The organism is Allofustis seminis DSM 15817 (assembly GCF_000374325.1).
Lineage (GTDB): Bacteria > Bacillota > Bacilli > Lactobacillales > Carnobacteriaceae_A > Allofustis > Allofustis seminis.
Map to the genome: position 1 here is coordinate 1 of NZ_KB894086.1, position 56,464 is coordinate 56,464.

The window sequence follows — 56,464 nt, forward strand, 5'->3', positions numbered from 1 at the left end:
AGGTAGATAGGTGGGAAGTGGAAGCATCGTAAGGTGTGGAGCGGACCCATACTAATCGGTCGAGGACTTAACCACTACGCGTAAGGGAAAGCGCGGTGTTGACGAAGTCGTGTTGAAGCAACGCTCTAGTTTTGAAAGAACAACGTTCTTTTTAAAGAAAAGTGTGGTGGTGATGGCCAGAAGGCACCACCTGTATCCATCCCGAACACAGCCGTTAAGCTTCTGAGCGCCGAGGATAGTGAGGGGTTTCCCCTTGTGAAAGCCGGACGCTGCCACGCTTTGATTTTTTATAAGATTCCGCAATAGCTCAGTCGGTAGAGCACGTGACTGTTAATCACGCTGTCGCAGGTTCGAGTCCTGCTTGCGGAGTACTTTTTTTGCCACTTTAGCTCAGTAGGTAGAGCGCATCCATGGTAAGGATGAGGTCGCCAGTTCAATCCTGGCAAGTGGCTCTCATAAAAATGGTGTAAACCCTTGATATAATAGCGTTTGTCAGTGATGTAACTGATGAGCGCTATTTTTATTGTATTTCATTTTACATTATCCTTTCTCTTGTTTGGCGACTAGATTTAAGGTATAATGTATATACAAAAATCCCTTTACGAAGGGGATTTTCTTTCTTACACCACTTTCTATCTTGGCGGATGGGGAAGTGGTGTTTTTGTTTTATTTCAAAACTTGTTTCTTTTTTTCTTCGAATTCTTTCTTGCTTATTATTCCTAAATCAAGCAGTTCTTTATATTGCTTCAATTCTTCAAATTTATCGCCTTTGTTTTCGACTGATTGCAAATGAACGTCTCCGTTCGTTTTAAATTTTTTCATGGTAATGCCACCATTTACTGCAAAGACGCCCAATTCGCCATTTTCAAGCACGGACTGGGGTTTGTATTCGATAATATCGCCATCAAAAAATTCAGGTTCCATGGAGTCGCCGTTGACCATGAGGCGGATGGTTTCTAAGCCGACAAAAGGAACGGGTTGTTGTCCGACAAGGGGTTCGCCTGCAGCCGTCTGCCCCACCACGTAGTCTGCGTAATGTTCTTCCAGTCGTTGCTGCTCCAATTGGTGTTCGGCGAAGTGGTAGACTTTTTCTTGGCGGGGTTCAGAAAGGTTTTCAGAAACTTTGTTTATTTTTTGAAGTATAGATGGTAGCTCGGTTTTGTTCAGTTGTGGCAACTTCACAGAGTCCTGAACTCCATCTAGAAACATGTCTAGACTCATGTTGAAAGCGTTGGAGATGTTTTGAACCGTTTCCAAAGAAGGAATAATTTCCTTTCCGGTTCCTGGATTAATTCCTTTTTCAAGCATGGAAATGTAGCCTTTAGTCAAATTGGATTTGTCGGCTAATGTTTGCATTGCATATCCATGATTTTTTCTTAATTGACTAATTCTTTCGCCAATTTTCAATGTGAATACCTCCTTATCCCTATATTTAGAAGTTAAGGAAAGGAGGAAATAAAATGAGTAAGAAAGATAAAAAAAGAAAAAATGAAGAAAGGAGAAAAGAAAAAGAGTTAAGAGAAAACCGATTATACAAGTTAACAATTATTGTATTAATTGTTGAAATCATAGCAAATATAATCGAAGTTATCTCAAAACTCTTAAAAATAAAAGTTTACGGGCTGGGGCTTTAGCCTAGCCCGTTTATTTTTCTTACTCATAAGATATCATGAAAAAAGAGAAAAAGCTAGAAATTTTGTTATATATGTTGATTGTTTTAAATTTAGTTAAAATTGTTATTGATTTAATTCAGATGTTCAATTAGTAAATATAATTGCTATCCCAAAAGATAGCTTTTATATTTCGGCAGTGAGTTTAATGTAGTAAACGAGGTGAAAAATTTGGAGATATGTATATTATATAGAATTAAAAAAATTAGAGAAGATAAAAAATGACACAAGAAGAGTTGTCTGAAAAAATCGGTGTATAAATGGTGTCTAAGAAAATAAGATTTATACTAAGAATTTCTGGCGATTTGAACAAAAAAGTAGAACAAATATCGAAAGAGCAACAAGCCTACGAAGAACTAGAAATCGATTGTTACCATATTGTGGCTACTTTAGATGTCCGCACAAGCGCTATTTGTCAAGATATGGACGGGAAAGTATTCAAGCTAAGTGAATATGAACCTGGAACAACGGCTCCACCGTTTCATAACTACTGTCGAAGTGCCACCGCTCCGTATTTTGATGATGGGTTAATGCCTCGAAGAAGATGGGCAAGAGATCCCGAAACGGGCAAGGGGGAAATAATTGATGGTGATATAAAATATGGAGACTGGAAGCGTTCCTATGTTGATAAATACGGACAACGTTGGTGGGACATTCAAGAGAAAATGGTAAAAAATGAAACTGTAGATAAAAGGTTACTTAAGAATTACCGTAAAATCCTTGGCAAAGAAGTGCCTAGAAGTCTTTCAAAGTTCCAAGAATTGAAGTATAATAAGCTTGAACAATGGATACAGTTACAAGACCGCTATTATGTAAAAAGTAGGTTAGAAGACGGAAGATGGACTTCTATCATAAACCCAGAAAAACAAGCACCACATATGGAATCTACTGTAACCCCTGACAGAAGTTACTTTTACGATGAGGTTAATGTTCAAGATATATTTGATAGATATGCCGGAACGGGTATTGTAGGCAGAAACTATGATGGTCGACGAAATAATACGGAAACAGTTATTTTAGATAGAGTGATTGGCGTTGCGGTATCCAAAAATAGAGTAGTGGAGACTAGTGTAATTCGAATCCATTATTCTGCAAAACGAACGCACATAAGTCCTGTATTTCCCCAAAGTTAAGAAGTGTTATTTATGAATGTTGAATATTATCCGGGTACCCAATTAAAAGTTGAATTTATAGATGGACAAGTAATGATAGGAGAAGTTTTCACATTTGAATCATCTGATAACACAGACACTGGCCTAGATGAATTAATATTTGTTCCCGAATCAGGAAAACTCAAAGGGAGACACGTTGTTTTTAATGAATCAGAAGTAAAAAATATTGAAGTCTTAGATTAAATCTATAAAATTGCACCTCCAAGGAAACTTGCGGGTGTTTTTTCATGCGTAAAATTAAAGGAGGCGGAATGGATGGGCGAAAGTGACACAGTGAATGTTTTAGGGGCACGTTACACTATTGTGTATAATGATCCTAAATTAGAGAACAACGAAGAAATGGATGGCTATTGCGACTTTTACGGTAAGCGAATAGGCATTGCTAGAATAGATGAGAGCGGGTATGATTTTACCGATTTAGAAGCCTACAAGCAAAAGGTCGTGCGCCATGAAGTGGTCCATGCTTTTCTGTTTGAGTCAGGACTAGATATCAGTTCGGAATGGGGACGAAACGAAGAAATCGTTGATTGGATCGCTTTGCAGTTGCCTAAAATTGCTCAAGTGTGGGAACAATTAGAAAGATAAAAATAAAGCAATCATCAGCCAGCGTATGCTGGTTTTTTTCATGCAATAAAACCTCGCCATTTTGGTATTTTGGGCGGTAACTACAAAGACATTGTCGTGGAACGTGACCACGGAAAACAACGGAAATGAAAGAAAGGATAGATGCACATGTTTACAACGGAAGAAGCACTTAAAAAACTTGGATTAAATTAAGCACTTAACTGTAAAGGTTAGGCGCTATTTTTATACCCAAAACAGAGTCAGCACGTGTTCAAAGCGGTTCGCAAAAATTAGCGTTTGAAGCATTTGGAATTGAACAGTATGAATTCATTGCGGAAGCTGATCGCAAGACGTGTTCAATTTGCGGGGAACTAGATGGCAAGACATTTAATGTCAAAGATATGGTACCTGGTGAAAACGCGGCGCCGATGCACCCGAATTGTCGGTGTTCAGTAGCAGCGTATGCGGATCGTGAAGGGTTAGATGAGCAGTTTAAAAAAACAAATGGAGAACCTTCGCGTGGTGGCTTAAGGATGAATTTGCAGTTCTTTTCAATTAATGATGAACGTGAAATACTTAAAAAGATAGCCGAGAATAAAATTGACGCAGAATTATTTTATAAAAGAAAAGAAGAATTTGATAAAGTTTTCGAAAGAGGCATAGTAACTCCAATAGAAACAGTGTATAATAGCAATGATAGCTATTACCACATAATTAACGGGCATGAAAGAGATATATTTCATAAAAACGGTGTGAAAAGAATTATCAACACTTTGAAGGAGCCTAAAGTGGTGTTAAAAACACAAGATAGATTTGGAATACAGGCGAATTCTTACATTGAAAACAAATCAGAAAGGCCATTATTAGTTGTAGTTCGAAAATCTGTTGTTACTGCATACGTTCCTGATGAAAACTATTTAAGAAACAACATATTTAAGAAAGGGGAGAAAATATATGACCAAGAAGATTGAGTTTTGGCGGGGGGACTATGGATTAGATCCCAATATACCTAGTTTACATATTCAGTTTGAAAGAATGGATAGAATGGATACTGGTGAAATTGAACTTGATAGTAATGTTGATGCAATCTTATTTACCAGACAAAATGGTAAAAAGATCGGAGGATTGGAACTAGTAAATCCACAGGGGTTTATTGATTCCCCTTTAACAGATAAAATTAAAGTTAACGGGCACAACGTAAAAGAGTTAGCGGTTGAATTATTGCAGAAATTAAAAGAAGGTTGATTAGCACTTAACTGTAAAGGTTAGGTGCTATTTTTATACCCAAAATCAAGTCAGCACTCCTATGGAGTGGTGGCTCTTTTATTGTCCGAAATGACGGTAAACTACTCGACATACGGTCGTTAACTGGCATAGACGTACGGTCTTTAAACGGAGGGAAGTAATATGACAGAAGAAAACAAAAACGTTCAAGGAGTAGCATAAAAGGCGGCATTATAATGGCTTTTTGGGCAGATGATATATTAAATGCTATAAAAATTTGCATCATATTAGAAAATATACTATGATGAATGGGCAAAGTGTATCCGTTCTTTGCCCATATATGGAAAGTTCAGGTCGCACCTGAACGACGAAAAAGGAGTGCATCACGTTGTCTATGCAGAGGCCTTATATCTGTCTCTTTTGGTCTCGTGGGACATTTTTTGCGAATGCACTCTTTTTGTTTTGCGGTGGGATAATGGCTAATTAATATTAGTATCTAAGCCATTTTATTCTTTATCGCTTTCAATCTACAAATATTCAAAGGCATTGCTCATTATGAGCGTGCTTTTTTTGTGGGTGGATACGATTTTTATCAAGGGTATAGGATGCTGCTATTGGTACTATAAAATTTAAAAAGACAATGTTGAAAAAAGCAATAATTCGGGTTGTTTTTCACAGAGCAAAACGGTATAGTTGATAGAAGGGGGGATACATATGAAATTAAAAGAAATGGCAACGACCTTTACAACGGCATCGCTAGCTTTGGCGTTGATGGTACCTGTTGTATCAAATGTAGCCTTCGCAGAAGAAGTAGAAGAAGGTACGACAGAAGGAACTGAAGTTGTATAAGTAGAAACTGTGGAGACTAAAGAAGATACGGTTGCAGCAGAAGTTGCTGAAAATGAAGCGACTGAAGAAAAAGCAGAAGAACAAGCAACCGAAAAAGAAGATAAAAAAGAATCGGCTGTATTAGAAATGGCTGAGGAAAATATTCCTACAAAATTAGGTGATCCAGCACCAGCGGAAGCGCAAAAAACAACATTTAATGTGAAATTCGCATGGCGCTATACTGATGATTCTGAGAAACCTTTTTACAATCCAGCAGATACAGGTAAAAAAGTTGATTTCTATTTCTATGTAAGTGGCATTACAGGAACGGACGTTAAGACAGGTAAAAAAGTTGATTATATGACGGGCTGGATAAAACGTACTTTTACTATTGGGACCGATGAAATTATTCCGCTCCGATTAGATCGCGATCACTTAGGTAATCAATATAAAGATATTGATGCACATGCAGCAAGCGTCACCCTTGGTACTGGTATTTTTAAAGATGAACAAGGAGAAGTTTTTAATCGAAATACACGTTATTATGCATCAAAAGGCGGTGGCCCAAGTGGACCTAACCCTTATGACTTCCGAATTCCTATTAGTCAAGCGATGGAACTCGGCGTCCTCTTTAATCAAACAAATGATCTGAAAGTACCTGCTGAACATGAAGGCAAAATTAATATTCGCTTTAATGTAAAAGACAAAGAAACAGATAAACTTGTCAAGGGTGGAAATGGTAAAGTTATCGAAGACGTTCTAACTTTTGAAAGTGGTGCAGACACTGCTCTCATTGACAACAATAACTATGAGACGGGTTTTGCACGCGCATTAAGATCTGGACGATTAGACTTATTTAGCGCTTATACTGGAAAATATAAGGACTATCAAGTGATTGCTGAATTTACGGGCGAAAATAAACAAGAGCTTGAAAAATATTATACGATCGTAGTGGACGGTAATGATTTGGATGGCTGGGTGGTAACATTAGCACCTAAAGCTGCCTACCGTGTGACCTTTACGGATAAAGAAGGACATGAATTATTACCACCTAAAGATGTTCAATATGCAGAAACTGTTGGCACTGTTCAAGCCCCTACAGCCCCTGCAGGCTATGTTTTTGATGCATGGTATGAACAGACAGGTGTCGATCAAGCAGGACAGCCTATTTTAGCGACAACACCTTTTGATGCCGCTACAAAAATCATTAAAGATACCCAACTGGTTGCACAATTCATGAAATTACGATCTGCCACTGCAACGGTTATTGACCAAGACGGTGCAGGACTAAAAGGTCAGACTGTGGAAGTCTATGATGCCGATGGCGCTCATGTTGGAACGATTACAACGGACGAACGTGGACTCGGATTTGTTCATGACTTACGCCCAGGTAAAGATTATACCTTTAAATTAATGTTTGGCGGTCGAGTCAAAGAAGAACAAACAGTAACCATTACTGAAAACTACATCTCTGGTGTTACATTCCGACTTCATAGTGAGCCGATGAAACCTCTTGTGCCAGCAGAAGAAAAAGAAACAGACAATGAAACAGACAACGAAACAGGCAACGAAAAAGATGAAGGCAAAGTTGAAGAAAATAGCAACGGGGAAAACGAAGAGGGCGACACTAAAAAAGGCAAAGAAAAAGAAGACAAAAACAAATTGCCTAAAGCAGGTGAAGCCGTTGGTCTAGGTGCAGCTGTTGCCTATCTATTTTCTGGAATTGGTTTATATGGTGTTACACGTCGTAAAGAAGAACAATAAGACTAGAAATTAATGAATGAGCGTATCTTTTAGTAGATACGCTTATTTTTTGTGAAATGAAAAGGCCATGGCTGTCAATGAATTAGGACAAGGCTTATAAATTTTAATGTGATCTATTATTTTTTGGTTGGCCAAAAATGAAAAGGCTTTTTTTATTTTTTAAAATCGTTTGAAGGTGTTATAGTGGAGATGTGAAATGTTTTCTAAAATGTAATAGGAGGAAATGAAATGATATGGAATGAATCATTGACTTTGCATAATGGGGTGACCATTCCTCAATTAGGACTGGGGACATGGGAGATTGCTGATGATAAAGTGGCAGATGTTGTGAAAGCAGCTATTCAAATGGGTTACCGCCATATTGATACGGCACAAGCTTATGAGAATGAACGAGGTGTCGGCGAAGGGATTGCAAAGAGTGGTGTGGATCGAAAAGAATTATTTGTTACTACTAAAGTTGAAGCAGAAATCAGAGATTATGATGAAGCACTCCAATCGGTGGAAGATTCTCTAGAACGTCTAGGACTGGATTATGTGGATCTATTATTGATTCATAGTCCGCAACCATGGGATGATTTTCGCTCGGATCGTCACTATTTTGAAGAAAATGTAAAAGTATGGCAGGCACTGGAAAAATTATATAAAGAGAAAAAGACACGTGCTATTGGCATTTCTAATTTTGAAGTGATCGATATTGATTATTTGTTTGACCACGCCACGATTAAACCAATGGTCAATCAGATACTTGCCCATATTAGCAATACGCCCTTTGATGTGATTAAACATAGTCAAGAAAAAGGAATGATTGTAGAAGCTTATTCTCCGATTGCTCATGGAGAGATCTTACACCATCCAGAAATTGTGAAGATGGCAGACAAATATCATGTATCTGTTCCGCAATTATGCATTCGCTATGGCATTGAGTTAGGCTTAGTTACCTTGCCAAAATCTGAAAATCCTGCACATATTAAAAGCAATGGCGATGTCAATTTTGAAATTTCTGCAGAAGATTTGGAAGTTTTGAAAATGATGGAACGTATCGAAAATTATGGTCAATTTGATAAATATTCTGTGTTCAAGCATGGCATTAACCAATAAAAGTTATAAAACAAACAATTATAAAGACACCGTTTAGGCGAGTCGTTCTAATAAGGCGATATAATAAATTCTTAGGATTAGACGGAGGAACGTATGCAGACGAAGTATTACCAGCTCTTAAAAGAAAAATTTCCAACAAAAGAGAGCGTCTTAACTGAAATTATTAATTTAAAGGCGATATTGGAGCTTCCTAAAGGAACAGAACATTTTATGAGTGATCTGCATGGAGAATTTACAACATTCAACCATGTGATGCGCAATGGTTCGGGAAGTATCAAGGCGAAATTGCAAGAATGTTTTGCCGACGCCCCAGATAAGGATCTTGATGAATTAGCAGTGTTGATCTATTATCCGACAGATAAGCTCAATCTTGAGAAACGTCGTCGCGATAAAGAGTCGCTGGAAAAATGGTATGTTCAGCAATTAGAAGATATGTTAACAATGACACGTTTTTCGAGCAAGAAATATTCTCGTTCGAAAGTTCGCCGAGCATTGCCACCACAATATCAATATATTCTGGAAGAACTTCTATATGATGGAAATCAAGATTTTGACAAAAATGAATATTATCAGTCCATTTTAGATAATTTATTGATGCTTAATCAGATGTCGTCACTGCTGCGTGAACTTGCAATTACCATTCAAAACTTGGTGGTTGATCATTTGCATATTGTGGGCGATATTTATGATCGTGGTCCTGAGCCAGATAAAATTATCGAACGCCTAATGTGGGCGCCGTCAGTAGATATTCAATGGGGCAACCATGATATCTTATGGATGGCAGCCTTAGCAGGTTCAAAAGTAAGTATTGCGGGCCTAATTCGTATTAGCGCACGTTATGGCTATCTTTCAATTTTGGAAGATCATTATGGAATTAATTTACGCCCTTTTGTAGAATATGCAGAACATTATTACACTCCTATTGCAGCTTTTGCTCCAAAGTTGAAAGAAAATCATTTAGAAATTTCAGAAAAAGAAAAAGATCGCATGAATGTTGTGCAACAAGCAGCAATGATTTTACAGTCTAAATTAGAAGGACAGCTATATGAACGTCGCCCAGAGTTTGAAATGGATGACCGCATACTTTTGAAGCACATCGACCCTGATAATTGGTCAGTGCAACTTAATGGCGAAAGCTATTCGCTTAAAAACTTTCATGCACCAACTATTGATTTTTCGGCTCCTTTATGCTTAACGCAAGAGGAACACCAGCTACTCAATCAATTAAGACAGTCTTTTCAAACGAATGAGAAATTCAAACGACATATTCATTTTTTGCTAAATAAAGGTTCTCTTTATTTGATTTATAATAATAATTTACTTTTGCATGGTGGCATCTCAATGAATGAAGATGGAACATTTAGTACATTTCATACAGGAGGGCGTACATATCAGGGACGACAATTTTTAGATTTTTGTGAACAACAAGTTTATAAGAGCTTCAAGCGAAAAGATACGGATGATTTTGCGACAGATTTTCTTTGGTATTTGTGGTGCGGGCCAAAATCGCCGCTTTTTGGTAAAAATGCAATGAAAACATTTGAACGTTACTATCTTGAAGACAAGCGTACACATGTCGAAGTAAAAGATCCTTATTATCTCATGCGCGATCAAGAAGAGATATGTTTGAAAGTTCTTCATGAGATGGGAATCTATAGCGATAATAGTCATATTATCAGTGGCCATATTCCAGTAAAGGAAAAAGATGGCGAGAATCCCGTCAAAGCGAATAGACGACTGATTGTCATTGATGGCGGATATTCTAAAGCTTACCAAGCTACTACAGGAATTGCGGGATATACGTTGCTATTTAATAGTTATGGTCTGCAACTAGTAGCGCATCAGCCATTTGAGTCGATTGAGAATGCGGTGATGAATAAGACGGATATTTTATCAACCAAACGCTTAGTTGAAAGTGTAGATGAAAGACTTCGCGTTAAAGATACAACGATAGGTGAACAATTACAAATTGAAGTGGATGATTTAGAATTTTTATTTGAATATTTTGAACAATTTTAATATTAGAAAGGGTTAGGCATGTATATCTTATGTTTTAGACAGGGAAATGTGCAGCATATGGTGGGAATCTTTGAATCGCTTGAGATGGGACGTGAATGGGTCGCGAAAATTCCTGGTTATGAAAGGAATGACTTTACCTATGATGGCGAGCCGCAAGTCGAAGAGATGATTTTTGAGGATAAATTACCAGATTATATCGAAATCCCTTGTAATAATCAGCGAATTCCATTGACAAAATGGATGTTTGAAGAAGAACCAGGCCCAATGATTGATATTGTATGGCTGGAATTGCCCCAATTTGATGGATCAGGGAGTGGCTTGGTAGATGGTATGACACGTGTTGATGCTTATAGCATTCCAAATGATAAGATGAAAGATTATATTCAAGGACGTGAAGATAACTATCTGCGTGTTAAACAATACTTAGAATCAAAGAATTATCAGGTCAAGCGAGAATTTCGCGGATCGCAAGATGGTGAGGCGATTGTCTATCGTCAGAAAAAACGAGATAGCGACTGGCACTTTTTAATGCATATGGATCCTATTTTTGCTGAACAATTTCCAAAAGATGAAGCAGAGATGATTCAACTAATAGAAGAGAATTTAATTAGCGAATAATTTATTCTATATGAGCAACTTTTCACTTTTAAAAACATCAGCTGAAAATCGATGGCGTATTTTTTCGAGTGGCTGTAAAGTGAAAAGTTGTTTTTTATTTGAAGATTTTTGATATTTGTATATAAAAAGACTAAAATGGAAATATAAGGAAAGTATTATTAAGATTAGAAAGTAGTGGATAATAATGAGACGAATAAAAAATTGGTTGTGGGGTGTTTTGATGGCGTTAGCCTTGTGCGCGTCACTTCCCCCGTCACCCCTACATGTTGTAGCAGATGATGTTAGTGAGCCTCTTGGCATTTCAATGGAAGCGCTGAATGAAGGACTGGAAACGCCAGGCATTCTTCGCGTTGGAATGGAAGCAAATTATGCACCTTTTAACTGGTCGCAACCTAATGATGAAAATGGGGCTGTTCCTATTAGCAATTCAAAAGGCGAATATGCGAATGGTTATGATGTGCAAATGGCTAAGAAACTTGCGGAGTTGCTCGGTCTCAAGTTGGAAATTGTGAAGTTAGAATGGGACGGTCTGCCACCTGCTTTAGCAAGTGGTAAGGTTGATGCAATTATTGCAGGGATGTCGGCGACACCTGAACGAAAAGAGCAGATTGATTTTACCAATAATTATTATGACAGTAAGATGGTTTTGGTTGTAGATAAAGAAGGACCATATGGTCATGCTACTTCCTTAAAAGATTTTAAAAATGCACGCGTTACTGCTCAGCTCAATACCTTTCATGTGGATTTAGTGGACCAAATTCCTGAAGTAAAAAAACAAACACCGATGGATAGTTTTCCAACAATGATTTCGGCGCTACTTGCTGATAAAGTGGATGCCTATGTATCAGAAGAACCTGGTGCGATGGCTGCCGTTGCAGCAAATCCTCGATTAGAATATATTCTTTTTGATGAAGGGGAAGGTTTTGATCTGACAGATGTTGATACAGGAATTGCAGTAGGTCTTCGAAAAAATTCAGTTCTTACAGAATATTTCAATCAAGCGTTGGAACAAATTCCTGAAGAACAGCGTCAAGCCTTAATGAGAGAAATGGTCGATTTAAACTTACGCCAGGAAGAAACATCATTTTGGACCGATGTAAAAAGATTATGGGATATCTATGGAAACCAATTCATAAGCGGTGCTAAAAATACAATGTTAATCGCACTCATCTCTACCGCAGTCGGTGCGATAATTGGCTTATTAGTTGCTCTCGTGCGTGCTTTAAAAATTAATAATAAAAAACATCCGCTCGGTTCATTCTTTCACCGCGTTGTCGATTTTATACTTGTTGCCTATATTGAAATATTCCGCGGTACCCCAATGATGGTTCAGGCGATGTTAATCTTTTATGGAATGAAATTATTCTTTGATATTGATATGACATCGATGACGGCGGCCTTTTTAATTGTTTCGATTAATACAGGAGCTTATCTGGCAGAAGTGTTCCGAGGAGGTATTCAAGGTGTAGATGAAGGCCAATCAGAAGGTGCTAAAGCGATTGGTATGACGCATACACAGACGATGATTTATGTGGTACTGCCTCAAGCGATTATAAGTATCTTGCCTACTTTAGGGAATGAATTTGTCATTAATATTAAAGACACATCGGTACTTAATGTTATTGCCGTAACAGAACTATTCTTTGTAACGCGTTCTGCAGCAGGCTCGACTTATATGACATTCCAGGCATTCTTTATTACCTCTGTGATTTACTTTGTTCTGACATTTGTGACCACACGTTTGCTTAATTTCTTAGAAAAACGAATGACAGGATCTGATAGTTATGAAGTCTATGAGTCAGAACAGGAGGGAGCATAAAATGAGTGAGAATGTAAATGATACAATTTTACAAGTGTCCCATTTGTCAAAGAAATTTGGCGATAATGAAGTGCTGAAAGATATTAATTTCTCAGTCAAAAAAGGGGAAGTTATTAGTATTATCGGCAGTTCCGGCTCAGGTAAATCAACACTGCTTAGATGCTTGAATTTGTTGGAAGAGCCAACAAGTGGCGATATTATCTACAAAGGAAAATCAATTTTGAACCGCCACTACAAAGTGAGTCATTATCGTGCGGAAGTGGGGATGGTTTTCCAACAATTTAATTTATTTAAAAATATGAATGTTTTGAGAAATTGTACGATCGGTCAGGAAAAAATATTAAAACGTTCTAAAAAAGAAGCAGAAGAGATAGCATTAGCGAATTTAGAGCGTGTCGGCGTGGCTCCATATATCCATGCGAAGCCGCACCAACTTTCCGGTGGTCAGCAGCAACGTGTGGCAATTGCTAGAGCGTTGTCTATGGATAATGAGATTTTATTATTTGATGAACCAACTAGTGCACTTGACCCAGAAATGGTCGGCGAAGTATTAGAGACCATGACACAGTTGGCACGTGAAGGCTTGACGATGATTGTTGTAACGCATGAGATGGACTTTGCACGCGATGTTTCAACACGCGTCTGTTTTATGGAGCATGGTGTGATTGTGGTAGATGATGTTCCAGAAGAGGTCATCAACAATCCACAGAATCCACGTCTAAAAGAATTCTTGTCGCGTTATCTTAGCGATCGTATTGCGAGTGAATAATAAAAAATGCACATCTGAAATTTCAGATGTGCATTTTTTTATTTTGACTTTATAAATCGACAATTTCGAGTTCAAAACCGACCGACTCTATATATTTGAAAGTGTCGGGCGTTGAAATAAAAATAGTCTTCGTATTGTCATTTGGATGGAAACTTTGGCGTGCTTCATGGGTAATATCTAAATCATAATAGACTTTGATATCTTTTGCATTTTCATATTCTAATCCGAATATTGAAATGGTTCCTGGTGTCTGATTGATTTTTTCTAGGATATTCTCTTCATTTGCAAATTGCAATCGTGATGATCCAATAATTTCTGCAAATTTTTTCATGTCCAAACGTTTCTGATCATCCATAATAAGCATATAATATTGCGTCTTCTTACGGTTGGTCAACAGTAAGGTTTTTGTACGTACACCTTCGATTCCCTCAATAAATGAGTCAGCCATTTCAGTCGTATGAGCAGCAGGATGCTGAATAACTTCGAAATTTATGCCTAATTGATTGAGTTGGTCATAGATGTGAAGACTGTCCGATTGGCCCATATGAATCCCCTTTCTTTTTCCTTAGTATAAGTAACTGCCTAAGACTTTACAAGTCTTATACATTTTTTGAAAAAAGCAGACTTTTTATTGGATAGTAATATTTGATGGATTTATATGAAAAAGAGTTAGAGGTATGTTACACTCAAATAGGTAGAACTAAAATTTATTAGGAGGTATAGAGATGGTAGGAATCATCTTGGCAACCCATGGTAAATTTGCGGAAGGCATTTTACATTCGGGTGGCATGATTTTCGGTGACCAAGAACAAGTGGCCATCGCCAATATTATGCCTGAAGAAGGTCCAGAAGATATCCGTCAGAAGATGTTAGATGCAATTGATACTTTTGATACGGATGAAGTACTCTTTCTGGTCGATCTTTGGGGTGGTACACCATTTAATCAGGCTAGCCAACTGGTAGAGGAAAAATCGGACACACGTGCTTTAATTGCGGGGCTTAATTTGCCGATGTTAATTGAAGCATATGCGGCAAGATTTTCGATGGAAACAGCCCACGAGATTGCAACACACCTTGTCGATCTTGGGCGAGATGGTATTAAGACATATCCAGAGTCTTTAATGCCAAAAATTGCACAAAAAACAGATGGACATACAAAAGGGGCTATGCCGGAAGGAACTGTTGTAGGCGATGGCAAAATAGATATTGTGTTAGCGCGCATTGATACACGCTTGTTGCATGGTCAAGTTGCGACAGCTTGGACACGTGCAACCAAGCCTAATCGTATCATTGTCGTCTCAGATGCAGTATCTAAAGATCATATGCGTAAGAAATTAATTGAACAAGCGGCACCTCCAGGGGTAAAAGCAAATGTCGTGCCAATTTGGAAAATGGCAGAAGTATTCAATGATCCGCGCTTTGGTAAAACACGTGCACTTCTTTTATTTGAAACGCCTCAAGATTTATTGGAATTAATCCAAATGGGTGGAAAAATTGAAGAAGTTAACGTTGGTTCGATGGCACATTCTGTTGGTAAGGCAGCGGTTAACCAATTCTTATCCTTAGATGAAGAAGATGTTAAAACTTATGAACAATTAGAAGAACTAGGTGTTTCATTTAATGTTCGCAAAGTACCGAGCGATTCTCGTTTAGATATGGACAAAATTCTAGAGCACGCTCGCGAATTGTTAGAAAAACAAAATAGTTAGGAGAGGTATAACATGAATATGATTCAAGTAATACTTGTAGTCATTGTGGCATTCTTTGCTGGTATGGAAGGAATTCTAGACCAATTCCAATTTCATCAACCGCTCGTTGCTTGTACACTTATTGGTTTGGTAACGGGGAATTTAGAAGCGGGTATTATTTTAGGCGGTTCCTTACAGATGATTGCCCTAGGCTGGGCTAATATTGGTGCAGCAGTTGCACCAGATGTGGCATTGGCAAGTGTTGCATCATCTATCATCTTAGTTTTAGGCGGTCAAGGCAAAGAAGGTGTTTCGACCGCGATTGCAATTGCCGTTCCGCTAGCTGTAGCTGGATTATTTTTAACGATGGTCGTTCGTACATTAGCTGTTCCTGTTATTCATATGATGGATAAGGCTGCCGATGAAGGCAATTTTAGAAAAGTGGAATTATTACAGATTGCGGCCCTCGTTATGCAAGGACTTCGTATTGCGATTCCTGCACTCTTGCTATTATTTATTTCACCTGAGATTGTGCGCGGACTTTTAGAATCTATGCCACAATGGGTTGCTGATGGTATGGCAATCGGTGGTGGTATGGTAGTGGCTGTTGGTTATGCAATGGTTATTAATATGATGGCTAGTCGTGAAGTTTGGCCGTTTTTTGCATTAGGATTTGTAGTGGCAGCAATTAGTGACTTGACCTTGATGGGACTTGGAGCGATCGGCGTATCGCTAGCCGTCATTTATTTGAATTTATCAAAAATGGGCGGTTCAAATGGTGGCAATCAAGTCGGTGATCCTCTCGATGATATTCTCAATGACTATTAGAACGGAGTGAATAAAATGACAGAACAATCACCAAAAATTGAATTAACTAAAAAAGATCGATTAAATGTCATGTGGCGCTCGACTTTCTTACAAGGTTCATGGAACTATGAGCGTATGCAAAATGGTGGCTGGGTTTATACATTAATTCCAGCGCTGAAGAAATTGTACACTGATGAGGAAGACCGTAAATTGGCTTTGAAGCGGCACTTGGAATTCTTTAATACACATCCATATGTTGCTGCACCAATTGTGGGTGTGACATTGGCACTTGAAGAAGAACGTGCAAATGGTGCACCAGTAGATGATGTAGCAATTCAAGGGGTTAAAGTGGGAATGATGGGACCGCTTGCGGGTGTTGGAGACCCCGTCTTTTGGTTTACATTACGTCCAATGTTAGGAGCCCTAGGTGCATCGCTTGCACTTAGCGGAAATATTGTGGGACCGATTTTGTTCTTTGTTTTGTGGAATGCAATCCGTATCGCTTTCTTATGGTATACTCAAGAATTAGGCTACCGCGCGGGAGGCGAGATTACAGAAGACTTATCTGGTGGATTATTGCAAGATATAACAAAGGGTGCATCAATTCTTGGAATGTTCGTGTTGGCGGGATTAGTACAGCGCTGGGTGAATATTAATTTTGCACCAGTTATTTCAGAAGTTCAACTGCAACCCGGTGCATTCATTGAATGGGACAAGCTGGCGCAAGGTGCTAAAGGAATTCAAGAAGCATTATTACAATATGATGCGGGACTGTCGCTTACCTCAACCAATGTGACAACACTTCAACAGAACTTAGACTCACTTATTCCAGGTCTTGCTGGTTTGCTACTTACATTTTTATGTATGTGGCTTTTAGATCGTGATGTTTCACCAATTGTGATCATTATCGGTTTATTTGTTGTAGGTGTTGCAGGTCATGCTGTAGGAATATTCTAGATATTTTGGAAAGGAAGTCTGTGATGGTAAAGCCCTTAAATACAAAAGTTGATCTCATAATGGATGGGACAAGCTATCTAGGCCTTAATGATTATGGTCGCTTAATTGTTGGCGATAAGGGATTTGAATTTTACCATAAATCAGATCCACGCAACTATATCCAAATACCTTGGGAAGAAGTGGATTATATCACAGCTTCTGTTCTTTTTGGTGGTCGCTGGATTCCGCGTTTTGGAATTCAAACGAAGAAAAATGGTTTTTTCACATTTGCAGCAAAAAAACCAAAGAAACTCTTACGAGCGATCAACCAATATATTGAAACGGATCGAATGCGACATTCTCTTAGCTTTTTTGAAGTGTTAAAACGAGCAATCTGTCGCCATTAAAAGAAATAGAACCTCAAAGGAGTGCTTGCCTATTTTATAGGGGCCATGAGGTTCTATTTTTTATTAGGAATTTAGTTAAAGTGCTAGCTTAATTTATACAATGCACAAGCATATATTGGGGTCATATTTTTTAGGTTATTGAGAGCCATCTATTTTGTTAATCAATTCATTTTCGTTATAAAAGTAACGCAAAATTTAGGAAACTTAAATCATTTATTAGGCGCGCTAAATGAGATAATCAATAGGTTTTGCAGCATTTTTGTGCTATTGTATAAGTACGAAATTAGAAGGAGTTTTTTGGAAATGAAAATAAAAATTCCAAATAATAGAGCGGATTTGAAAGCAGCAGAACAAGGCGCAATGATAAGCATCGCGTCCTATTTGTTGTTAACGACAATGAAGCTATCGGCAGGGATTATCTATCATTCAAGTTCTCTTGTTGCAGATGGTTTGAACAACTTAACAGATGTAATCTCTTCTGTTGCAGTGCTTGTTGGACTGAAAACAGCACAGAAACCAGCAGATGATGACCATCGTTATGGTCATTGGCGAGCAGAAACGATCGCAAGCTTGATGACTTCATTTATTATGTTTTTTGTGGGGATCGAAATCTTGCGCAAAAGCATTGAGAAAATCGTAACCCAGACACTAGATAAGCCCGATATTAATGCGGCGCTTGTAGCATTAATGAGTGCAGCCATTATTTATGGAGTGCATCTTTATAATAAGAATCTTGCAAAAAAATCAAATAGCAAAGGTATTTATGCGGTAGCTAAAGATAACTTGGCTGATGCCTTAACTGGTTTAGCGACTGCAGGCGCTGTCTTTGCATCAATTATTGGTGCAATTTGGTTAGATATATTGATGGCTATTGTTGTTGCTTTTATTATTTTAAAAACGGCAACAGAAATTTTTCGCTCAAATGTGTTTGAGTTATCGGATGGATTTAATGAAGATAAATTGGAAGAATATAAGCGAACGCTTGAAAGAATTCCTCAAGTTATTCATGTCAAGACGATCCGCGGCAGAATGTATGGGAGTTATGAATATTTAGATGTGACAGTTCAAGTAGACCCGCAGCTATCCCTTGTTTTTGCCCATGATTTAACAGAAGAGATAGAAGAAATTCTTGCTATAAAACATCAAATTGCTCACACACATGTTCATGTGGAACCATATGAGGAACATATTAAAAAATAAAGTAATGATTTCAAAAGTTAGCCCTTAATTTTAAAGGAGGAGTTCCATGAAATTTATTCATAAAGATCAAAAAATATTCTATCAAAACAATGAAGGTAATGAATTAGCTTATTTGCAATATTCTATTTCCGATGATGGAAAAGTATTAAATGCGGATGCTACATTTGTCGATCCATCCCTTAGAGGTCAAGGTGTAGCACGACAATTGGTAGATGCATTGGCAACATATGCTAGAGAACATTCATTGAAAATCAAACCAATATGTAGCTATGTTGTGCATCTTTTCGATACAGTGGATGACTATCAAGATATTGCATTATAAAGTGGCAAGAAAAACTCTTCAAAGATGAGCATGTCATGATGCGATTTGAAATTGCATTGTGTGGCTTTTTGAAAGAGTTTTTCATTTTTTAAAAAAGTCTTGACAAGTGATTATTATTTTCATAGAATAATAGACGTGGCTAATTCTGGCCCCTTGGTCAAGCGGTTAAGACATCGCCCTTTCACGGCGGTATCACGGGTTCGAATCCCGTAGGGGTCATGATAAAACGGTGGGATAGCGAAGTGGCCAAACGCAGCGGACTGTAAATCCGCCCTCATCGAGTTCGAAGGTTCAAATCCTTCTCCCACCATTTATATTTGATTGGGCTATAGCCAAGCGGTAAGGCAACGGGTTTTGGTCCCGTCATTCCTAGGTTCGAATCCTAGTAGCCCAGTATAAGACAGCAAACATTGTTTGCTGTCTTTTTTTGTTGTCAATTCTTTGGTGAATACATGAAATCTTATGTCGCAAGTGGTATAATATTAACAACTTATTGAAAAAGGAGTGTGCCGAGTTTGCCTGATATAGTTGAATGGATCAAAAGCTTCAGTGTACAGAACTTCTGGTCAATTAAGACCTTTATTTCAATGATCGATATTTTAATTGTGAGTTTCTTTATTTATCAAATTATAAAAATTTTAAAAGGAACGAGAGCGACCGAGTTGTTGAAAGGAATACTGGTGATCATGGTGATCAAAGTATTCAGCTCTTTATTCCAATTATATACAACAGAATATATTATAGATTTCGTTATTCAATGGTCTGCTTTAGCACTCATTGTGATTTTTCAACCTGAATTGCGGCGAGCGCTTGAACATTTGGGACGTGGCACTTTATTTACGTCCCAGAAAAAGGCAAATCCTACGCAGAAAATGATAGAAAGTATTGCAGATGCTGCCGAATATATGGGACGGCGTCATATTGGGGCATTAATTTCGCTAGAGATGAAGTCACCTTTAACTGAATTTATTAAAACAGGAATTCCGGTTCATGCAGATATTTCTTCCGAATTATTAATTAATATTTTTATTCCGAACACGCCTTTACATGACGGTGCAGTGATTATTCGGGAATATCAAATTGCAAGTGCTGCGAGCTATTTGCCATTATCGGAAAGCCCTAATGTTCCTAAAAAATTTGGAACACGACATCGTGCAGCGATTGGCTTATCGGAAGAGACGGATGCTATTACGGTAGTCGTTTCAGAAGAAACAGGTGAAATTAGTATCGCACATCGTAGCACATTAACGAATGATATCTCAAAACAACAACTCATTGATTATTTAAATGAATATTATCTTGTTGAAGATGACAATAAAAACAGCTGGATCCACAGATTGCAACAACTGATTGGAAAGGTTGTGAATAACTGATGAAATTTGATATGGAAAGTCCATGGAAAACGAAATTATTGAGCTTGTTAATGGCTATTTTATTATTTTTCTATGTATCTTATGAAAATGGTTCTAAATTTCAATCGAATAATCAAAGCAGTGTAGCAAGTGTTGTCAGCTCGGAAGTTCTAACGGATATTCCGATTGAGGTGAATGTGAATACTGATAAATATTTTGTCTCAGGTATTCCTGACGGCGCGACAATACGACTTGAAGGGCCGCAAGCGATTTTGTTTCAGACAACAGTTACACAAAATTTCAAAATTACGACCCCTAACTTGAATGAATTAGGTGTGGGGACACATCAAATAACATTGGAAGCGAGTGGCTTGTCAAATGAAATTCATTATAGTATTAGCCCTGCCGAGATTACTGTTACAGTCGAAGAAAAAGAACAACGTGAATTTTCGGTTGAAGTCGAAGTCAGTTCTAAGTTAGACTTGGCAGAAGGCTATAGCATGGGCGAGCCTGAGATCCAAGAAAAAACGGTTGTTATTACTGGGGCACCTTCCACATTAAATAAAATTGATAAAGTTAAAGCCATTGTTGAAAGTGACATCAAAGCCATTACGCAAGATATTACAGTGCTGGCGAATTTAGTTGTTTTAGATGCTCAAGGAAATCCGCTGAATGTCAATGTGAGTGTTCCTCAAGTTAATGTTCGAATTCCAGTATCTGAAACAAAAAAAACAGTGCCGATTGTATTGCGAATGCATGGTCAACAAGCAGGCTATAAATATAAATTGGCACTGAGTGAGAATGAATCCAAAAATATCACAGTCATTGGCGATACGGATGCCATTAAAGAAATTGCTAATTATCCGATAAATGTCAATGTCGAAGGGATAACAGAAACCCAAGTGATCGATGTGAGTTTGGATCAGTTACCTGAAGGAATTAAAGAAGTCAATCGTGATGTTGTGAAAGTACTCGTTACCGTAACAAATTCATCTGGCGAATCAACCAGTGAAACGAGTAGCTCATCGCAATCACGACGAAATGAAAATGAATAAAAGATAAGGAGAAATCAATGCAGATTAAATTTGGTACAGATGGCGTTCGCGGTGTGGCCAATCAGGAGCTTACCCCAGAGATCGCATTTAAATTAGGTCGTTTTGGTGGTTACGTTCTGGCACAGCATATTGAAGAAGATCATGCGAAAGTGCTTGTAGGAAAAGACACAAGAGCAAGCGGTACAATGCTAGAGTTTGCTTTAATTGCAGGTCTTTTATCAGTTGGTGCAGAAGTTTTGAGGTTAGGCGTTATATCGACACCCGGTGTTTCTTATCTTACACGTCAGCAAAATGCGACGGCGGGCATTATGATCAGTGCTTCTCATAATCCTGCACAAGATAATGGCATTAAATTCTTTGGAGCGGACGGCTTCAAGCTTTCAGATGAACAAGAAAGAGAAATTGAAGCTTTAATTTATGAAAATGAAGATGTCGACTCTCTACCAAGACCTAGTGCTGAAGGATTAGGAAATGTAGAACAATATTTAGAAAGTGTCTTAAAATATAATCAATTTTTGATGCAGACTATTCCTGGAGATTTGTCCGGATTGCATATTGTCTTAGATGGAGCCAATGGTGCAACTGGGCCTATGTTGAACCGCTTATTTGCAGATTTGGAAACAGATTTTACAGTAATTGGCAATCAACCTAATGGCTTAAATATTAATGACGGAGTAGGAAGTACTCATCCAGAAGCTTTAGCTAAAAAAGTCGTAGAAGAAGGAGCCGATGCAGGACTCGCATTCGATGGTGATGGGGACCGTCTGATCGCTGTTGATGAGAAGGGAAATATTATTGATGGCGACAAAATTATGTTTATTTGTGGAAAATATTTAAATGAAAAAGGCCGTCTAAAAAACAATACAATAGTGTCTACTGTTATGAGTAACTTAGGCTTTTATAAAGCGCTGGATAGCGAAAAAATTGCATCAGTCGTTACCACAGTTGGTGACCGCTATGTGGTTGAAGCAATGCGTGAAGGTGGACATAGCCTAGGGGGCGAGCAGTCGGGACATATTATCTTCTTAGATCATCACACGACAGGCGACGGTCTTTTAACAGCTATTCAATTGCTATATATTATAAAAGATACTGGAAAAACTTTAGGAGAATTGGCTGAAGAAGTACATGTCTATCCACAAAAGTTAGTCAATATTATCGTTCATGACAAAGACCAAATTATGGAAGATGAAGACGTTCAAGCTGCAATTGCTGAAGTTGAAAATAAAATGAATGGCAATGGTCGTGTACTTGTAAGACCTAGTGGAACCGAACCACTCTTACGTGTCATGGTCGAAGCTCCAACGGATGAATTAGTGGATGAATATTGCCATCCAATTGTTGAACTTATTCGTGAAAAATTCGGAAAAGAAGAATAAAAGGAGGAGTATAATGCACTTTAAGACGCGGCGTGCAGGAGATTTTTATTCAGCAAGTAGTTATCGCCAAGAAGCACGTGCACAACTGGAAGGGCATTGGAAAGAAGTGGCAATGCTCAGCATTGTTCTAGCATTGTTTGTTATTTTTTCAAATGTTGGCTTTGTGCATACGACTTATAAGATGTATCAATTAGGGGGACTAGACTATAATATGATGGTTGATTCATGGGATACATCGTGGACAGAGACCATTGTGGCTCGGGGGACATCGATTCTATTTGCGCTAATTAGTACAAGTATAACCTTTGCAATGTTACAATTTGTTCGAAAAATAAAAACACATTTTGATTGGACGACTGATTTAATTTTAATTGTTAGACTGCCGATTTTTTGGAAGTTAGTTGGACTGGAAGTTGTTAAAATTATTTTAGTTTCTTTATGGACAGTACTATTTATCATTCCAGGAATTATTAAATCTTATAGTTATTCGCAAGCAAGTTTCATTATGTATGATGATTATCTAGAGAATGGATTTTCTAATTTATCCATTATGGAATGTATTACGGCAAGTCGGGATATGATGCGCGGGCATAAGGGACGCAAATTTATGCTTGACTTGAGCTTCATTGGTTGGCAGATTTTGGCTAATTTGACATTGGGACTTGGTATGATTTTCCTTAAGCCATATCTATTGATGACGGATACAATTTTTTATGAGAACTTGCGACTGCAGTCAGGTCATCTCTCAAATCGTATGCTTCATGAAATGTATCAAAAAGAGCAGGCGGCCACTGAAGACATTATAGGAGAAGATCCAGACGATTTTTCTGATTTTTAATTAAAAACCCACACGTTAATTTTTAACGTGTGGGTTTATTTTGTGATTAGTTGCGGCGATTTCCGCGATTGCCAAATAGCAAAAATAAGCGTAACAAACTTAAAAAGCTTGCAATGGCAGCTGCAATATAAGTTAAAGCAGCAGCCCGCAGTACATTGGCGGCCATGGGAAGTTCTGTAGGGCTGAGCAGTCGATGGTTTTTTAGTGTTTGCATGGCGCGTTTGGATGCATCAAATTCAACAGGAAGGGTTACCATTTGAAATAAAAAGGTCAACGAAAATAAAATTAACCCAATATTCAGCATCGTTTGGTTAGGTCCGAAAAAAAGACCGAATAAAATAATTGGAAATGCAAACGTTTGTCCGAAATTTGTAAGAGGAACAAGCGTTGTACGAAATTTCATTAGAACATAGCCATCGCGGTCTTGCATGGCGTGGCCTGCTTCATGGGCTGCAACGCCAATTGATGAAACGGATGTTGATTGTGCGGTCGCATCGGATAGGCGCAGAACTTTCCCACGTGGATCATAATGATCGGTTAAATGGCCAGGGACACGTTCAATTCTTACATCTTGAAGTCCCGATTGATCAAGAATAATTCGCGCAATTTGCGAACCATTATAGCCTAACTGATTTTTAAAGTTCGAATATTTTTTAAATGTGGATTGCACATAAGAAGAGGCGGCTGCTGAGATAAGCATACCAATGATGACTAAACTATAAGTAGGATCATAAAAAAAGTTAAAAGGTAACATATCAATCACTCCTTCATTTGCCAATTATATCATATTTAGAGATTGAAATTATTATAGGTGTTTTGGATTATAAGAAATTGAGTAATGGCAGTGCAGTATTTATGTGATAAAACTTTGAAAAATATCATTAATTAGCTAAAGATATAATATTTTATCAAAAAAAGCTCTTCATTTTTAAATGGAGAGCTTTTTTTAAATTATATTAAAATGAGTCGCTAGCATCTGGCAGAGTATAGTCAATCACTTTAATGGCCATGTTATATGTAAGAAGTGACTCACCATTTTCAAAGTCAATCCCAGTGAGTTCAGTAATACGATTCAGACGATAAGTGATCGTTTTAGGATGCACATATAATTTTTGGGCTGTCTTTTTCTTGTTCAAACTATTTTCTAAATAAGCACGTAAGGTAATATATAAATCAGGCTGCTCATCATGAAGTTCAAGTAGACCATTGGGAATAATTTGTAATAATTGATAAGAGTTGCCGAATTGTTGAATTAATTTATAAATAAACATATCCTCTTCAATAATAAAAGGACCATTAGGGGTGGAATGTTCAAGCATTGCTCTAAATTTGCGTACTTTTTGAATTTCATCCGGCAGTAGCATGACATCTGTCGGTTCTGTAATAAATACTTGTTGAATCCAGTCATAGTTAAGATGTTGCAATTTCTGAGTAAGTTTTTGTTTAATGCATTTACTATCCATGTCTTCTTCTTTTAAAATTGGGAAGATGATGACGATCATTGTGGAAGTGATTTTGGACATATATTGCGGAAACTCAGGTTGCATTAGATTCTCAAATGACTTCTCGATTTTTTCTTCATTTTGTTTAAGGTTATGTGCCATAATAAGCAGACGATATTTCACATTTTTACGTAGATGCAGTTGATTGACGGCTTCATCAATTTCGAATTTGTTGCTTGTTGTATGAAAGAGCACAATATCCAATAAATCTAATTTCATAGAGTGCTTAATGGTTTCGATATTTCGATTATTGACAGCTTGAATTTGTAATTGGTGACAAGCATTTTCAATAACGATAATTTCACGTAAATCAATTGTAGCATCCGTTTGAATGACCACCAATTCATAAGCATGTTTAGAATCCGTATATGCAATATTGGTGACTGCTTTATATTTTTTATTTATAGAAGGGAAATAATAAGTTTTTTCTTTGAAATCAAAATATTTATTAAAAGCAAAATCTTCCTCATCTAGGACTTCAAAATCGCGATAGTAGGGATTAGTAGCATAGATAACATTTTGACGATCCAACAACATTACAGGTAAATTTAATAATTTACTTAATAATTTTACGATGTCATTTAATTGAACTTGTGAGGAGTGCATTAAATTCAAAAATTCATGGTGAAATTGATAGTAATAATCCATTTCATTGCGCTTAGCATAAAGTAAAAATTGCATAATTTCAGAGATGACATTGCGATATTGTGTTGTCACAGGAATTTTGATTAAAGGAATATCTGACTTTTGGCAAGCTGTAATTAAGTCGGGTGGGATGGTTGATACTCCGCGTCCGACTTTCACAATGATGCCTGCACCATGGTAGCGCTTTATTTTTTTGACAAAATGTTCGAATTCTTCTTTAGTAGCATCTTTATAGTCATATAGACTTGTAAGAATTAACTGGTTTTTAGTCAGCCAATGTTCAACGTCAGGTTGTTCCATAACCATAATATCACTAATAACTTGGTGCAATTTATTTTCTCCAACAATTAACTTAGCATCTTTCATGCTTTCTAGCTGGAGTGTTTTTTCTAATGTTAGCTCCATTTGTATCCCTTCTCCTCCTTTACTTATTGATTGTAAGCGATTATTATGTCAATCATAATAATACTATGAAATAGGATTATAATCAAAAAAAGCAAAATGAAAAATTCTTATTTATAAATTTTTTATAGCATTTTAAGCATTTTATTTTTAAAGCAAAGGTACTAAGACTCTAAATGGCAATAGAGACTTTTTAAAATAAAAAATGCAACGGACTCAAAAGAGTCAGTCATCTGCAATAAATAGTTGGAAAATATTTAAATCATTGCACCCATTTTAAAAAATAGGTACACTAGTTAGAGTGAAAGATCAAATGAAGGAGGATGTTCATGGATCAATGGATTATTAATTTTGTTGAACTTGCAATCGAACATCACTTAATTGATGCAATGGATAGAATCTACTTTAGAAATCGCTTGTTGGCCTTACTTGGAAAAGAAGAATTAGATATAATGCCACCAACAGTTACAAAACATAAGATGCAATTATTAGATGTATTGGATCAATTAGTCAATGAAGCAGTTAAAGAGGGCATTATTCAAGATATTCGCTACGAAAGAGAAATTTTAAGTACAAAAATCATGGATCTGTTGACGCCTCTGCCCTCAGAAGTTAATCAAGAGTTCTGGAAAAGATATCAAAATTGCCCAAAAGAAGCAACAGATTATTTCTACCAATTAGGAAAAGATACGAATTATATCAAAACTCGTGAAGTAGCGAAAAATATGAAGTGGCAAGCAGATAGTGAATTTGGTCCGATTGAATTGACGATCAACTTATCCAAACCTGAAAAAGATCCGCATATGATAAAGCGTTCAGCACAAATGACAGACAAATCTTATCCACATAGCGCGCTCAGTCCTGAAAATGAAGGATATCCAGGGAGTGCTATTAAAGCAGCTAGAAGCAATCATCGTTTTATTCGCTTAGAAATTCAGCAAGAAGAATGGGGACTGCAATTTTCTCCATATGTTTATTATTCTGAGCATTGTATCTTTTTTTCCATCGATGAACATCCTATGAAAGTAAGCCCCAATACTATTGTTAATTTACTTGAAATTATTGATCAATTTCCTCATTATTTTGTAGGATCAAATGCAGGGTTACCAATTGTAGGTGGCTCAATATTGGCGCATGACCATTATCAAGGTGGGCGATATACATTTCCAATTGAACGTGCAAAAGATCGCTTTATTTTTAGCTTTGAATCACTTCCTCATGCAAAAGTAAGTCTATTAGATTGGCCGATGTCTGTACTGCGTATTGAATCTGCAGATACACTGGAGATTGAACGCTTTGCTACGGCTGTATTTGACGTTTGGGAAGCTTATTCAGATCCTAGTGTAAATATCTACTCTCATACTGATGCGCAATTGCATAATGCAATTACTTCGATCGCACGAAAAAAAGATAACAACTATCAGTTGGATTTAATATTGCGCAACAATCGTACAAATTCTGAATTTCCAGATGGTATATTTCATGCGCATCCAGCCTTTCAACATATTAAAAAAGAAAATATTGGTTTAATCGAAGTCATGGGGCTGGCCATTTTACCACCACGTCTTCAAAAAGAGCTCAACGAGGTAAAAGAATTTCTGCTGAAAAATACAACGGAAGTTCCCGAAATTCACCGTCCGTGGGCAGAAGATCTCTTAAAAAAATATTCAGTCTTAACAGAAGAAAATTGTACGACAATCATTCAGCAAGAAGTAGGGAATGTCTTTATTGAGATCTTAAAGAATGCAGGTGTCTTTAAATTAGACAATAAGGGTCAACAAGCATTCTTGAAATTTATGGAAGCATTATCTGATCACTTGGACAATAAATTATAAAAAGAAGCATGTAAAAGGCGTGTATCAAGCGATTAAAGTGGAAAAATCTCTACTTTAGTGCAACTTTATGATAAGATATAAAAGAGTGCACTGAAGAAAGGAAAAGCTATGAGCGAAGATAAAAGACGTTGGAAAGCAACGATTAATCATAAAGAATATACAATGATAGGGGCTTATTCAGAAGAACATTTACGAACTGTTTCTCATCTAGCAAATGAACAGTTGGAAAAGCTAAAAGTATTAGCTCCTCATTTATCTGAAACAGATCGAGCCATTTTATTAGCGCTTAATGCAATAAGTGCTCGGGTAGAATCTGAAGCTCAATTGAAAAAGAGTCGCGAACAAAAATAAAGTACCACATTCAAAAGTTGAAAAGTAATCTTTTCAACTTTTTCTCATAATAAAGGTGATGACTTCACATCATCACTAGCTAATATTTTAAAGGGTTATAATAATTAAAAGAATAGGATGATAATGATGACAAAGAAGTTACTGCATTTGAAGAAATTAAAGGTTGCTCAAAACCCACCTTATGATCCGCTGCAAGCCTTTGTTCGTGAGAATCATATTGCACTTGAAGGAAGAGCAGAAGGTCCTTTATCAGGATTGGTTTTTGCAGCAAAAGATGTTTTTAAAATATTAGGAAGTACATTTGGAAATGGCCATCCAAAATATTTGGAAACTAATACTCCCGATGATTTCACATCAAGCGCAATAGTAAAATTGCTTGAAAATGGTGCCGATCTTGTCGGAAAAACAGTGTGCGATGAATTATGCTACAGCATTAGTGGAGAGAACTGGCATTACGGTTCACCGCTTAATCCGCATGATACTCGAAGATTTACTGGCGGTTCATCAAGTGGCTCTGCAGCTGCAACAGCGGGTGGTCTCGTTGATTTTGCATTAGGTTCGGATTGCCTAGGCTCTGTGCGAGTTCCTGCCAGTTATAATGGTGTTATCGGCATTCGTCCAAGTCTTGCACGTATTGCAAATGATGGTGAAGCTTCTTATTGTGAAAGTATGGACGTATTAGGCTATGTTGCTAGTGAGCCTGATGTATTTGAAAAAGTTTCAGCTCTCTTGCTTGGAAAAGATAGCGAAGATTTCACACTCAAAACATTAGTTGTCGCGACAGATGCTTTTGATATGTTAGGTGCAGAAGAAAAAGAAGCGGTAAAGCCAGCAATAAAAACTATTTCAAAACATTTTGATGAAGTAATTTATCAACCACTTATGACGGAGGGGCAATCATTTGAGACGTGGGCAGATAACTTCCGCTACGTTCAAGGTTATGAAGTTTGGGAAAGTTATGGTGGCTGGTTCAGAAAGAATAAGCCAACAGTTTCTGAAGGTCCAGCGATTCGATTGGAATTTGCATCTACTATTACAATAAATCAATATGAAAAAGCTTGTCGCATGAAAGACAAATTTACACAATATATTAATAAATATTTAGGGCGGGACGTTGTCGTTCTGATGCCTACAGCGCCAACTGTTGCCCCAATGCGTACGGATTCTGAGGAGCGTATTAATAAGGTGCGTCAATTATCCTCGCAGCTTCTATGTGTGTCACCATTAACGGGCATCCCGCAAATAACGCTGCCATTAAGTCAATTGGATGATGTGCCATTTGGATTGAGCTTGCTTGCACCATTCAATTCAGATGCCGCTTTAGTCAAGGTGAGCATGGAAATTTTAAGAGATTGATCATGCATTGAAAAATAATATCCATCATTCATCTTTCAGAGCATATGATTAGATCCTTTACAAAAAGCTCAAGCCGTAATAAGTTGCAGCATCAATTTCATGGATAATATTGCAATAAATAGGCAGTATAATAATAGGTTCATTATATAAAATAATAGCACCGAAAGATGATAGAAATAGAGAGTGAATGGCAGAATTTTGTTAAAAGTATAAAAATGAGTTTTTAGCTCTCCTTTATGTTGGAGGATTAATTCTATGGAAAAAATTGAAGAAAAAACGCTGCGAATATTAGAATTTCCTAAAGTTTTAAAAAAATTAAGCGAATATGCTTTGTCCGATGCAGCTCAAAATAAAATATTAAATTTAATGCCCCTTATTCATGCTGATGACATTATCTATCAGCAGCAAGCCACTGCCGATGCATTAAAAATTTTGAAAAGCGAGGGGGGCATCCCCCTTGTTCGCTTCCCCATGCTAGACTCTATTTTTAAAAGAATAAGCATTCAAGCGACTTTAAGTGGCAAAGAATTGGCAACAATTGGTAAACTTCTGTCCGTAAGTCGGGAAGTTGTTGCTTTTTTTGAGATGTTGTCAGGGAAAGAGATAGATGTTTCAGCGATTAAGCCATTAGCTGATGAATTAACCATTTTGAAGATGATCGAGAATAAAATCATGAACTCTGTCAGCGACAGTGGAGAAGTTTATGATCATGCAAGCGGACAATTGGCAACTATTCGCAAAAATATCATACAAACTGAGACGACCATTCGCAATTATCTAGAAAAAATTACGCAAGGCAAAAATGCAAAATATTTGTCGGACACTTTAATTACAATGAGAAATGATCGTTATGTTATTCCAGTTCAAGCAAGCTATTGTACAAAATTTGGTGGTGTCGTTCACGATCAAAGTGCTTCCGGACAGACATTATTTATTGAACCTCAGCATGTTGTTGAATTGAATAATCGACTAGAAGAATTACAAAGTAAAGAAAGACATGAAATTGCACGTATTTTCAAAGAATTAACAGCCGATTTATTACCGCATCTTGCTGAAGTAAAAAACAATTACGAAATTTTGGAAATGCTCGATATTTATCAAGCGAAAGCAGCTTACGCTAGAGATTTAAAAGCGATAAAACCGCAAATTAATACCGAAAATAAAATGGCACTTTATGAAGCAAGACATCCCTTAATATCGCAAGCCGAAGTTGTTGCAAATGATATCTTTTTAGGGAAAAATTTTAATCAAATTATTGTAACAGGACCTAATACCGGTGGGAAAACAGTCGTCTTGAAAACAATTGGTTTGCTCCAATTGATGGCGCAGACTGGGCTTCATATTCCAGCTGCTGAAGGAAGTGCCATTCAAGTTTATGAACATATTTTGGCGGATATTGGCGATGAACAATCCATTGAACAAAATCTTTCAACATTTTCAAGCCATATGACCGCTATTATAAATATTATGAAAATTGCAGATCATCAAAGCTTGGTTTTATTTGATGAATTAGGTGTAGGGACAGATCCCCAAGAAGGAGCACCGCTCGCGATGGCAATTTTAGATACGCTGATGAGTCGTGGTACGCATGTCGTAACCACTTCTCACTATTCGGAATTAAAAGCTTATGGATATAACCGCCCCGATACAATGAATGCTAGTATGGAATTTGATGTCGAGTCATTAATGCCCACCTATCGCTTTATAATGGGGATACCTGGTAAAAGCAATGCGCTTGAGATTGCGAAACGGCTCGGTCTTGAAAGGTCGGTCATCGAAATGGCTAAAAAAGGAATTAGCCATGAATCTCAAGGAATTGATGAGATGATTGTCGATCTAAATAAAAGGCAAAAAGAATTGATACAGTCGCAAGAAGTTACTCATCGCTATTTATTAGAAGCGGAAGGGTTACATCGTGAATTGAAAAAAGTTCATGCGGACTATCTTAAAACAGAAGCGGCACGCCAAAAGCAAGCAAAAGAAAAAGCAAATAAAATTGTTGAAGTCGCTGAACAAAAAGCCGAGCGCATGCTCGAAAAAATTCGACAAATGCAATTACAATCAGAAAATAATACAATCAAAGAACATGAACTAATTGATGCTAGAAGTAAATTCGACACTTTGAAACATTTCCAACATCTTCTTTCTAAAAATAAAGTTCTAAAAAAAGCAAAACAGGCAAAAGAACTAAAAGAAGGACAAACTGTTAATGTGTTAAGCTTAAATCAGCAAGGAGTAGTTGTTGAGAAGTTGGACGGGAAAAATTGGATGGTGCAAATGGGTGCCATGAAATTAAAACGTCCAGAAAGTGATCTAGAGTCCTTAGGAAGCGCGACCAGCTCATCAGAAGAAACAACAAAAACAATTGTTAAAGCACAAACGATGCGGACGAAAAGTGAGCTTGATATTCGAGGCGAACGCGTAGAAGATGCATTATATCAATTAGATCAATATATCGATCAAGCCTTGTTAGCTAATTTATCCATTATTACGATTATTCATGGTGTAGGAACGGGGGCTGTACGTACAGCCGTTAGAAATCTTCTTAGTCAACATGCCCGCATTGAAAGCTTTGAATATGCTCCTGCAAATCAAGGGGGTAGCGGTGCTACTATTGCGAAATTGAAATAACTAATGGAGTGAAACGAATTGTTAGGAAAATAATAACTCATATGCTAGAGTAGTGGTACAAAAGTTAGAAAAGAGGAGAAAAAATGTTAAAAGAAATAACTGATGCAACTTTTGTTGAAGAAACCAAAACAGGCCTATCCCTCACTGATTTTTGGGCACCTTGGTGTGGTCCTTGCCGTATGCAGACACCTGTCATTGAAGATTTAGCGGAGAATTCTGACGGTTCGGTGAACTATTTTAAAATGAATGTCGATGACAATCCAGAAACGGCAAGACAATATGGCATTATGGGCATTCCAACGCTTCTTATTCAAAAAGATGGCGAAACAGTCGATACTTTAATTGGATTTCATTCAAAAGAAATGATTGAAGAGGCTCTAGCAAAACATTTATAAGATAAATTTTTATTCGCACCTTTTAAAAGGTGCGAATTTTTTTGTGCTGAAGTGGATTCTGTAAAAAAATATAAGATGTGGTAAAATAATGAACGAATATGAAAAAAGGAAGAATGACTATGAAAAATCTACCGATCGGCATGATTGATTCAGGGGTAGGTGGCTTAACTGTCTTAAAAGAAGCGATGCACCATTTACCAAATGAGTCATTTTATTATGTCGCAGATACGGCACACTGCCCATATGGTTCAAAGTCAACGCACGATATTAAACAATATGTTTGGCAGATGATTCAATTTTTATTAAATAAAAAAATTAAATTGCTTGTTCTTGCATGTAATACGGCTTCTGCTATTTTTTTGAAGGATCTTGAAAAAGAATTGTCCATCCCAGTGATTGGAGTAATTCAGCCTGGAAGTCAAAAAGCAGTGACAGTAACACAAAATGAACGTATTGCAGTTATCGCAACAGAGGCAACGATTCAAAATGGTGAATATGAGCGTTCAATTAAACAACTCAATGCGGATATTCAATTTAAGGGACTTTCATGTCCAACATTTGTCCAATTAGTAGAGTCCGAAAGATATCTACTGCCTTCTGCACAAGCAGAAGTTGATGAAGTATTATCCCCATTGAAAGATTTTGAAATGGATACTTTAGTTTTAGGATGTACCCATTATCCTCTTTTACGTCCTCAAATTGAACAAAGTATTGCAAAAGATGTGCAGATTGTTGATGCGGGTGTGGAATCTGTTGAAATAATTATCCAAACGCTATTACATAATAAAATATCTCGTGATATAACTAGCACCCATCCAGAAGTTAAATTCTTTACTACTGGCGAAAAACATGGATTTGAAGCAATTGGCAAACGGTGGCTAAATCGCAAACAAATGCAAGTAGAACAAATCGAACCAGGACAACTGGAGGGTTTTGTATGGAAAAAGAAATAGTTATTGCAACACATAATAAAGGTAAGGCCAGAGAGTTCCATGATTTATTTAAAGCATTAGGCTATAAAATAAAAACATTAAAAGATTTTCCAATGCTACCAGCAATAGAAGAAACAGGAACAACATTTGAAGAGAATGCATTGCTTAAAGCTCAGACGGTTGCTCATGCATTGAATATTCCAGTACTAGCAGATGATTCGGGGCTAGCCGTTGAATATTTGAATGGTGCTCCTGGTGTATATTCAGCACGATATGCGGGAATAGATGGCAATGACCGAAAGAACAATCAAAAATTGTTGGAAGCGTTAAAAGGTGTTCCATCAGAAGAAAGAGGAGCAAAATTTTTATGTACGCTCGCCCTCGTCAAACAAAATGAAGCACCCATTATTGTGACTGGTGAAGTTGAGGGTGTTATTTTAACGGAGCCGCAAGGAGAAAATGGTTTTGGATATGATCCACTCTTTTATATTCCAGCACTTGGAAAATCATTTGCAGAAATTTCAATAGAAGAAAAGAATAAACTAAGCCATCGTGCTAACGCTATAAAAAAACTTCGTCAACAACTGCCGAATTGGCTAAAAGAAGAATAAGATAAGGAGATTGTTATGCGTGCATTAATTACTAGTGACACCCATACGCGTGATGCTGGGCTATATGAATTAGCGGAAAAATATCGAGAAACAATTGACTTGTGGATTCATTGTGGCGATTCTGAGCTTGAGCCGACTGATCCTGCATTGAAGAATTTCCATGTTGTTTCTGGGAATACGGACTGTCCAGGAAATTTTCAACTTATTGAAGATATTACATGGCATCAATTAAATATAATGGTCACACATGGCGACCGTTTTAATGTGAGATTTGGCATAGAAGAATTGTATAAAGAAGCCTTAAAAAGAAAGGCAAATATTGTATTTTATGGGCATACACATATTGCAAAAGTGGATAAAAAAGATTCGATTTACTTTATTAATCCTGGGAGTTTACATTTTCCTCGTGGGACTTTCTCTCAAGGAACATATGCCATCTTAGAAGAAATGGATGGAAAGTATTTTATTACATTTTATACACAAGATCATCAACTCATAAAAGAATGGCGACAAGAATTAATCTTTGATTAAGTAGGAGGGTATCAATATATTATGATTAGTCAACGAATGAGAACAATGCTGATTGGAGATGGGAAGCAACTAATTCGTCCCGCATCAGAGATTGCGGTTATTGAAGAGAATAACAAGTTGGATCATGCACTACTTTTAATGACCAATAATCGTTATTCAGTCGTTCCTGTTTTGGATCGTGATTCTCATATTAAGGGATTGATTTCTCTACCCATTATTATTCAGGCGATTATGGGAATGACAGATATTCACTTTGAGCAGTTGGGAGATTATTATGTTAAAGAAGTGATGAATAAAGATTTTCCGCTTGTTCATGAGAATTATGAATTGGAAGATGTTTTGCAAAAGTTAGTGCATCACGCATTTATTCCAGTTGTTAATGATGATGGAATATTTCAAGGGATTATTACGCGCAGTGAGATTTTAAAGGGAACTAACCACATTGTGCACAACTATGAGCCAAAATATATTGAGCCTATTTTAGAAATTTTAGAAGAAGATGAATAAAAAAAGACTAGTCACTAAAGTCATGATAATAAAAGTTATATCATGAAATAGTGGACTAGTCTTTATTTTTTTATGAGAGGGGTTTTTGTAGCCCTTCTGTAGGAAGTGCGATATTTGCAGCAGTTAATGCTTCAATATATGCTTCAATAAAAATAGATGCAATGCGGATCTGGTTGCCCGGGGTTGTAAACATATCGACAATGACAACTAATTGGTCTTTTAGGTTGATGCTGAAAAGAATGCGTTTCGGTGGGGTGACTATTTCATCATATTGTCCAACTAATTCATCATTGACATGTTGTATGATTTTCTTCACGTGGTCTAGATTGGTACTTGGAAATAGTCTGAGACTTATGCGGGCACGCATTATACCTTGAGATTTATTACTCAAAGTTAAGATTTCGCGGTTGGGTACATAATGAATGGTACCATCGAAGTCTTTTATCTTAGTGGTTTTTAAGTTAATATCGACCACATGTCCCTCAATACCTGCAACAAGAATATGGTCCCCGATGTCCAATTGATTTTCTAAAAGAATAGCAATGCCATTTGCGATATCTGCGACCAATCCCTGAGCGCCAAATGATATTGCCAATCCAACGATTCCAGCTCCCGCTAAAAGAGAACCTACTGGAATGGAAAAAAGTGTTAAGATAGTGTATATATAAGCAAAAATTAAAAAACCACGATATGTATTTAAGGTTAAATTACGGACGGTGCTGACACGTCCATTTTTTTCTGGGAGATTATGCATTCCCGTCTTGAAAATAAATTGAATAAAATGTCGGCCAACGCGATGCAAAATAATAAAAATAATAGTGGCAAGTAATATTTTAATGAAAGTGGCTATAATATATTCTCCCATGGCTTGCCAATCTACTGATAGCCACCAGTTTCGGATGACATTTAGCGCCATGATGTGTGAAAAGAAGATATTTTGAGCCACAGAGTGTAAAATAATGTTCAAATAATCACAACTTTCTTTTTCTTTAGATCTAGTTTATCATATCCGTTCACTAAGTGAAATCTTAGCCAAATTGTTTGAATGTGATTATGGCTCATGTTATTCTAAATAAGGACAAACAACTATGAAAGAGTGATAGGTATGACCGGAGGAGAACTTGCATTAATCATTGCTGCAGTTGGTTTTTCTGCATTAATGTTAGCATTGGCTTTTGTTGTTTTAAAAGTCGCTAAGGTTGTTGAAGAACTCAACACAACCGTCAAAGAAGCCAACCAAACATTGAATGTTGTAACAAAAAATGCTGAACATTTATTGATTGAAGTCGAAGGCATCTTAAATAAATCCAATACGACATTGGATGATATGAATGGAAAGTTATTATTAACAGATCCTTTATTCCAAGCTATTGGTGATTTGGGAGTTAGTGTTTCCGACTTAAATGAAGCAACACGTAATTTAACTTTAAAAGCAACAGGCAAAAATAAAAAAGCAGATCAAACAGATTTAAAAGATGTTGCACATGACACTGTGGATAAATTATAAGGTGAATAAAATGAAAATTACAAAGGAAAGTCGCAAAAAGGGACATTAACACTTGCAGGCTCTACAGTAGGTGCAATTGTAGGAGTCAGTCTTTCCTTGCTTTTATCGAGTGAAAAGGGCAAAAAAATTCGAAAAAACTTCTCGCAAAAAACACAAATGATGCAAATCCATGCTACTTATTTCCTAGAAAAAGCAGCAAAGCGTGGGCGACAAATTGCAGATGAAATTGTAGATTATGTTCAGGATAACTCTAGCGACTCTTTTGGTGAAGAATGAATATCTCTCATTAAATGAGTTATGATATAGGGTAGGACATGTTAGGAGAAGTAGGTAGAAAAGAGTATTAACCATTTAAAAATGAATAAAAAAAGGCATCGCATTGCGCGATGCCTTTTTAGTTTACTTTTTTAACAGAGCACTTTATAATATTGTGCTATAACATGAAAACCTTTTCTGAAAAACAACTATGTTAGTTGCAATATGTCTAACTATTTGCTAAAGTAAATTCGAATGAAAACGCTAACGGTGTATCAGCATCGGGGTAAAGAAGAAATGGGGGAAATAATATGGAAAAAGAAACCGTCACAATTTATGACGTGGCAAGAGAAGCAGGTGTATCAATGGCAACTGTTTCTCGTGTCGTCAATGGAAATCAAAATGTCAAAGAATCTACACGAAAAAAAGTGGAAGAAGTCATTCAACGCCTTAACTACCGTCCAAATGCTGTCGCAAGAGGACTCGCAAGTCGAAAAACAACGACAATCGGCGTTATTATTCCAGATGTGACCAACCTATACTTCAGTTCAATTGCCCGCGGTGTCGATGATGTGGCCTCAATGTATAAATATAATATTTTTATGGCAAACTCTGATGGAGAAGAGAAAAAAGAAATACGTGTGTTACAAACGCTATTAGCCCAACAAGTCGATGGCGTTATTTATATGGGAAATACGATTGGCGATTATTTACGCAAAGAAATACGCTTATCACGTGTTCCAATTGTCTTGGCGGGGACAGTAGATTCCAAATCAGAATTTCCTGCGGTTCATATTAATTATGAAGATGCAACACGAGATGCTGTTAGAAAATTAGTTGAAACACATAATGAAAAAATTGCATTAATTATTGCAGACAAAAAATATCCAATTGACGAAACTTTACGTATGAATGGCTACCTTAAAGGATTGCAAGAAGCTGGAATTGAAGTGAATGAAGATTATATTATTCGAACACTTTATTCATATGAGCAAGGTGAAGTGGTATACAAACGGCTGAAAGAAATGGGTGTAACGGCGGCCGTTGTTTCTAATGATTTGTTGGCAGTATCAATTGTAGGTGCTGCATTAGACCACAATGAAAAAATTCCTGAAGATTTTGAAGTGATTACGAGTGATAACTCGATGCTTACAGAAGCAGTTCGCCCACAATTAACAACTATCAAGCAACCGCTTTATGATATTGGAGCCGTTGCGATGCGTATGCTCACAAAATTAATGGCGGGAGAAATGGATGAAGATACCTTAATGCGCCAATTCGAGCTACCATATGTGATTGATGAACGAAGAACTACAAAATAAATAAAAAAGCCACAAGCTCCAAAAGAGCTTGTGGCTTTTTTTATTTTGCAATTAAATATATTTTTCAGTTAATGTCATAAATTCTTCAATGTCACGGTGGACAAGTTGAATGGCACTTTGCCAGAAGTCTTCTTTTGTTAGATCGACCCCTAAATGTTTTTGTGCTAATTCTTCAGTCGTCATACTTGCAGTATCTCTGAGCAGTGCAATATATTCTTTTTCAAAGCCGCTTTCGCTTTTTAGTGCTTCCGCATAGATTCCTTGACTAAAGAAATAACCAAAGGCATAAGGGAAATTATAAAAAGGTACATCTGTAATATAAAAATGTAACTTCGCTGCCCAGAACATCGGATGATAAGTGCTTAGAGAGTTTTCATAAGCTTCTTTTTGAGCAGCAAGCATTAATTCACTTAAACGCTGTGGACTGACGAATCCTTTTTGACGTTCATCATGATAGCTTCTTTCAAAGATATAACGAGCATGAATATTCATCATCATTGAAATGGCAAGACAGATTTTTGTATTTAATAAATTAATTTTTTCAAGTTCATTTGTGCTTTCTGCAATAGTTGCATCATTGACAATCTGTTCTGCGAATGTCGATGCTGTTTCCGCCACATTCATCGCATAATTTTGGTTCATAGCGGGAAGATCACGCATGACATGTGAATGAAATGCATGACCTAGTTCATGTGCAAGTGTGGAAACATTGTCAGCAGAGCCAGAAAATGTCATAAAAATACGTGATTCACCAGTTAAAGGAAGATCAGCGCAGTAGCCACCTGGGCGTTTACTAGGACGATCTTCAGCTTCTATCCAATGATTATCGAACGCTTTTTGTGCCATTTGTGCCATTTTAGGACTAAATGACGTAAAATGTTTAACGATAAATTGAGCAGCTTCTTCATAAGAATATTTCTTCTCTTCAAAATCACCTAATGTTACAGCGGCATCAACATCTAACCATCCTAATTGGTCCACTTGTAGCAGTTGTGCTTTGCGATTTAAAAAATCTACTAAAGGTTGTTTATTTTTGGCAATAGTCTCCCACATTGTATCCAGTGTTTCTTGTTTCATCCGATTATAAGTAAGCGGTTTTTCCATGTAATCTGTATAGTGATGAAGCTTATAATCTGTTAGTCTAAAGCCAGTTAAATGGTTGAAGATGCGTGAGAATAATGAGGCATGATCATGCCATGTATTTTCCCAAATCGCCAATTTTTCCGCTCTTTCTTTTACGGTCGGCGCTGCATGCATATTATTTTCTGCTTGTCCTGCAGAGAGGATTTTAGTGTCATTTGCGACTTGGAATGGAAATTTCAAGGTACTGACTAAGTCGTCATACATTTCTCCCCAACCTTGAAAACCGTCAACCGCAAGTTCACTTATGAGTTGTTCTTCATCTGTTGACAGAAGCTTTTGCGCTTCTTGCCGCATTTCGGTAAGTGGAAATTGACGTTTTTTCAGTGCCATATGGTCAAATAAGGCATCAAAATCGATTGAACTCATCTGTCCAAGACTTTTTTGGAGGCGTGTTGAAAGATGTTCAAGTCGTGTCGCTAAAATGGTCATTGTGTTTAATTTCATGGCAGCAGTTTGGTCGCTCGTATCTGCTGAATATAAGCCACCTAAGAATGTGTTAGCTTCTGAAATGGCTTGTGTGATAGCTTCAATTTGTTTAATTATATCGATCAATGCTTCAGCATTTTTGCCATCCCAGTCATCTAAAGCACTTGCTAAGGTGGTAATATTTTTCTCTTCTGTCTGGATGAGTTGATTTAAAGCAGGGGAGTCGCTTCCACCCGCAAAAATGCGCTCCATATCCCATGTTTCTTGCATCGTCATCTTATCACTTCTTTCTAATAGATGAGTTTAGTGTACATGAATTGTTCATAAATTTCATTTGAAATTATTCAAGCTTTATTTGCTTTTGCAATAAAAAAGTGTCTAGTTATTGAGTGAATGACCATCTTTTTAATTTTGCAGAAGGATAATGATGGGCAATATTTTTATAATGAAAGATATCTTCTTATCTTGCGTACTTTAATAGTATTCACCTAGTATAATGGTTAGAATTATTTTTAATGTTGAGCGGTAGAGTGTATTTTGACACATTTATTTTTTTAGAAAAATATGCTATAATAATTGTATTATTATATAGAAATGGACGTGAAGAAATGGCAGGACATTCTAAATGGGCGAACATTAGAGTTCGAAAAGGCGCACAGGACAAAAAACGTGGAAAAATTTTCCAAAAATTGGTACACGCAATTTATAAAGCTGCAAAAGCTGGTGGCCCTGACCCGGATATGAACCCGCCACTTCGTTTAGCAATAGAAAAAGCACGTGGAGAAAATATGCCAAATGACAATATTGAGCGTGCAATTAAACGTGCGACGGATCCGGCCGAAAGTGCGAACTTCCATGAAGTAATTTATGAAGGTTATGGACCAGACGGCGTAGCGATTTACGTGGAAGCTTTGACGGATAATGTGAACCGAACAGCAACTAATGTGAGAACTGCAATTCATAAAAATGGCGGTAGCTTAGGAGAAAAAGGCTCCGTTGCATATATGTTTGATCGCAAAGGGTATATTGCAATTTTGCGAGATGGCTTAGATGTTGATGAAGATACGATGCTTATGAGCGTTTTAGATGCAGGTGGTGAAGATTTGCACACCAGTGAAGAAGCATTTGAAATTTATACGGAAACGAGTGATTTTGCTGCAGTTCGTGATGCTCTTGACCAAGAATACAAACTTGAAGAAGCAGATTTAGTGATGATACCGAAAACAAAAGTGCAAGTTGAAGAAAGTACAAAAGAAAAACTTCTAAATATGTTTGATGCTCTTGAAGATGATGATGATGTAACAGAAGTCTATCACAATGCAATTCTTGACGAAGAAGATGAATAATTACTAAGGAAGCGATTGTTATGAAAGAAGTATGGGTAATTGTTAATCCTTCTTCTGGTGCAGATAAAGCAACAGAATATGTAGGACTTCTTTTTAATTCATATTTAAAAGATGCACCTAAAGTTACGATCTTGCAAACGCGCCAAGCATTTGATGCAACTGAGTTCGCAAAGCAGGCGGCACAAGCAGGTGCAGAGTATCTTTTCATTATGGGCGGCGATGGAACGATTAATGAAGGGATTCAAGGTTTATTAGCCATTGAAAAAAGCCAACGTCCCATTTTAGGAATAATTCCTTTAGGGACAACGAATAATTTGGCACGTATGCTGAATTATCCCCTTAATATTAAGACGCTGATCGAAAATTTTGATCAATCCAAACCTATTGAAATGGATGTTGCATCAGTGAATGATAAATATTTTGTAAGTACTTTGTCTGGTGGAACAGTTCCTGAAAGCGTACAAAATGCAGATGAAGATCTCAAATCAACGCTCGGTCCTCTAGCATATCTTATTGAAGGAATGCGCGCTTTAAGTGATGAAAAAGTTCAAAAGTTTTATTTGAATATGGATGGTCAAGATGAGCGTGTAGAGCTTGGAATGTTCGTTGTAGGAAATAGCAATATGATTTTTGGAATTCCTAACTTCTTTCCAGAAGCACGAATTGATGATGGAAAGTTACATTTTATGGGATTGAAGGAAACAACATCACTAGAAAAAATAAGCCTAGTTCCTAATTTATTGATGAATGATACAATGGAATCAGAACATATCGTCTCAGCCTCTTTTGAAGAAGCAACCATTGAAGTAGAAGGTACACATGAGCATGCAGTAACCATTGATGGCGATGTTGGGCCGCATTACCCTATTCATGTGGCAATTCATCCTAAAGAAATTAAAGTTCTCTATTTTGAAAATGAATAATATATAAAAAGGGCAGTTCATTGAACTGTCCTTTTTTATTTTTATTAATTTTTATTAATACAGCCTGCTTTTGTTAAAGCAAATTTTGCAAGTAGTGGGCCAATTAATTCATAAATAATGGTAGCCCCTAAAACGATTGTGCGAATTTGCGAACCGAATGGATCTGGAACAATTTGAGAAGCGATTAGACTTAATCCAATCGCAACACCCGCTTGTGGCACTAGCGTTAGTCCTAAATTATTTTGAACAGATTGAGGGAAACCGACTGCTTTTGTTGAAATAAAGGCCCCACCGAATTTTCCGATAACACGTGCAACAACATAGCCTATGCCGATGATTCCTACCGCTGATAAGTCTGATAATTTTAAATCGGCACCACTTAAAACAAAGAAAATAATAAATAGCGGTGGCGTTAATGTATTGATTAATGAGAGATAACGGCGATTTTTCGGACCAAAGTTAGAAATAACCAGACCGGTCATCATAAGAGTTAGTAGACTTGATAGGTTGAATTTAAGTGCAATGGCTGTAATGACGAAGATCGTTGCCAAAGTAAAAGATAAATTCTCGCCATCATTGCGAAATGTGCGCGATAAGACGATATATAAAACCCCGCCCACTGCGCCAACGACAATCGCAAGAACAATTTCTAATAGTGGCTGAAAGAGCATAGTATTAATACTGAGGTCAGCACCTGAGATCATTGCTGAACCTATTGAAGAAGCGATTCCAAATGCCATAATACATACAGCATCATCCAAAGCCACAACAGGAATTAAAACGTCAACTAAATCGCCTTTTGCTTGATATTGTTTAATTACCATCAATGTTGCAGCGGGTGCCGTTGCAGATGCAATGCTTCCCAAGATAATAGCAGATGGCAAATTAAGATGAAAAACAAAAAGCATAGTGAGCGTAACGATAAGTACTGCACCTAATGCTTCCGAAAAAGTTACAATAAATATTTTAGACCCCATTTGTTTGATTTTTTTTAAGTTCATTTCACTTCCGACAGAAAAGGCAATAAAACTTAATGCAATAGTACTTAAGATTCCCAAAGAAGAGACGCCTTCATCCGAAATGAGATGGAAAACGGATGGCCCAACAATAATGCCAGCAATTAGATAACCTGTAACATCAGGAAATTTCAATAAGCCCAATATGCGAGCAAAAAAATAACCAGATAATAGTAATATCGCTAAATAAAAAAGAGTTTCCATATCATTGCCACCTACTTCGTTAAGCCTTCAAAACCGGTAACATTGAAACTGAACATAATTCCAACATTCTCGCGGTCAAGACTACCTACAATGCGATGAACGCACTGCTTAGCTACTTGTACTTGTTCTTCTTTTAATAAAAGTAAAATGGTTTTGTTATATGGACGCCCCTCATTTAAAAATAGTCGAAAATATTCCATATCCAAGCCGCTGGTAGAATGCGAGGCTGCTTGTGTTGCTGCCAAACCTTCCGTTTCAAAAATAGTTCCTCCGCGGATTCCTTCTTTAGCAAATTCTGTCAACAATTCTTGGAAATGTTCCTCATGATTAATCACGATAAATAGAGCTTCCATTGATATCATCACCTTTCCTTTTTAATTTACTCCCATTGACTTCAAATTTCAAATAATAATTTAAAAAAATAAAAACTTTCGATGAATTTCATTCCGAATGGGAATATAAGAAGTAGCGGACAGAAAGGAGGAGTTATGAATATCGAATTATTTGCCCATGAGTCAGTGAATAATGCACATCAGTTAAATACGAGTGATTTACATGTACTGCCAAATGATCAAGGATACGGGATCTATTATCGACTGAGCGGCCAATTAATAAAAAAATATGATCTATCCCCAGAAGATGGCGTTCGCTTTATCACATATTTCAAATTCCTAGCAAATATGGATGTTGGAGAAAAAAGAAGGCCGCAAAGTGGTGCCTTATTATTTCCGTTGGCAGAGACGGCGATCGATTTAAGATTGTCAACGATTGCCAATTATTTGGGGCAAGAATCATTAGTCATCCGTCTTTTGGCAGAAGATTATATGGAAAAAAGTCAAGTTCAAGTATTTTTTGAACATGAATGGAACCAAATAAAACGTCTTATTCGCTATAAAAGTGGTTTGATTTTATTTTCCGGGCCTGTTGATTCAGGAAAAACCACCGCGATGTATCATTTAGTCAAAAATCGTTTAGAAAGCCAACAGCAACAAGTGATTTCTATTGAGGATCCCGTCGAAATTAAAGAAAAGAGCTTTTTGCAAGTGCAAGTCAATGAGAAATCGGGCGTAACTTATGAACAACTCTTAAAAGCCTCTTTAAGGCATCACCCAGATATTATTCTGGTCGGTGAAATTCGTGACGAAGAAACTGCTAAAATGGTCATTCGTGGTGCATTAACGGGTCATCTCATATTAGCGACCGTTCACGCAAAAGACGCCGCGGGGGTGCTGACACGTTTAGAAGAATTGGGCATATCATCTGAACTCTTGCAGCAGACCATTATTGGGATCATTTTTCAAAAATTACTTCCCATCTATTGTCCACTTTGCCAATCGAATTGTCATATTTTATGTGATCATTATTATAATCGGTCAAAACGTGCGGCACTGTGTGAAGTGTGGGATCGAGTTAAGATAAATGAATTTTATCATCCGCTAAAGCAAAAGAGTTCCATTAATCGATCATTCAATCATTTGTTGAAAAAGGTGTATAGCTATGGCTTTATTAGTCAAGACGTTTATGAACAATATTACATCCCATAGCCCCACAGTAATGCAGGGCGCTTTTTTAAAAAGGTTGGGTTTATTATTAAAAGAAGGCTACTCATTAAATGAGGCATGTTCATTTTTATTATATATAGAACAAGGAGCAGCTTATCAGTGGGCTGACATGATTGAAAAGCAAATGAAAGAAGGACATTCATTACATCAGATACTTGAACAATGTCATTTTTCTCCACTAATTTGCACGCAAATTTATCTAGGAAGTCTTTATGGAAATTTCGAGCAAAAAATTATTCATTGTGGTGAATGGTTGCTTAAAAAGCATGAGCGGCATAAAAAGTTTAAAAAAGTGATTCACTATCCAGCGATATTAGTAGCATTTATGGGTGGCATGATTTTGCTTATGCGCTTTATCTTACTTCCTCAAATTGAAATGCTAATAAAAAATCAAATGGATGAGCTTGACATGACCACTAGAATATTATTGTCATTGATTCGATTGAGCCCTTATTGGATGAGTACAGCAGTGTTTGGTGCTTTGTTGGCTTGTTATCTTTTTGAAGTGAATTTTAAAAAGAAAGCGGTGCTAGCACGATTAACCTTTTTATTAAAAGTTCCTATTTTAAATAAGTATTTAAGATTATATTGGACAGATTTTTATTTTATGCAGTGGTCAGAAATGCTAAAAAGTGGCTGCAGTTTGTACGAGATGATTCAGATTGCACAATCAAAAGATTCGACCGCCATGTTAAAAGAGATTGGTACAATTTTAGAAAAAAATATGCGACAAGGCCATTCATTTAGTCAATCACTAGCCGCATTACCTTTTTTGTCCAAAGAAGCACGCTCAGTTGTTAGACATGGGGAAGAGACTGGAAATTTAGCAACAGAGATGTATATTTATCATTTGAAATGTGCAGATGAATTTGAGCAGCGCTTTGAACGAATGTTGGAAAATATTCAGCCTATTGTATTTGTGGTGATTGCAGTCTTAATTGTTGGAATTTATGCAGCATTGATGCTGCCGACATTTAAAATGATGGAGGTATTATAATGAAGAGAATGATAAAAGATGAAAGAGGATTTACATTAATTGAAATGGTTCTAGTTGTATTGATCATTGCCGCGCTACTGTTGATATTTATTCCTAATATTGCAAATACACGTGAAAAAGCCATATCAAAATCTGAAGAAGCTGTCGTAAAAGTTGTAGAAATGCAGATGGAAGCATATATGTTGGACACTGGAGCTTCTTCTGTTACTGCTGAACAATTAAAAGATGAAGGCTACATTGATGAGAAGCAACTTGAAGTCTATAACCGCGTTCATCACTAATAATTAAAATGAAATGCTTAAAATCAAATAAAGGTTTCACACTGATTGAAATGCTTCTGACTATTTTTGTTGTCTGTTCACTTGTATTCTTACCACTGATAAATTTCAACAAGACAATGGCTACGATAGAATCGAGAAATTTCATTCATCATGTTCAAACTGAATTACATTTCTTGCAAAGCTATAGCATTATTAAAGATAAGCGAACAAGATTTTCTATATTTCCAGAATTTCGTACCATTAAATGCACTACTTCTGAGGAAAATTATTTTATAAAATTTCCACGTTCAGTAGAATTTATGGGAGAGGGTGCAAAAATCTATAATTTTGAAGCTGGAACAGGTAATTTGGGGAATTTTAATAGGATGCGATTTCGCACAAATGATGGGCAATATATAATAAAATTCCAATTGGGAAGTGGGCGATTTGATGTCGAGAAAATTGATTAAATCTACTAAAGGCTCGCTTCTCATTGAAGCGATGATAGGATTGTTCATATTGTGTACGATTTTAGTTATTATTTTGCCACAATTATATGCTAATGTGTCAAGAAAAAAAGAATTAGAAAGTCAGTCTGATTTATATCGTGTACTTTATGAAGCGAGCAGGACGTGGAATGGCCAGGAGAAGTACATCATGTGGCAATTTAATGAGCAGAATTATCGCGTTACCTATTTTAGCAATGGTCTGACTGTGGTGAATGAGGACGGTGTTCAAGTTGATTTGGCACTCTAGGAATGACTGTAATATTATCAATCAACAAAGTGGATTTACCTTGCTAGAGGCTCTAGTTGCCTTATTGATTACAAGTACTATTTTTCTTTTAATGGCCAGTGGTATTTTTCAAGGAAAATTAGCACAGCCACTTGCTGAAGATCAAGAACAAATTGAATGGCACCTTTTTTTAAATCAGTGGGAAGCCTATTTAAATGATGCTGAGTTCGAGAAGTTAACACGTCGCCAACTAACAACTAAAGAAAAAGCCAAAAATAAGAAAAAATCTGAAACATTTACTTATAAAAAAAGCGGGCAAGCATTTGTTCGCACAAAAAATTATGGAGGCGGCTATCAACCCCTTCTTTTAAATGTGGCATATGTAGAATTTGCACGTGTTCAGGGCCAAATCGAAATTACTGTTTCTTTTATTAATGGAAAAACAAGGGTAGGTAAGATATATGTCGAATCGTGGGAAGACTTTTCAGATGAAAAGCAATGAAAATGGATTTGTTTTAGTTACAGTGATATGTTTTTTAATGCTATCCAGTCTACTTTATGTTACACTCACGCAATCTTTATCGCGGCAGTATCATTTACAGCATATGTTGATGGACAGCTACTATGAACAAGCAAAAATGCAACTGGAAAAGAATATGGACAAAGTAAAGATTCCAGAAGTAAAAGAATTCGAAGATGAACATGCACTTTATGAGCAAAAAAAGTTATAAAATGATCAAATTATGATATACAAAGGAGGCGATCCTAAAGCAAAATGATTTAAATCAATGAAAAATAATCAATAAAAAAACAAAAAATCAAAGATCATAACAAAAGACTCAAACCATTTAAAAGATATTTTTCATTGAAATGATATTATCGAGTATGTTTTATTACATACTCGATTTTTTAGTGGCTGGATAGTTTTAGTAATTGTCAGTGCATTTCTTACGGTATTTTTGTTATAATGAAAAATGGATGATGAGATTAGAAAGAAGGATATATAATGAGAGTACAAAATGTACAGAAAAAACTAGTCCAAGAAGGCCTTGATGCGATACTTATTACAAGTCCTTATAATTTACGTTATGTTTCAAATTTCACAGGCACGACAGGCCTCAGTGTGATCACACAAGAAAAAGCTTTTTTTGTTACAGATTTTCGTTACATGGAACAAGCAGCCCATCAGGCAAAGGGGTTTGAAATCGTTCAAAATTTCGGCCCAATCTTAGATGAGGTCAAAAAGCTTATTGCGCAAGAAAACATTAAAAAAATTGGGTTTGAAGCCGATCATGTCATCTATAATGAATTCTTGACCATGAAAGAATTATTTGATGCAGAACTTGTTGGAGTGACCGGATTTGTTGAAGAATTACGTCTGGTAAAAGATCCGACAGAAGTTGAAACCATTCGTCAAGCGATTCGTATCACTGAAATTGCTTATCGTCATATTTTAGATTATATTCAACCCGGTATGACCGAAATTCAAGTAGCCAATGAATTGGAACGTTTTATGAAAGAACAAGGAGCATCCAGCGTGAGTTTTGATACGATTGTTGCCAGTGGTAAACGCAGTGCGATGCCTCATGGCGTAGCCAGTGAAAAAGAAATTGAAATGGGCGACATGATCACTATTGACTTTGGTTGCTACTATAAAGGATATGTTTCAGATATGACAAGAACGTTTGCGCTTGGTGATCCTGGAGAAGAGTTGAAAGAAATTTATCAAATTGTGCATGATGCCCACCGTAAAGCGGCACTTGCAGTTAAACCAGGTATGACTGGCGCAGAAATCGATGCCATTGCACGAGATTATATTAAAGATCATGGTTATGGTGAATATTTCGGTCATGGTACTGGTCATGGTATCGGACTTGAAATTCATGAAGGACCGACCGTTAATGCAACGAATAATAAACCATTAGTGCCAGGTAATGTGATTACCGTTGAACCAGGAATTTATATTTCAGGTTTGGGTGGCGTTCGTTTGGAAGATGATATTTTAGTGACGGAAGATGGGCATGAGAATTTAATGGTGCTTGAGAAAGATTTTCTTATTAAAGAATAAAAATATCCCTAGGAGGAACAGTATGATTACATCAAATGATTTAAAAAAAGGACTCACAATTCAATATGAGGGAAGTATTTGGAAAGTTTTGGACTTCCAACATGTAAAACATGGACGTGGTCAAGCAATTGTTCGCGCGAAATTGAGAAATTTACGTCAAGGAAATATTAAAGACCTTACTTTCCGCGCTGGGGAAAAATTGGAAACCGCTCATATCGAAACGAAAACCATGCAATATTTATATGAAAATGCAGGACAACATATTTTCATGGACTTGGAAACATATGAACAAATTGGCATTCCTGAAGAAAAGATTGAAGATGAGTTGAAGTTCTTAAAAGAGAATGAAAATGTTGATATTGTAACATATGAGGGAGAAGTTATCGGTGCATCACTTCCTGTCAAAGTACAATTACGTGTAATTGAAACAGAACCTGGAATTCGCGGAGATACACAAAGCGGAGGTTCAAAAACCGCAAAACTTGAAACAGGTGCTGTCATCACTGTTCCACTATTTGTTAATGTGGATGACGTATTAATTGTTAATACGGAAGATGGAAGCTATGACTCACGTGTGCAATAATTGAGGCACTAACGAAAAGGAGGGCTAGCATTGGTAAAAACATACGATCATTCAAAAGCAGTTTATGGTAACATCGAAATTTCTCAAGAAGTTTTAGAAGTTATTGCAGGCAAAGCCACGCACGATGTCGCGGGTGTTTATGGAACTCAGAAATCTTTTTCCAATGAAGTACTGAATTATTTTAATAACAAGGAATTTCGTCGAGGCGTTCAACTTACAAAGTCTGAAACAGGAGAGTTAGTTTTAGATATTTATGTGAATTTAGATTATGGCGTAAAAGTGAGTGAAGTTGCACTAGCGATTCAAAAAAATGTTCGTGACCAAATCTATTTCATGACGAATATTCATATTAATGAAATTAATGTACATATCGTTGGCATCGTATCGGTTAAAACAGAGTTAGCCGATATTCTTGAAAAAGATGGAGATATGAAATAATGACAAAAGAAATAACTGGAGTCAGACATTTTATACGTCAGGTTGCTTTTCAAACATTATTTCAACTCAATTCCAATGAAACAATAGAACAAAATGATGCAATCCAATTTGCATTATTGAAAGATGAAGCCACTCAAAATAAAGATCTAACGATTGAGGAAATGATTCAGACAGGACTACCCCAAAAATATCGCAACGAAGATATCATTCATGATAGTGCAATTTTTTTAAGTGAATTATTAGAGGGGATACGCGATCACCAAGCACAAATAGATCAAGTGATTGATGAAAATATGTCGGCATGGAATGTTGAAAGAATTCATTTGACACATTTAACAATTTTAAGAATTGCTGCTTATGAATTGCTTTTTATGCCGGAGACGGACCCGCGCATTGTAATGAATGAAGCGATCGAATTATCGAAAGAATTTAGTGATGAAAAATCAAGAAAATTTATAAATGGGGTACTGCAAGGTATTCAGAATTCAAAAAAAGAAGCCTAACCCGGCTTCTTTTTTCATCATCAGGGAAGGAGGGACGAAATGGGCGATCGATATTTAAGTGTTACGCAATTAACGCAATATATTCATAGGAAATTTACACATGATCCCTATTTACAAGTGGTATACTTGCGTGGGGAAATTTCTAATTATAATTCTAGACGAAATTATCAAAATCAATATTTTAAATTAAAAGATGAGCATGCTGTAATTCAAGCGATTATGTTTCAAAATATAAGCAAACATCTTCAATTTGAGTTGGAAGAAGGTATGAGCGTATTAGTTCGCGGGCGTGTGGATGTATATGAACCTTATGGAACATATCAGATTTATGTTGAAGAGATTCAGCCCGAAGGAATTGGGAATTTATTTTTAGCATATGAACAAACGAAAAAGAAATTAGCGGCAGAGGGCTTATTTGATCCAAAATATAAAAAAACGTTGCCCATTTTCCCTAAAAAAATAGGAGTGATTACAAGTGCAAGTGGTGCCGTTATAAAAGATATTCAAACCACTATTGCACGCCGCTATCCTATTGCTCAAATTTATCTATTTCCAACACTTGTCCAAGGGAAAAAAGCGGCAGAAGATCTCGAAAAAAATATTAAGCGTGCTGCAGCATATCCTGATCTTGACTTGCTAATTATTGCCCGTGGCGGAGGAAGTTTTGAAGACTTATATCCTTTCAGTGAGGAAAAAGTAGTACGTGCTATTTTTGAAACAAAGCGTCCAATTATTTCTGCCATTGGCCATGAAACGGACCTTTCGCTTTCAGAGTTGGCTGCTGATTTAAGAGCACCAACTCCAACGGCAGCAGCAGAATTAGCAACACCGCGCTTGCTTGATATACAAGAAACATTGAATCGCCATGAATTACAATTAGAAAAAAATATCCGGTATCTATTAGATGGATATTATAATACTCTAGAAAAATTGAGTATGTCTTATATTTTCAAAAATCCACAAAGACTTTATGATACCTATATTCAGCGAGTAGATCTGATTACTGGACAATTACAGCATCAATTGAACTATATATTAAAAGAAAATATGGCATTCTATGATTATTTAAATAATCGACTGACACGTGCAGGTGATATGCTTCCGATTCAGTTCATTTACCAAAATGTAATAAACTTAGAAGAGAATTTAAGACAATTAAGCAGACAATATCGACAGATTCAAAATGAAAAATTACGTAGATTACAAGATTCACTCATAATGCTGTCGCCCTACCATGTCTTGGAGAGAGGCTATGCGATCGTGGAACAAAATCAACGTTCCATTCAGATGAGCAGCGACTTAGAAATTGAACAACCTTTTGTTGTGAAATTTAGCATGGAAGATGCAATCTGGGCAAAACAAATAAAAGATAATAAAAATGAAGGTGAGTAAATGGCTGAGAAAATGTTTGAAGAAAAATTAAAAGATTTGGAAATGATCGTTCAACAACTTGAAAAAGGGGAAGTTCCCTTGGCTGAGGCGTTGAATTTATTTGAGGAAGGCATGGCAATAAGCAAAGACCTAAAAACTCAACTTGAAACTGCAGAAAAAAGATTGATTAAAATTGTAGATGAAAATGGAAATGAAACTGATTTTGAACAATCACATGAATCATTGGATAAAGAATAAGGAGTGGCTATGGAATCCGCGACATTTCAAAAAAAATATGACCAATTAAAAACAATGTTCGAAAATCATATGACCACACTAGATTTTGGAGAAGATACTAAGCTGACTGAATCCATGAGCTACTCCCTTTATGCAAAAGGCAAAAGATTACGTCCATTACTACTTCTAATGACTTTGGAAAGTTATGATATTCGTCCCGAAGAAGGTTTAAATGCTGCAACCGCAGTAGAAATGGTTCATACTTATTCACTTATTCATGATGATTTGCCTGCAATGGACGATGATTCTCTAAGACGGGGTATGCCTACAAACCATATGAAATATGGAGAAGCGACAGCAATCTTAGCAGGCGATGCATTGCTAACGCAGGCTTTTTTTGAACTTACAAAAGGCACACTTGCCCCTTCTATAAAAATACGCTTGGTGCAACTGCTTGCGGATTGTTCTGGAGCATTAGGTATGTGTGCTGGGCAACAATATGATATTCTAGTAGAAAATCAAAAGATAACACTTGAAGCACTTGTTCAAATTCATCAGTTGAAAACAGGAAAATTATTTGAATATTGTACCGTTGCCGCAGGAATTATAGCAACGGCTACAACACTAGAAGTGAAATGGCTACGTCAATATGCGAAAAGTTTAGGACTTGCTTTCCAGATTCGAGATGACCTATTGGATATTATTGGTGATCCTGAAATACTTGGGAAAAATATTGGCGCAGATGAATATCACCACAAGAGTACTTATCCAGCTCTTCTTGGAATAGACAAAACATATTTCTATCTGAACCATCATTTGCAAGAAGCTATCAATGCCTTAAATGAATTAGAGATGCTCAACCCTAACTTTAACAAGCGTTTACTAATGGACTTTGTTAAAAAATTAGAATTGGAATATATAAAAAATGACAAATAAAAAGCGCGTGGATGAATTACTTGTACAACAAAACTTAATAGAAAATGTTGATCAGGCGAGACGTTTGATTATGACGGGCAATGTTTTAACTTCCAAAAATGAAAAAGTTTATACGGCAGGAGAGATGTATAGTCCAAGTGAGATCTTCCGTATAAAAGGCGATATGAAAGAGTATGTGAGCCGGGGAGGAAACAAGTTGGCCCATGCAATTAATCACTTTGACATATCATTGTCCAATGCAACTGTTTTAGATATTGGTTCATCAACAGGCGGCTTTACGGATGTCTGTTTGCAAGCGGGCGCAAAATTAGTATATGCACTTGATGTCGGAACGAATCAATTGCACTGGAAGCTACGAACCGATCCGCGTGTCATATCAATGGAACAAACTAATTTTCGCTATGCAACTCTGGCTGATTTTAAATATGGTCGCCCACATTTTGCTTGTACTGATGTCTCTTTTATTTCGCTTGCTTATATTTTCCCGCCACTTACTACTATATTGCCCATTGGTGGTGAATTAGTAGCACTAATTAAACCACAATTTGAAGCGAGAAAAGAAGATATTGAGGCAGGTGGCATTGTACGCCGTAGTAGTGTGTATGAATATGTATTAAAAAATTGTCTTCAAGCCGCCAAAGCTGCCGAGCTAAATCTTTTAGGACTGACATTGTCTCCCATAAAAGGCAGCAAAGGCAACGTTGAATTCTTAAGTTATTTTAGACGAGAAAAGATAGATCCAGAGCAATGTGATAAATATGTTCATGATGAAATAGCACGTGTCTTATGTGAATTGAAAGAGAGGGAATCGAATGTTAAAACATTTAAAGATTAAAAATTTTGCGATTATTGAAGAAGTTTCGCTTTCTTTTAATTCTGGAATGACGACATTAACAGGTGAAACTGGTGCGGGAAAATCGATCATTATTGATGCAGTGGGGTTACTTGCTGGTGGACGCGGTTCTAGCGAATTTGTTCGTCATGGAACAAAAAAATGTGTCTTGGAAGGGAATTTTTCGCTTCCATCCAATACACAACTTCTAAAAATTTTAGAAGAAGAAGCAATAGAAACTGATGCTAACATTTTAGATATTCAACGTGAAATTTATGACAATGGGAGAAGTGTCTGTCGCGTGAATGGGTCAATGATTACAATTGGAAAGTTAAAAGAAATTGGGAATTTTTTAATTGATATTCATGGCCAAAATGAACATCAAGAATTAATGAATATGCAAAAACATCTCCAGCTTCTCGATTCTTTTGGAGATGAACAGCTAATAAATATTGCTCAAGAGTACAATGATAGTTATAAACGATACAAAAAAATCAAAACAACTTTGCAACAGTGGACGCAAAATGAAAAAGAAGTCATGCAACAATTGGATATGTATGATTACCAAATGACTGAAATTCAAAATGCTCAGTTGCAAATAGATGAAGAGGAGACGTTGCTAGAAGAACAGCAGAAATTGGCTAATTTTCAAGCAATAAAAACGGCACTTGCTCAAAGTTATTTTGCTCTTCAAAATGACACATCAAGCGGCCTAGATTATTTAGGTGTTGCGATGGAGGCAATGGAATCTATTGAAGCATATGATCCACAATATGGTGCAATTAGCCAACAGCTGACAGATCTTTTTTATTCTGCGCAAGATATTGCAAGCGAAATCCTCTCTTTAAAAGATGATTTGGAATATGATGAAGAACGCTTGCAAATAGTAATGGAACGGCTAGAGCTTATTCAGCAATTAAAAAGAAAATATGGAAATTCTATTCCCGAAATATTGAATTATTATGAAGAAATTTCCCAAAAACATCATAGATATAAAACAAGAGATACAAAACAGCGTGATTTGCAAGAAGAAATGAAAAGGTTAGAAAAACAAGTTTTAGATAGTGGACGGACATTATCGAAATTGCGGCGAAAAATTGGTCAGATGCTTGAAAAAGAAGTTAAGCAGCAACTGCAAGACCTTTATATGGAACATGCTCAATTTGCAGTTCTCTTTGAAAAAGATGTCAATGACACTACAATCAGTGATGCAACTTACTCGGGGCTGGATGTTGTAGAATTTTATGTTGCGACTAACCTAGGAGAACCGCTAAAACCTTTAGCAAAGATAGCTTCAGGCGGAGAACTTTCACGATTGATGCTTGCTGTCAAATCGATTTTCTCAAATGCTCAGGGTGTTTCAAGTATTATCTTTGACGAAATAGATACAGGGGTCAGCGGTCGCGTTGCGCAAGCCATCGCAAATAAAATGCACCATATTTCACTTGACACACAAGTGCTGGCAGTGAGCCATTTGCCTCAAGTAGCTGCAGTGAGTGAACATCATCTTTATGTACACAAAACATATGTAGAAGATCAGGCACGCACTATTACGGATGTAAAAGAGCTATCTGAAGAAGAACGCATTCAAGAAATTGCACGCATGCTCTCAGGGGAAGAAGTAACATCTGCGGCACTTGAAGCAGCAAGAGAATTAAGAAAATAAAAATTTAATTGCATAATCTAGTGGAGGTATGTATGAGAAGCTATGAAAATAAAGTGGAATTAAAAAATGAAATAAAAAAATCATTTGAAAAATATATTACAGAATTTGATAATATTCCAGAAGAATTAAAAGATAAAAGAGTAGCTGAAGTTGATAGAACCCCTGCTGAAAATCTAGCCTATCAAGTAGGATGGACGAATCTTCTTTTAAAATGGGAAGAAGATGAAAAAAATGGACTAGAAGTAAAAACGCCATCAGATAAATTCAAATGGAATCAACTTGGCGAATTATATCAATGGTTTACAGAAACATATGCTCATAGATCCTTAAAAGAATTAAAAAAACAACTCATAAATAATATTGAAGCAATTTATGTAATGATTGATGCATTTACAGAAGAAGAATTATTTCAACCACATATGAGAAAGTGGGCAGATGAAGCTACAAAAACAGCAACTTGGGAAGTGTATAAATTTATTCATGTCAATACAGTGGCACCATTTGGAACATTTCGAACGAAGATTCGAAAATGGAAGAAACTGCAAAATGATTAAATCATAGTACTTTTTATATGAATAAATATATAGTTGTTTTAATATAACATTAAATTTAAATAATAACTTAAAAAAGGAGTGAGCAGTCACTTCCTTTTAAATTATATAAAATAAAGGATTTATGGTAATAAGCTTGATTTTTTCGGGGGGGTACTATGATTAAAATGAGGAGGTATATATATGAAATTAAAAGAAATGGCAACGACCTTTACAACGGCATCGCTAGCTTTGGCGTTGATGGTACCCGTTGCATCGAACGTAGCCTTCGCAGAAGAAGTAGAAGAAGGTACGACAGAAGGAACTGAAGTTGTATAAGTAGAAACTGTGGAGACTAAAGAAGATACGGTTGCAGC

At 36.7% G+C, this 56,464-nt stretch carries 63 protein-coding genes, 5 tRNA genes and 1 rRNA gene; 61 read left to right on the top strand and 8 right to left on the bottom strand.

Annotated elements, in window-relative coordinates:
• Positions 1-162 precede the first annotated feature (162 nt).
• The 3 genes from rrf (at position 163) to C231_RS0106335 (ending at position 452) form a co-directional block, all read left to right on the top strand.
• A 5S ribosomal RNA gene (gene rrf / locus C231_RS0106325) occupies positions 163-278 on the top strand.
• A gap of 18 nt (positions 279-296) precedes the next feature.
• Positions 297-369: transfer RNA gene (locus tag C231_RS0106330), tRNA-Asn, on the top strand.
• A gap of 10 nt (positions 370-379) precedes the next feature.
• Positions 380-452: transfer RNA gene (locus tag C231_RS0106335), tRNA-Thr, on the top strand.
• A 214-nt stretch (positions 453-666) separates the two neighbouring features.
• Here the strand turns inward: C231_RS0106335 and C231_RS07965 are convergent.
• Positions 667-1,407 (bottom strand): helix-turn-helix domain-containing protein, encoded by a 741-nt coding sequence (locus C231_RS07965; RefSeq protein WP_018659788.1) that lies wholly within the window; start codon positions 1,405-1,407, stop codon positions 667-669.
• A gap of 53 nt (positions 1,408-1,460) precedes the next feature.
• Between C231_RS07965 and C231_RS08590 the strand changes: the two genes are divergently transcribed.
• The 13 genes from C231_RS08590 (at position 1,461) to C231_RS0106405 (ending at position 13,545) form a co-directional block, all read left to right on the top strand.
• Positions 1,461-1,634 (top strand): hypothetical protein, encoded by a 174-nt coding sequence (locus C231_RS08590; RefSeq protein ID WP_018659789.1) that lies wholly within the window; start codon positions 1,461-1,463, stop codon positions 1,632-1,634.
• 299 nt (positions 1,635-1,933) lie between these two features.
• Positions 1,934-2,803, top strand: a complete 870-nt coding sequence (locus C231_RS07970) for a polymorphic toxin type 50 domain-containing protein (protein ID WP_169333941.1) — start codon at positions 1,934-1,936, stop codon at positions 2,801-2,803.
• A 12-nt stretch (positions 2,804-2,815) separates the two neighbouring features.
• A complete protein-coding gene (locus C231_RS0106355; protein WP_018659791.1) occupies positions 2,816-3,025 on the top strand; it encodes a hypothetical protein in 210 nt (69 codons plus the stop codon).
• A gap of 72 nt (positions 3,026-3,097) precedes the next feature.
• Complete coding sequence (locus tag C231_RS0106360) at positions 3,098-3,427, top strand: hypothetical protein (RefSeq protein WP_018659792.1); 330 nt, start codon at positions 3,098-3,100, stop codon at positions 3,425-3,427.
• A gap of 224 nt (positions 3,428-3,651) precedes the next feature.
• Positions 3,652-4,377 carry a minor capsid protein gene (locus tag C231_RS0106365; protein ID WP_281164036.1) on the top strand — a complete coding sequence of 242 codons (726 nt, stop codon included), beginning with the start codon at positions 3,652-3,654 and terminating at the stop codon, positions 4,375-4,377.
• Positions 4,361-4,651: a hypothetical protein gene (locus C231_RS0106370; protein WP_018659794.1), complete on the top strand. Its 291-nt coding sequence runs from the start codon at positions 4,361-4,363 to the stop codon at positions 4,649-4,651. The genes C231_RS0106365 and C231_RS0106370 overlap by 17 nt, the downstream gene beginning before the upstream one ends.
• Before the next feature lie 693 nt (positions 4,652-5,344).
• A complete protein-coding gene (locus tag C231_RS08785; RefSeq protein ID WP_018659795.1) occupies positions 5,345-5,479 on the top strand; it encodes a hypothetical protein in 135 nt (44 codons plus the stop codon).
• Positions 5,480-5,488: 9 nt separating this feature from the next.
• Positions 5,489-7,222 (top strand): carboxypeptidase-like regulatory domain-containing protein, encoded by a 1,734-nt coding sequence (locus tag C231_RS0106380; RefSeq protein ID WP_018659796.1) that lies wholly within the window; start codon positions 5,489-5,491, stop codon positions 7,220-7,222.
• Positions 7,223-7,450: 228 nt separating this feature from the next.
• On the top strand, positions 7,451-8,320 hold the full coding sequence (locus C231_RS0106385; protein ID WP_018659797.1) for an aldo/keto reductase: 870 nt from the start codon (positions 7,451-7,453) through the stop codon (positions 8,318-8,320).
• A gap of 93 nt (positions 8,321-8,413) precedes the next feature.
• The gene (locus C231_RS0106390) at positions 8,414-10,339 is read left to right on the top strand and encodes a fructose-bisphosphatase class III (protein ID WP_018659798.1); all 1,926 of its coding nucleotides are present in this window, start codon (positions 8,414-8,416) and stop codon (positions 10,337-10,339) included.
• A gap of 57 nt (positions 10,340-10,396) precedes the next feature.
• Positions 10,397-10,957 (top strand): hypothetical protein, encoded by a 561-nt coding sequence (locus C231_RS0106395; RefSeq protein ID WP_211214238.1) that lies wholly within the window; start codon positions 10,397-10,399, stop codon positions 10,955-10,957.
• 184 nt (positions 10,958-11,141) lie between these two features.
• Positions 11,142-12,776: an ABC transporter permease subunit gene (locus tag C231_RS0106400; protein ID WP_040408079.1), complete on the top strand. Its 1,635-nt coding sequence runs from the start codon at positions 11,142-11,144 to the stop codon at positions 12,774-12,776.
• 1 nt (position 12,777) lies between these two features.
• Positions 12,778-13,545 (top strand): amino acid ABC transporter ATP-binding protein, encoded by a 768-nt coding sequence (locus C231_RS0106405; RefSeq protein WP_018659801.1) that lies wholly within the window; start codon positions 12,778-12,780, stop codon positions 13,543-13,545.
• Positions 13,546-13,594: 49 nt separating this feature from the next.
• Here C231_RS0106405 and C231_RS0106410 read toward each other — a convergent pair whose 3' ends face one another.
• A complete protein-coding gene (locus C231_RS0106410; RefSeq protein WP_018659802.1) occupies positions 13,595-14,089 on the bottom strand; it encodes a prolyl-tRNA synthetase associated domain-containing protein in 495 nt (164 codons plus the stop codon).
• 181 nt (positions 14,090-14,270) lie between these two features.
• On the opposite strand from C231_RS0106410, the gene C231_RS0106415 reads away from it, so the two are divergent.
• The 13 genes from C231_RS0106415 (at position 14,271) to C231_RS0106475 (ending at position 23,529) form a co-directional block, all read left to right on the top strand.
• Positions 14,271-15,254, top strand: coding sequence for a PTS sugar transporter subunit IIB (locus C231_RS0106415; protein ID WP_018659803.1), 984 nt, complete (start codon positions 14,271-14,273; stop codon positions 15,252-15,254).
• 12 nt (positions 15,255-15,266) lie between these two features.
• Positions 15,267-16,061, top strand: a complete 795-nt coding sequence (locus tag C231_RS0106420; protein WP_018659804.1) for a PTS mannose/fructose/sorbose transporter subunit IIC — start codon at positions 15,267-15,269, stop codon at positions 16,059-16,061.
• A gap of 15 nt (positions 16,062-16,076) precedes the next feature.
• The gene (locus C231_RS0106425; RefSeq protein ID WP_018659805.1) at positions 16,077-16,997 is read left to right on the top strand and encodes a PTS system mannose/fructose/sorbose family transporter subunit IID; all 921 of its coding nucleotides are present in this window, start codon (positions 16,077-16,079) and stop codon (positions 16,995-16,997) included.
• 23 nt (positions 16,998-17,020) lie between these two features.
• Positions 17,021-17,383, top strand: coding sequence for a DUF956 family protein (locus tag C231_RS0106430; protein WP_018659806.1), 363 nt, complete (start codon positions 17,021-17,023; stop codon positions 17,381-17,383).
• Between the two features lie 303 nt (positions 17,384-17,686).
• Positions 17,687-18,583, top strand: a complete 897-nt coding sequence (locus C231_RS0106435) for a cation diffusion facilitator family transporter (RefSeq protein WP_018659807.1) — start codon at positions 17,687-17,689, stop codon at positions 18,581-18,583.
• Between the two features lie 46 nt (positions 18,584-18,629).
• Positions 18,630-18,905, top strand: a complete 276-nt coding sequence (locus C231_RS0106440; protein ID WP_018659808.1) for a GNAT family N-acetyltransferase — start codon at positions 18,630-18,632, stop codon at positions 18,903-18,905.
• 147 nt (positions 18,906-19,052) lie between these two features.
• Positions 19,053-19,124, top strand: a tRNA-Glu gene (locus tag C231_RS0106445).
• 9 nt (positions 19,125-19,133) lie between these two features.
• Positions 19,134-19,215 (top strand) — tRNA-Tyr (locus C231_RS0106450).
• 12 nt (positions 19,216-19,227) lie between these two features.
• Positions 19,228-19,299, top strand: a tRNA-Gln gene (locus C231_RS0106455).
• A 121-nt stretch (positions 19,300-19,420) separates the two neighbouring features.
• The gene (cdaA, locus tag C231_RS0106460) at positions 19,421-20,278 is read left to right on the top strand and encodes a diadenylate cyclase CdaA (protein ID WP_018659809.1); all 858 of its coding nucleotides are present in this window, start codon (positions 19,421-19,423) and stop codon (positions 20,276-20,278) included.
• The gene (locus C231_RS07975) at positions 20,278-21,312 is read left to right on the top strand and encodes a CdaR family protein (RefSeq protein ID WP_018659810.1); all 1,035 of its coding nucleotides are present in this window, start codon (positions 20,278-20,280) and stop codon (positions 21,310-21,312) included. Before cdaA ends, C231_RS07975 begins: the two co-directional genes overlap by 1 nt.
• A 17-nt stretch (positions 21,313-21,329) precedes the next feature.
• A complete protein-coding gene (glmM, locus tag C231_RS0106470; RefSeq protein ID WP_018659811.1) occupies positions 21,330-22,691 on the top strand; it encodes a phosphoglucosamine mutase in 1,362 nt (453 codons plus the stop codon).
• Positions 22,692-22,704: 13 nt separating this feature from the next.
• Entirely contained in the window at positions 22,705-23,529 is an 825-nt protein-coding gene (locus C231_RS0106475; RefSeq protein WP_018659812.1) for a DUF975 family protein, read from the top strand.
• Positions 23,530-23,575: 46 nt separating this feature from the next.
• On the opposite strand, the gene C231_RS0106480 is transcribed toward C231_RS0106475, so the two are convergent.
• Both C231_RS0106480 and C231_RS0106485 read right to left on the bottom strand, forming a co-directional pair.
• A complete protein-coding gene (locus C231_RS0106480) occupies positions 23,576-24,283 on the bottom strand; it encodes a zinc metallopeptidase (protein WP_018659813.1) in 708 nt (235 codons plus the stop codon).
• 202 nt (positions 24,284-24,485) lie between these two features.
• Positions 24,486-26,081: a PucR family transcriptional regulator gene (locus tag C231_RS0106485; protein ID WP_018659814.1), complete on the bottom strand. Its 1,596-nt coding sequence runs from the start codon at positions 26,079-26,081 to the stop codon at positions 24,486-24,488.
• A 326-nt stretch (positions 26,082-26,407) separates the two neighbouring features.
• On the opposite strand from C231_RS0106485, the gene C231_RS0106490 reads away from it, so the two are divergent.
• From C231_RS0106490 to cbpB, 9 genes are all read left to right on the top strand, one after another.
• The gene (locus tag C231_RS0106490; RefSeq protein ID WP_018659815.1) at positions 26,408-27,913 is read left to right on the top strand and encodes a UDP-glucose--hexose-1-phosphate uridylyltransferase; all 1,506 of its coding nucleotides are present in this window, start codon (positions 26,408-26,410) and stop codon (positions 27,911-27,913) included.
• Positions 27,914-28,021: 108 nt separating this feature from the next.
• Positions 28,022-28,264, top strand: a complete 243-nt coding sequence (locus C231_RS0106495) for a cell division protein ZapA (RefSeq protein WP_018659816.1) — start codon at positions 28,022-28,024, stop codon at positions 28,262-28,264.
• Between the two features lie 126 nt (positions 28,265-28,390).
• Positions 28,391-29,620, top strand: coding sequence for an amidase (locus C231_RS0106500; RefSeq protein WP_018659817.1), 1,230 nt, complete (start codon positions 28,391-28,393; stop codon positions 29,618-29,620).
• Between the two features lie 255 nt (positions 29,621-29,875).
• Complete coding sequence (locus C231_RS0106505) at positions 29,876-32,251, top strand: endonuclease MutS2 (RefSeq protein ID WP_018659818.1); 2,376 nt, start codon at positions 29,876-29,878, stop codon at positions 32,249-32,251.
• Positions 32,252-32,334: 83 nt separating this feature from the next.
• A complete protein-coding gene (gene trxA, locus C231_RS0106510; RefSeq protein WP_018659819.1) occupies positions 32,335-32,646 on the top strand; it encodes a thioredoxin in 312 nt (103 codons plus the stop codon).
• A gap of 119 nt (positions 32,647-32,765) precedes the next feature.
• On the top strand, positions 32,766-33,599 hold the full coding sequence (gene murI, locus C231_RS0106515) for a glutamate racemase (protein WP_018659820.1): 834 nt from the start codon (positions 32,766-32,768) through the stop codon (positions 33,597-33,599).
• Positions 33,584-34,189, top strand: a complete 606-nt coding sequence (locus C231_RS0106520; protein WP_018659821.1) for an XTP/dITP diphosphatase — start codon at positions 33,584-33,586, stop codon at positions 34,187-34,189. Before murI ends, C231_RS0106520 begins: the two co-directional genes overlap by 16 nt.
• Before the next feature lie 15 nt (positions 34,190-34,204).
• Positions 34,205-34,720 (top strand): metallophosphoesterase family protein, encoded by a 516-nt coding sequence (locus tag C231_RS0106525; RefSeq protein ID WP_018659822.1) that lies wholly within the window; start codon positions 34,205-34,207, stop codon positions 34,718-34,720.
• A 21-nt stretch (positions 34,721-34,741) separates the two neighbouring features.
• Entirely contained in the window at positions 34,742-35,227 is a 486-nt protein-coding gene (gene cbpB / locus C231_RS0106530) for a cyclic-di-AMP-binding protein CbpB (RefSeq protein ID WP_018659823.1), read from the top strand.
• A 70-nt stretch (positions 35,228-35,297) separates the two neighbouring features.
• Here cbpB and C231_RS0106535 read toward each other — a convergent pair whose 3' ends face one another.
• Positions 35,298-36,194: a mechanosensitive ion channel family protein gene (locus C231_RS0106535; RefSeq protein WP_018659824.1), complete on the bottom strand. Its 897-nt coding sequence runs from the start codon at positions 36,192-36,194 to the stop codon at positions 35,298-35,300.
• 138 nt (positions 36,195-36,332) lie between these two features.
• Between C231_RS0106535 and C231_RS07980 the strand changes: the two genes are divergently transcribed.
• The 3 genes from C231_RS07980 to ccpA all read left to right on the top strand — a co-directional run bounded on the left by C231_RS07980 (position 36,333) and on the right by ccpA (position 38,311).
• Positions 36,333-36,734 (top strand): DUF948 domain-containing protein, encoded by a 402-nt coding sequence (locus C231_RS07980; RefSeq protein ID WP_018659825.1) that lies wholly within the window; start codon positions 36,333-36,335, stop codon positions 36,732-36,734.
• A 96-nt stretch (positions 36,735-36,830) separates the two neighbouring features.
• Entirely contained in the window at positions 36,831-37,010 is a 180-nt protein-coding gene (locus tag C231_RS0106545; protein WP_018659826.1) for a hypothetical protein, read from the top strand.
• A gap of 290 nt (positions 37,011-37,300) precedes the next feature.
• The gene (ccpA, locus tag C231_RS0106550; protein ID WP_018659827.1) at positions 37,301-38,311 is read left to right on the top strand and encodes a catabolite control protein A; all 1,011 of its coding nucleotides are present in this window, start codon (positions 37,301-37,303) and stop codon (positions 38,309-38,311) included.
• 51 nt (positions 38,312-38,362) lie between these two features.
• Here the strand turns inward: ccpA and C231_RS0106555 are convergent, their stop codons facing one another.
• Entirely contained in the window at positions 38,363-40,156 is a 1,794-nt protein-coding gene (locus tag C231_RS0106555) for a M3 family oligoendopeptidase (protein ID WP_018659829.1), read from the bottom strand.
• Positions 40,157-40,488: 332 nt separating this feature from the next.
• On the opposite strand from C231_RS0106555, the gene C231_RS0106560 reads away from it, so the two are divergent.
• Positions 40,489-41,226, top strand: coding sequence for a YebC/PmpR family DNA-binding transcriptional regulator (locus C231_RS0106560; RefSeq protein WP_026314398.1), 738 nt, complete (start codon positions 40,489-40,491; stop codon positions 41,224-41,226).
• 20 nt (positions 41,227-41,246) lie between these two features.
• Positions 41,247-42,149 (top strand): diacylglycerol/lipid kinase family protein, encoded by a 903-nt coding sequence (locus C231_RS0106565; RefSeq protein ID WP_018659833.1) that lies wholly within the window; start codon positions 41,247-41,249, stop codon positions 42,147-42,149.
• Between the two features lie 44 nt (positions 42,150-42,193).
• On the opposite strand, the gene C231_RS0106570 is transcribed toward C231_RS0106565, so the two are convergent.
• Complete coding sequence (locus C231_RS0106570; RefSeq protein ID WP_018659834.1) at positions 42,194-43,369, bottom strand: cation:proton antiporter; 1,176 nt, start codon at positions 43,367-43,369, stop codon at positions 42,194-42,196.
• An 11-nt stretch (positions 43,370-43,380) separates the two neighbouring features.
• The gene (locus C231_RS0106575; protein WP_018659835.1) at positions 43,381-43,722 is read right to left on the bottom strand and encodes a hypothetical protein; all 342 of its coding nucleotides are present in this window, start codon (positions 43,720-43,722) and stop codon (positions 43,381-43,383) included.
• Between the two features lie 135 nt (positions 43,723-43,857).
• On the opposite strand from C231_RS0106575, the gene comGA reads away from it, so the two are divergent.
• The 18 genes from comGA (at position 43,858) to C231_RS08790 (ending at position 56,426) form a co-directional block, all read left to right on the top strand.
• Positions 43,858-44,913: a competence type IV pilus ATPase ComGA gene (gene comGA / locus C231_RS0106580; protein WP_018659836.1), complete on the top strand. Its 1,056-nt coding sequence runs from the start codon at positions 43,858-43,860 to the stop codon at positions 44,911-44,913.
• Between the two features lie 10 nt (positions 44,914-44,923).
• On the top strand, positions 44,924-45,928 hold the full coding sequence (comGB, locus tag C231_RS0106585; protein WP_281164038.1) for a competence type IV pilus assembly protein ComGB: 1,005 nt from the start codon (positions 44,924-44,926) through the stop codon (positions 45,926-45,928).
• Positions 45,928-46,209 (top strand): competence type IV pilus major pilin ComGC, encoded by a 282-nt coding sequence (gene comGC / locus C231_RS0106590; protein ID WP_018659838.1) that lies wholly within the window; start codon positions 45,928-45,930, stop codon positions 46,207-46,209. The genes comGB and comGC overlap by 1 nt, the downstream gene beginning before the upstream one ends.
• An 8-nt stretch (positions 46,210-46,217) precedes the next feature.
• Entirely contained in the window at positions 46,218-46,658 is a 441-nt protein-coding gene (gene comGD / locus C231_RS0106595; RefSeq protein WP_018659839.1) for a competence type IV pilus minor pilin ComGD, read from the top strand.
• Complete coding sequence (comGE, locus tag C231_RS0106600) at positions 46,639-46,944, top strand: competence type IV pilus minor pilin ComGE (RefSeq protein WP_018659840.1); 306 nt, start codon at positions 46,639-46,641, stop codon at positions 46,942-46,944. Before comGD ends, comGE begins: the two co-directional genes overlap by 20 nt.
• A complete protein-coding gene (gene comGF / locus C231_RS0106605) occupies positions 46,919-47,425 on the top strand; it encodes a competence type IV pilus minor pilin ComGF (protein WP_169333943.1) in 507 nt (168 codons plus the stop codon). Before comGE ends, comGF begins: the two co-directional genes overlap by 26 nt.
• The gene (locus tag C231_RS0106610; protein ID WP_018659842.1) at positions 47,412-47,654 is read left to right on the top strand and encodes a hypothetical protein; all 243 of its coding nucleotides are present in this window, start codon (positions 47,412-47,414) and stop codon (positions 47,652-47,654) included. Before comGF ends, C231_RS0106610 begins: the two co-directional genes overlap by 14 nt.
• 275 nt (positions 47,655-47,929) lie before the next feature.
• A complete protein-coding gene (locus C231_RS0106615) occupies positions 47,930-48,991 on the top strand; it encodes a M24 family metallopeptidase (RefSeq protein WP_018659843.1) in 1,062 nt (353 codons plus the stop codon).
• Between the two features lie 22 nt (positions 48,992-49,013).
• Complete coding sequence (efp, locus tag C231_RS0106620) at positions 49,014-49,574, top strand: elongation factor P (RefSeq protein WP_018659844.1); 561 nt, start codon at positions 49,014-49,016, stop codon at positions 49,572-49,574.
• A 30-nt stretch (positions 49,575-49,604) separates the two neighbouring features.
• On the top strand, positions 49,605-50,012 hold the full coding sequence (locus C231_RS0106625) for an Asp23/Gls24 family envelope stress response protein (RefSeq protein ID WP_018659845.1): 408 nt from the start codon (positions 49,605-49,607) through the stop codon (positions 50,010-50,012).
• Complete coding sequence (nusB, locus tag C231_RS0106630) at positions 50,012-50,515, top strand: transcription antitermination factor NusB (protein ID WP_018659846.1); 504 nt, start codon at positions 50,012-50,014, stop codon at positions 50,513-50,515. The genes C231_RS0106625 and nusB overlap by 1 nt, the downstream gene beginning before the upstream one ends.
• A gap of 39 nt (positions 50,516-50,554) precedes the next feature.
• On the top strand, positions 50,555-51,907 hold the full coding sequence (xseA, locus tag C231_RS0106635; RefSeq protein ID WP_018659847.1) for an exodeoxyribonuclease VII large subunit: 1,353 nt from the start codon (positions 50,555-50,557) through the stop codon (positions 51,905-51,907).
• Entirely contained in the window at positions 51,908-52,144 is a 237-nt protein-coding gene (locus tag C231_RS0106640) for an exodeoxyribonuclease VII small subunit (RefSeq protein ID WP_018659848.1), read from the top strand.
• A 9-nt stretch (positions 52,145-52,153) separates the two neighbouring features.
• Positions 52,154-53,059 (top strand): polyprenyl synthetase family protein, encoded by a 906-nt coding sequence (locus tag C231_RS0106645; protein ID WP_018659849.1) that lies wholly within the window; start codon positions 52,154-52,156, stop codon positions 53,057-53,059.
• Positions 53,049-53,894: a TlyA family RNA methyltransferase gene (locus C231_RS0106650; RefSeq protein WP_018659850.1), complete on the top strand. Its 846-nt coding sequence runs from the start codon at positions 53,049-53,051 to the stop codon at positions 53,892-53,894. Before C231_RS0106645 ends, C231_RS0106650 begins: the two co-directional genes overlap by 11 nt.
• On the top strand, positions 53,872-55,557 hold the full coding sequence (recN, locus tag C231_RS0106655) for a DNA repair protein RecN (RefSeq protein ID WP_018659851.1): 1,686 nt from the start codon (positions 53,872-53,874) through the stop codon (positions 55,555-55,557). The genes C231_RS0106650 and recN overlap by 23 nt, the downstream gene beginning before the upstream one ends.
• A 32-nt stretch (positions 55,558-55,589) precedes the next feature.
• The gene (locus C231_RS0106660) at positions 55,590-56,111 is read left to right on the top strand and encodes a ClbS/DfsB family four-helix bundle protein (RefSeq protein ID WP_018659852.1); all 522 of its coding nucleotides are present in this window, start codon (positions 55,590-55,592) and stop codon (positions 56,109-56,111) included.
• A 180-nt stretch (positions 56,112-56,291) separates the two neighbouring features.
• Positions 56,292-56,426: a hypothetical protein gene (locus C231_RS08790; protein WP_018659853.1), complete on the top strand. Its 135-nt coding sequence runs from the start codon at positions 56,292-56,294 to the stop codon at positions 56,424-56,426.
• Positions 56,427-56,464: the final 38 nt, after the last annotated feature.

What these genes read in the sequence shown, in the direction of transcription:
- C231_RS08590 (WP_018659789.1), top strand. Translation starts at nt 1,461, where the DNA reads ATGAGTAAGAAAGATAAAAAAAGAAAAAATGAAGAAAGGAGAAAAGAA.
- C231_RS0106355 (WP_018659791.1), top strand. Translation starts at nt 2,816, where the DNA reads ATGAATGTTGAATATTATCCGGGTACCCAATTAAAAGTTGAATTTATA.
- C231_RS0106360 (WP_018659792.1), top strand. Translation starts at nt 3,098, where the DNA reads ATGGGCGAAAGTGACACAGTGAATGTTTTAGGGGCACGTTACACTATT.
- C231_RS0106370 (WP_018659794.1), top strand. Translation starts at nt 4,361, where the DNA reads ATGACCAAGAAGATTGAGTTTTGGCGGGGGGACTATGGATTAGATCCC.
- C231_RS08785 (WP_018659795.1), top strand. Translation starts at nt 5,345, where the DNA reads ATGAAATTAAAAGAAATGGCAACGACCTTTACAACGGCATCGCTAGCT.
- C231_RS0106385 (WP_018659797.1), top strand. Translation starts at nt 7,451, where the DNA reads ATGATATGGAATGAATCATTGACTTTGCATAATGGGGTGACCATTCCT.
- C231_RS0106390 (WP_018659798.1), top strand. Translation starts at nt 8,414, where the DNA reads ATGCAGACGAAGTATTACCAGCTCTTAAAAGAAAAATTTCCAACAAAA.
- C231_RS0106395 (WP_211214238.1), top strand. Translation starts at nt 10,397, where the DNA reads ATGGTGGGAATCTTTGAATCGCTTGAGATGGGACGTGAATGGGTCGCG.
- C231_RS0106400 (WP_040408079.1), top strand. Translation starts at nt 11,142, where the DNA reads ATGAGACGAATAAAAAATTGGTTGTGGGGTGTTTTGATGGCGTTAGCC.
- C231_RS0106405 (WP_018659801.1), top strand. Translation starts at nt 12,778, where the DNA reads ATGAGTGAGAATGTAAATGATACAATTTTACAAGTGTCCCATTTGTCA.
- C231_RS0106410 (WP_018659802.1), bottom strand. Translation starts at nt 14,089, where the DNA reads ATGGGCCAATCGGACAGTCTTCACATCTATGACCAACTCAATCAATTA.
- C231_RS0106415 (WP_018659803.1), top strand. Translation starts at nt 14,271, where the DNA reads ATGGTAGGAATCATCTTGGCAACCCATGGTAAATTTGCGGAAGGCATT.
- C231_RS0106420 (WP_018659804.1), top strand. Translation starts at nt 15,267, where the DNA reads ATGAATATGATTCAAGTAATACTTGTAGTCATTGTGGCATTCTTTGCT.
- C231_RS0106425 (WP_018659805.1), top strand. Translation starts at nt 16,077, where the DNA reads ATGACAGAACAATCACCAAAAATTGAATTAACTAAAAAAGATCGATTA.
- C231_RS0106430 (WP_018659806.1), top strand. Translation starts at nt 17,021, where the DNA reads ATGGTAAAGCCCTTAAATACAAAAGTTGATCTCATAATGGATGGGACA.
- C231_RS0106435 (WP_018659807.1), top strand. Translation starts at nt 17,687, where the DNA reads ATGAAAATAAAAATTCCAAATAATAGAGCGGATTTGAAAGCAGCAGAA.
- C231_RS0106440 (WP_018659808.1), top strand. Translation starts at nt 18,630, where the DNA reads ATGAAATTTATTCATAAAGATCAAAAAATATTCTATCAAAACAATGAA.
- C231_RS07975 (WP_018659810.1), top strand. Translation starts at nt 20,278, where the DNA reads ATGAAATTTGATATGGAAAGTCCATGGAAAACGAAATTATTGAGCTTG.
- glmM (WP_018659811.1), top strand. Translation starts at nt 21,330, where the DNA reads ATGCAGATTAAATTTGGTACAGATGGCGTTCGCGGTGTGGCCAATCAG.
- C231_RS0106475 (WP_018659812.1), top strand. Translation starts at nt 22,705, where the DNA reads ATGCACTTTAAGACGCGGCGTGCAGGAGATTTTTATTCAGCAAGTAGT.
- C231_RS0106480 (WP_018659813.1), bottom strand. Translation starts at nt 24,283, where the DNA reads ATGTTACCTTTTAACTTTTTTTATGATCCTACTTATAGTTTAGTCATC.
- C231_RS0106485 (WP_018659814.1), bottom strand. Translation starts at nt 26,081, where the DNA reads ATGGAGCTAACATTAGAAAAAACACTCCAGCTAGAAAGCATGAAAGAT.
- C231_RS0106490 (WP_018659815.1), top strand. Translation starts at nt 26,408, where the DNA reads ATGGATCAATGGATTATTAATTTTGTTGAACTTGCAATCGAACATCAC.
- C231_RS0106495 (WP_018659816.1), top strand. Translation starts at nt 28,022, where the DNA reads ATGAGCGAAGATAAAAGACGTTGGAAAGCAACGATTAATCATAAAGAA.
- C231_RS0106500 (WP_018659817.1), top strand. Translation starts at nt 28,391, where the DNA reads ATGACAAAGAAGTTACTGCATTTGAAGAAATTAAAGGTTGCTCAAAAC.
- C231_RS0106505 (WP_018659818.1), top strand. Translation starts at nt 29,876, where the DNA reads ATGGAAAAAATTGAAGAAAAAACGCTGCGAATATTAGAATTTCCTAAA.
- trxA (WP_018659819.1), top strand. Translation starts at nt 32,335, where the DNA reads ATGTTAAAAGAAATAACTGATGCAACTTTTGTTGAAGAAACCAAAACA.
- murI (WP_018659820.1), top strand. Translation starts at nt 32,766, where the DNA reads ATGAAAAATCTACCGATCGGCATGATTGATTCAGGGGTAGGTGGCTTA.
- C231_RS0106520 (WP_018659821.1), top strand. Translation starts at nt 33,584, where the DNA reads ATGGAAAAAGAAATAGTTATTGCAACACATAATAAAGGTAAGGCCAGA.
- C231_RS0106525 (WP_018659822.1), top strand. Translation starts at nt 34,205, where the DNA reads ATGCGTGCATTAATTACTAGTGACACCCATACGCGTGATGCTGGGCTA.
- cbpB (WP_018659823.1), top strand. Translation starts at nt 34,742, where the DNA reads ATGATTAGTCAACGAATGAGAACAATGCTGATTGGAGATGGGAAGCAA.
- C231_RS07980 (WP_018659825.1), top strand. Translation starts at nt 36,333, where the DNA reads ATGACCGGAGGAGAACTTGCATTAATCATTGCTGCAGTTGGTTTTTCT.
- ccpA (WP_018659827.1), top strand. Translation starts at nt 37,301, where the DNA reads ATGGAAAAAGAAACCGTCACAATTTATGACGTGGCAAGAGAAGCAGGT.
- C231_RS0106555 (WP_018659829.1), bottom strand. Translation starts at nt 40,156, where the DNA reads ATGACGATGCAAGAAACATGGGATATGGAGCGCATTTTTGCGGGTGGA.
- C231_RS0106560 (WP_026314398.1), top strand. Translation starts at nt 40,489, where the DNA reads ATGGCAGGACATTCTAAATGGGCGAACATTAGAGTTCGAAAAGGCGCA.
- C231_RS0106565 (WP_018659833.1), top strand. Translation starts at nt 41,247, where the DNA reads ATGAAAGAAGTATGGGTAATTGTTAATCCTTCTTCTGGTGCAGATAAA.
- C231_RS0106570 (WP_018659834.1), bottom strand. Translation starts at nt 43,369, where the DNA reads ATGGAAACTCTTTTTTATTTAGCGATATTACTATTATCTGGTTATTTT.
- C231_RS0106575 (WP_018659835.1), bottom strand. Translation starts at nt 43,722, where the DNA reads ATGGAAGCTCTATTTATCGTGATTAATCATGAGGAACATTTCCAAGAA.
- comGA (WP_018659836.1), top strand. Translation starts at nt 43,858, where the DNA reads ATGAATATCGAATTATTTGCCCATGAGTCAGTGAATAATGCACATCAG.
- comGB (WP_281164038.1), top strand. Translation starts at nt 44,924, where the DNA reads ATGCAGGGCGCTTTTTTAAAAAGGTTGGGTTTATTATTAAAAGAAGGC.
- comGC (WP_018659838.1), top strand. Translation starts at nt 45,928, where the DNA reads ATGAAGAGAATGATAAAAGATGAAAGAGGATTTACATTAATTGAAATG.
- comGD (WP_018659839.1), top strand. Translation starts at nt 46,218, where the DNA reads ATGAAATGCTTAAAATCAAATAAAGGTTTCACACTGATTGAAATGCTT.
- comGE (WP_018659840.1), top strand. Translation starts at nt 46,639, where the DNA reads ATGTCGAGAAAATTGATTAAATCTACTAAAGGCTCGCTTCTCATTGAA.
- C231_RS0106610 (WP_018659842.1), top strand. Translation starts at nt 47,412, where the DNA reads ATGAAAAGCAATGAAAATGGATTTGTTTTAGTTACAGTGATATGTTTT.
- C231_RS0106615 (WP_018659843.1), top strand. Translation starts at nt 47,930, where the DNA reads ATGAGAGTACAAAATGTACAGAAAAAACTAGTCCAAGAAGGCCTTGAT.
- efp (WP_018659844.1), top strand. Translation starts at nt 49,014, where the DNA reads ATGATTACATCAAATGATTTAAAAAAAGGACTCACAATTCAATATGAG.
- nusB (WP_018659846.1), top strand. Translation starts at nt 50,012, where the DNA reads ATGACAAAAGAAATAACTGGAGTCAGACATTTTATACGTCAGGTTGCT.
- xseA (WP_018659847.1), top strand. Translation starts at nt 50,555, where the DNA reads ATGGGCGATCGATATTTAAGTGTTACGCAATTAACGCAATATATTCAT.
- C231_RS0106640 (WP_018659848.1), top strand. Translation starts at nt 51,908, where the DNA reads ATGGCTGAGAAAATGTTTGAAGAAAAATTAAAAGATTTGGAAATGATC.
- C231_RS0106645 (WP_018659849.1), top strand. Translation starts at nt 52,154, where the DNA reads ATGGAATCCGCGACATTTCAAAAAAAATATGACCAATTAAAAACAATG.
- C231_RS0106650 (WP_018659850.1), top strand. Translation starts at nt 53,049, where the DNA reads ATGACAAATAAAAAGCGCGTGGATGAATTACTTGTACAACAAAACTTA.
- recN (WP_018659851.1), top strand. Translation starts at nt 53,872, where the DNA reads ATGTTAAAACATTTAAAGATTAAAAATTTTGCGATTATTGAAGAAGTT.
- C231_RS0106660 (WP_018659852.1), top strand. Translation starts at nt 55,590, where the DNA reads ATGAGAAGCTATGAAAATAAAGTGGAATTAAAAAATGAAATAAAAAAA.
- C231_RS08790 (WP_018659853.1), top strand. Translation starts at nt 56,292, where the DNA reads ATGAAATTAAAAGAAATGGCAACGACCTTTACAACGGCATCGCTAGCT.